Below are 57,671 nucleotides of genomic sequence, written 5' to 3'. Positions count from 1 at the left end.
TTGGTTACCACCCCTTTGGAAATCTGTAATCCAAAGTGCGTATGTGGGAATGGCAAATTACAGGTACTGTACATCCCGTGGTAGAGCGACATCTCGTCGTACAGGTTTTTTCGAAGGATCTTTGCCTGGATAAATCCACCGTCGACTTCCGTCATGATACCATAGGTATTTCCCTCCTTCTTCTTATAGTCATACAGTAAAGAGTCGACAGATTTGGGTGTATCGTTCGGAAACAGAACAACCGGTCTTCCTATATATTTACCATTATGATCCAAAACACCGCTAGCAAACAATTCGTTGGTATTCCGATCCAAGCGAATATAGTCTGCAGAGAGCTCAAAATCTTGATATTTCACTTTTGCACCTTTATAGAGGTGAAGAATATTCTTACTCACTTGATTCCAAGAGGAGTCATTCGCCACAATGGTAACCACCGTTTCCAGACCGTCTTGATCTTTCATAATAACAGTATCTCTCCCTTGAGTATCGCGCAAATGATTCTTCGAGGTATCGGTCGTAACCTTGGTCGTATCCTTACCAATGGTACTTACAGCTTGTTTAGCTGGGGCTACAACTTGTCCATAAGAAGCTGTTAAGCTAATAAAAACGAACAAAAAACTACAGAAAAAACAAGTTAAAGCCTTCAAAGTGAATTACGAATGTTATTTTTGTGTGAATTTAAACTTCTATCGGCAAAAATAGTCAAAAAACAGATACAAAGAGTTATTAGATAAGCTCGAAGTAATAATAATTTTTGCATCGCTATTTTTGCTATAATTTTAAACGGCCACAATAAGGTTTTAATACAAATGACTAAAAAAAATTACATCTACCGCGCAAGCTCTCTTTTCATATCAATCTTTATCCTTACGATTTCAACATCTTCTGTTGTACCACAAGACCCGCCACAAGCTCCGCAAAAAGGACTTTCAAAGGTACGTACCATTGTAATAGACCCTGGCCACGGTGGTCGCGATGACGGTGCTGTAGGACGTCAGAGTAAGGAAAAAGAACTTGTTTTGGAGGTTGCTCTGAAACTAGGTAAACGCATTGAAAAAGAACTCCCTGATGTCAAAGTTATTTTCACACGCAGTACCGATGTTTTTATCCCACTATTTGAACGCCCTGCCATAGCCAACAAACACAACGCGGATTTGTTTATTTCAATCCACGCCAACTCGGCCGATTCAGACCAGCGCGTCAAAGGTCGTAACGGACGTTATACAACCACTACGGTAAGAAAACCATCCGTTCGTGGAACGGAAACATTCGTACTTGGTTTTAATAGGCTGGGGAATCAGGATGTTGCGATTCGAGAAAACGCATCCATCCTTATGGAAGAAAACTACAAAGAGAATTATGGTGGATTTGACCCCCGCGACCCTTCTTCGATGATTGTTTTTCAATTGCTAAAGAGTCAATTCCGCCGAGAGAGCATCCGTTTGGCGTCTTATATGCAGGATGAATATGTACGTGTATCTCGTGTAAACCGTGGTGTGCAAGAACTCTCTTTAGCAGTACTTAAAACAGCAGGTATGCCAGCCGTATTAACCGAGATTGGTTTCATCAGTAGTCCCGACGAAGAAGAATACATGATGTCATCTGCAGGTCAAGAAGAGATTGTTACTGGGCTACTCAATGCCGTAAAAACATATAAAACTGCTGCAGAACGATAAACTTTTAGTAGATTAGTTTGTTGGAGATAGTAAACAAATAATCAGAACATATAGAAAAAGTATTTTGAAGATATCGAACGAAACGAAAGTAGGCATAATCACTATTGTGGCCCTAGCATTATTATTTATAGGCTACAATTTTTTGAAGGGCAATGATGTATTCAGCAGCGAGAATGAATATTATACGGATTACGACAATGTTGATGGACTTACGGTTTCCAAACCTGTTGTTGTAAATGGATACCAAATTGGCCGTGTTTCTAAATTAGCACTGTTGAACAATGGCAAGATCCGCACCCACTTCAAAATCAAAAATGATTACGATATCCCTTCCAATACTGTTGCGCGAATTGTTAGTGCAGATTTATTAGGAAGCAAAGCTATTGTATTTGAATTAGGAAATAGTAAAACACTCGCTAATGACGGCGACCCTTTACTATCTGATGTACAAGCCAACCTTTTAGAGAAAGTAGAACCTTTGCAAAAAAAGGTAGAAAATCTGGTCGTCAAACTAGACTCTGTTTTATCGGCGGTAAACTCTGCTTTGGACGCAGAATTCCAACGTGACTTCAAGAGTAGTTTACGAAGTATTTCTGTATCGTTAAACAATATGGAAAAAATAACCAATGATGTGGAAGGTTTGATGGGCAGTGAAAAGGTACGTTTGGCTAAAATTATGCAGAACTTAGAATCGATTACCAACAACTTTAAAAACAACAACGATAAGATCAACAGCATTTTGGCGAACCTGGATCATTTATCAAGCGATCTTTCAAAAACAGAGATTAAAGCGACGATAGATAACGCTAACCAGGCGATGAAGGATGTACAGGCTATTACAGCGAAAATTAATAAGGGTGAAGGATCTATTGGTTTATTATTGCACGACGAGAACCTATACAACAATTTGAACAGCGCAAGTTCTGAATTGGATGGTCTGATTAAAGACTTAAAAGAGAGACCTGGAAAATATCTGCGTCTAAGTATCTTCGGAAAGAAAGATACAAAGTAAAAAAAGAAGGGCTTATCAATTTGATAAGCCCTTCTTTTTTTACTCCGCCTTGGCAGCTTTAACTCTTTCCCCTTCTTTGGTCGTCACAATAAGAATTCCATTCTCACCTTTTGCACCATAAGTCATCGTTGACTGCTTATCTTTTAGCACCGTAACAGAAGCAATATTTTCTGGTATTAACGTTTTTGCAGCAGCATCAAAATCTTCCTGCACTACTCCATCAATGACCATGAGTGGTTTTGGCCCGTTTCCTCCCGGCCCAATTCTAATACTCATTTTCGGGTCGGAAGCATTCCTTTTATTGATAGAATCATTCGTATGTTTTTGCATGCTTGTCCCTAGAATGGTCGCGGTTCCAGATTTCGTATCTCCTTCCTTCGTGAAGCGATAGCTTTGAGTCGGTGCAACCTCGTTATTCTTTCCCTCACCTTTCGTGGTGATATAGATTACTCCATTCTTTGCTTCAGGACCATAAATATTGGTGCTCGCTTCCCCTTTAATTATACTTATCTCCTTAATTGTATTCGCATCGATCTCATTAATTTCGAACATCGGATCCATCAATTTGCCATCTACTACGGCTAAAGGCTTTCCTTTTTCTAGGACATTACCATTGGTACGAAAAATAAAAACATTTTGCGTTTTCTTGGCCGTAGTGTCCGTAACACCGGCCTCTGTAGCTTTTTTAACAACCGTTCCTTCGTCTTGTACAGCGAGACCTATAAATTTACCTTTAACCGTATCCTTTTCGGTTACTGCAATAATTTTTACAGTATCCTTTTGCTGCAGGACACGTTGCAAATCTTTAACCTCCGTCTGTTTGGCCAATAGCACCACCTCCGAAATTTTTTCATCCGCTTTCGTTACGGTGAAGGCCGCGGCAACAAAAATCAAAACAGGCAAAAGGAATGCATATTTACTTAATTCCAGCGCAGAAGATCTTTTCTTATTCATCATGGTAATCCTTTTTTTAAGTAGTTTAAAATTAAACTGATTGCCCACCCCTACGGTCGCTCCTTGCTTTGATACATGAAGTAGTGAATATTGATATGTCTGCCTATCAACTCCTTGATTCAACACATACTGGTCGGTTAAGAATTCAAGATTTTGCCTTACCGCCTTTCGTAAAAGCCATACGACCGGATTGTACCAACAGAGAATCAAAATGGCTTCAAAAAGAATAATATCCAGCGTATGTAACCCTTTCACATGAATCTGTTCATGTTCAAAAATATCATACAACTCGCTTTCCTCATGTTGTTTCGCATTCACATAAATGCGATTAAAGAACGAAAACGGGGCAATAGGAAATAACACATTACGATATACATATGTACGCCATGAAGCCTCGATAGAGTGACGATGTATTCGCATAAGGCTAAAAAGTTGCACGGCTAATTTTAGGAACAATACCATGGCCCCCAAGGCAAACAACGCCAAAGTAACTTGTTGGATATCCATCCCCTTTTCTATCGTTTTTTCGGTTTGCAACATACCTGGAATGTATGCAACAACCTCACCGATAGGTTCCATGTGTGTTTTGAAAAGGGCCGGTATATTCATAAAGGGGTAGAGCAAAGCAAAGATACCTCCCAAAATAAAATACACCCGGTTCAATGGATGAAAGGTCAGTCCTTTAAGCAACAAAAAGTAACCGAGGTATATAAACACCAACAGGATATTAACCTGTATGATATAGGTTAGAATTGCCTCCATAAATCTTAAGATTTATTGTTTTTAATCATATCCATAATTTCTGTCAGCTCCTTTTCAGATAACTTCTCCTCTTTCACGAAAAAAGAAACCATCTCTTTATAAGAGTTACGAAAGTAGTCCCCCACAAAACCGTTCATAAACTTCGCTTTATACTGCTCTTCTGTAACAACAGGTTCGTAACGATTCGCATTTGCGTAACGCCTCGGTTCTACATATCCTTTGCGCTCCAAATTCTTAATCGTCGAAGCTAAGGTGGTATAAGGAGGCTTCTCTCCTTTTAAATTATCTAGAATTTCTTTTACAAAACCACCTTGTAACTGCCATATAGACAACATGGCTTCTTCTTCTTGTATCGTAAGCTTTTCCATAGGTAACATGTTTCATTATTAACGTTATACAATATTACGAAAAAATCGTAATAAAAGAAAAGAAAAAAATAAACCACAACCAGCTCCCCCAGTCCACACAAAAAACTATCCCTAAAAAAAGGCTGTCTTTTTTGAATAATAACATCTAAAAAATCTTTTTTTCGTGTAGTGGTTACACTATCAAGCTTTTCTCCCAATTAATGCCTATTATTGCCATTTCGGCAATGATGTCGTTATTTTTCAGCATCAAAATGACGATTTCATGTTTATTTAATACGTTGAACAATTATTTTTTAATCGGGTTTTTTATACATTTGTACAAATAAGTCAAAATATAAGCATGTCAGATAAAGCAACAATAAATTTAGATGGTACGTCTTACGAGCTACCTGTGATCGTAGGGACGGAAAGCGAAAAAGCCGTTGACATCTCGAAACTTAGGGATCAATCAGGATACATCACATTAGACCCTGGGTTCAAAAATACAGGAGCAACGAAAAGCGCAATCACTTTCTTAGACGGTGAGCAAGGCGTTCTTCGTTACAGAGGTTATTCGATTGAAGAGCTTGCTGAGAAATCAACCTTCCTAGAAGTTGCCTATTTATTGATTTACGGAGATCTTCCTTCGAAAGAGGTATTGGAGAAATTCCGCGCAGATATCAGAAAACAAATGATGATCCACGAGGATATGAAAAATTTCTTCGCTGGCTTCCCATCAAAATCCCACCCTATGGGTCAGCTTTCTTGTTTAGTAGGAGCATTATCTGCTTTCTACCCTGAATCGCTTAACCCAAATGTGTCACAAGAAGAAGAAAACAAAACAATAATTAACATCCTAGGTAAAATGCCTACGATTGTTTCTTGGATACAGAAAAAATCATTAGGTCACCCGATCGTATACCCTAAAAACAATTTAGGTTACATCGAAAACTTCTTAACAATGATTTTTGGTGAGGTTACAGGCGAAACAATTTTTGACCCTGTAGTGGTAAGTGCTATGCACAAACTATTGATTCTTCATGCTGACCACGAGCAAAACTGTTCCACATCAACGGTACGTATGGTTGGTTCATCGAATGCAAACTTATATGCTTCCCTTTCAGCGGGCATCAATGCACTTTGGGGACCGCTACATGGGGGCGCTAACCAAGCGGTAATCGAAATGTTGGAAGCAATCAAAAACGATGGTGGTGATGCTGAAAAATACTTAGCGAAAGCGAAAGACAAAAACGATCCTTTCCGTTTGATGGGTTTTGGACACCGTGTATACAAAAACTTCGATCCGCGTGCTAAAATCATCAAAAAAGCATGTGATGATATCTTGGAAAAATTAGGTATTAATGATCCAGTGTTGGAGATCGCGAAAAAACTAGAAGCAGCTGCACTGAGCGACCCTTACTTTGTAGAACGTAAGCTTTACCCGAACGTAGATTTCTATTCTGGTATTATTTACCGTGCATTAGGATTTGAATCGGACATGTTCACCGTTCTTTTTGCGCTAGGACGTCTTCCAGGATGGATCGCGCAATGGAAAGAAATGCGTGACAACAAAGAGCCTATCGGCCGTCCGCGCCAGGTTTATATCGGAGAAGTAAACCGTGAATACATTGATATTAACAAAAGATAGTTGCTAGGGGTTGGACAGTAAAAGACTAATTGTTAAAAATTAGGTTTTACCAAAACTCCTTATAAAAGACTATTCAAGAATAGTAAAACGTGTCTGAGAAATCGGACACGTTTTTTTTGTGTGATATTAATCATTATTTTTTCACGATGCCGTTACTTTCTAGGCGCCTAAATATCACGTATTTCGTAATGCATGAACAACATTATGAAACACAGCTTCCACATCCCCGTCTTGGGTTTGGCCTTTTCTATAGACTCCCCTATCAAGGTTGCCAAATACGGTATTTCTTCGGTTCTATCCATTGTTGACGATGAGCTGATCGAGCGTATCCGGCACTATTATGCCAACTTGAATGGATTATCATTCACCCCCATTAACAAACATGAAATTGACGGCCGTGCTAAGCGTATAACCGCTTACCTAAACTTGGTACAAGAGCTCGTGGAAGGGCAAATTCAAAAAATAAAGACAGAAACCTTTTCCATAGGTAGCGATTTAAGCAAATACTTCGAAATGTTGGCCGAAAAGACCCCAATAAAGGAACTTTATAATCAAATGTTAAGCACTGTCAACAGCCATCAAAAGGAAGCTATGCAACAGGAACTGCGCAATGCCGTTTCCGCTGGTGACATTGATGTGAACATCATGGCTAAGGTAGACAAGCTAAACCATAGCCAACATGGTGATGTATTGAATGAACGATTTTCGGATGCACTCTCGGCGATACGTGGGTTTGCCAATTCAAACCTCTCCTCATCTGTGGTCTTATCCGCTGGCATGAATCCTCGTTTGTACAATTACTTAGCAACATTAGATTGTTTCTTCCCAAATAGTGCGGGAAAACTCCAGAAAAGAATAATTCTGAAAGTGTCTGACTTTCGCTCCGCAAATATTCAAGCTAAATATCTCGCTAAAAAAGGAATATGGATTTCCGAATTCCGGGTGGAATCTGGCTTAAACTGTGGCGGCCATGCTTTTGCAACAGAAGGTTTTCTATTAGGTCCAATTTTGGAAGAGTTTAGATTGAAAAAAGAAACCCTCATCGCTGAGCTACACAGTTTATATCAAGAATCTTTATCAAATAAAGGGATTACTGCTCCCGAAACTCCTTACCCTATCCGCTTTACGGCGCAGGGAGGAATCGGGACCCCAGAGGAGCAGAATTTTTTACTTACTCATTATGGTTTTGACGGAACTGGTTGGGGCTCTCCCTTTCTTTTAGTGCCCGAAGCAACAACCGTAGATCAAGCGACCTTAACCGCATTGACGCAAGCAGAAAAGGAAGATTTCTATTTAAGCGGAGCCTCGCCCTTAGGCGTTCCATTTAATAACTTTAGACACAGCACCTCGGAGAAAAAAAGACTGGATCGTATTGCTAAAGGTCGCCCAGGTAGTCCTTGTAAGAAGAAATATCTGATTACAAATACCGAATTTGGCCCTACGCCTATCTGTACGGCATCGCGCGTCTATCAGCATGCCAAGATCAACGAGTTGTCGCAGCAATCATTACCAGAAAATGAATATCAAAAAGCATATAACAAGATTACCGAAAAAGTATGTCTTTGTGACGGATTAGCGACTTCTGCTTACATAAATTATGGTATTGAAAAGCCACGAGAGGACCTTTCCGTTTCCATCTGTCCCGGACCAAACACCGTATATTTTGACAACACGTATAGCCTTAAGGAGATGGTTGACCATATTTATGGCCGTAAAGAAATACCGCTAAAAAATGAACGCAATCATTTTTTTATAAACGAGTTAGAGCTCTACATAACGTATCTAAAAAATTATGTAGAAGAGACCGTTCAAGATGCAAAATCAATAAAATTCGTTGAACGATTTAAAGCGCAGTTATTGACTGGAATCGAATATTACGAATCCATTTCAAATCAAGTTATGGAAAATGTATCTTCTAAAATTGAGTCGTTTAAAAAGGAGCTTACAGTGGCGAAAAACAATTTACAAACAATAAAAACACCCTAGTTGTTTACACATCTTAATGATATAGTCAAAAAAAACAGCCTCATATCCTTATTGATTACAATTTCCTATTGATGCGATTACTTTTCTCATCATACTCCTACTCATCTAAACACGGAGGAATGATGGGATTTTTATGTCGCCGAATTTGCTTGTCGCAACCGCTTTCTACGCTGACGCGTCTAGCAAATCTAATCGAAGTACCTCATGATTTTTCGAAAGTATCGTCCTTAGTATTACTAATAATCCCCATTTATTCCACCAACACGTAATCTCTGACTTTACCGCCCTACCAAACCTTCACCTACTCCTAACCGTTACGCGATAAATTTCGTATAAAACCGGATTTATATGTCCTCGAAGCAAAAGGAAAACAAACATTACATTTTGTAAAATAAACTTGTCATAATGTAAAATATATTTTACATTTGACGCATTAACAATTTAAAACTATGTACCATTATGAAAAGTATACCATTACTCCCTCGTTGTTTTCAATGGATCGGACTTTTGCTCGTTTTGACATCCCTCTTGAGTAAACAAATTGCTAACTTAAATTTCTCTCTATTTGCCGTCCTTTCGAATCAGGGGAATTTTAGATTTATCAACACAGATGCAGGCTTAACAATTTTCCTAACAACCTCTATCCTTGGTCTTCTATTTATTTCATTCACGAAAAGAAAACAAGAGGATGAAATGATAAATAGTCTTCGACTATTTTCTTGGTCCTGGTCCATTATTATCAGCTTCATCTCTTTCTTATTAATCACCGTTTTTGTATATGACAGCGATTACTTAATTGTCATGTACTTTCCGCACTTGATATTGGGTCTATTTCTTATCTTGTTTAACATTCAACTATTCAAAATAGGAAGGAGAGTCGGGCATGAAGAATAATATCAGGATTAACCGTTTAATAAAAGGTTATTCACAGGAGCAGCTGGCCAATTTGGTCGGTGTGAGTCGTCAAACGATCAACGCACTTGAAGCAGAAAAATATGTTCCTTCGACCGTTTTATCACTCAAGATTTCCCATGTATTAGAAAAGTCTATTGAAGAATTATTTGAATTAGAAGAGAATGATTAAAATTTCTATGAAGATTACATTTGTTTTCATTTATTTATTTGCTTCCCTGATTAGCCATGCACAAACTGTAAGAGGGAAAGTGGTCCGTGTTGCCGATGGAGATACTATTACCATTTTAGATTCCAACAATACCCAGATAAGAATTCGTTTTCACGGGATCGATTGTCCCGAAAATGGTCAGGATTTTGGTCAGGTGGCGCGACGGTTTACCTCGGATCTGTGTTTCGGAAAAAAGGTCAAAATCGATGTAAAAAGTAAAGACCAATACGGGCGAACGGTAGGCATCGTATGGGTTCAGGATACACTAAATGTCAACCTCGAATTGCTCCGTGCCGGACTAGCATGGCACTACAAACTTTTTGATAAGTCTACCATTTTTGCGGAAGCTGAACAGACCGCCCGAATGGAAAAGGTAGGACTTTGGAAACAAAAAAATGCGGTAGCGCCGTGGCTCTTTAGAAAAAGAAGATAAGCGAATACACATTCGCTGTGGCCTAAACGGACCAAACAGCGAGCTCATTTCCATCTGGATCTGTAAACTGAAAACGGCGTCCGCCCGGGAAACTAAAAATATCCTGTGTTAGGACGCCACCTGCTTGAAGCACTCGCTCCTTAGTAGACAAGATATCGTCGGAGTACAGTACGATCAATATACTTCCTCGAACAGCTGTACCTTGCGCAAAACCACCATCGACATGCGTGCCTTCAAATGCCGTATACCCTGGGCCATAGTCAGTAAACATCCAACCGAAACTCGCTGTATAGAATTCCTTAATACGTTCCAAATCAGGAGAAAGAAACTCGATGTATTGAATTTGTTCGTGCTTAAGTTTTGTTTGTGATGTTACATTTTCCATACTAACGTATTTAGATCTATTACCTTGTGCTTATTTTGAATACCAATTTACACAATCGTCAGAATAAAAAATAAATTTCTTAGTAAAAAAGCATAGGCACACTAGCGTTTTGTTTCGTAAACCATCTGTACCACGCCTGATTTAAAAGCATGACTCTCTTTAAGCTTTAATTGAAGACGCTTGCTAAGATCCTCAAACAACGGTTTACCTTGCCCCAAAGCTACAGGATGTACGGAAAGGCGATACACATCTATAAGATCTAGTTTAACAAAAGTGCTAATCAGGCTGGCACCCCCATAAAGCCAAATATCCTTACCATCTTCCGCTCTCATCATTTTTACACGATCCTCTATTCCTTCACGAATAAAGGTAGCACGACTATCATTTTTTTCCTGGCGACTAAAGACAATTTTCCTTTTCGAGTGTACAGTTTCCCATAACTCTCTTTCCGGAACACTCACCTCTCCTTCGGGTATAAAATTCCCCCAGGCGTCATAACTTACACGTCCGTAAAAGATGGTATCAATCCCCTTCAAAAAACCAGTAAAATCCATATCCTCATCCATGATGCACCAATCGATTTCACCATTTGGCCCTTCAATAAACCCATCTAAGGTGATGGCTAAGTCTAAAATTATCTTTCTCATCTTTTATGTTGTATGATCGAACTTCGAAAATACAACATAAAAGATCAAAACTAGTAAGGTGATTTACTTTAGTGTTACATCTAAATATACCGAATGGCGCCCATAGGTATCGTAGAATGGTTTAAAAACCACATCCTCAATTTGAAACTCCAATTGACTTGCATCTCCTTTAATGGTTTTACTGATATCTTTTGCATCTAACGTTACTTTACGCCATTCTTTTCGAGCTTCTGGCTCTTGTGCTGCTAAGAGTATGGGTCCATAAAACAAACTGGCGATATTCGGCTGATCCATGAGTGGATCCAAATGAAATTGGAACGGCATGCGCAACTCAATAACATCGCCACTTTTCCATGTACGACTGATATTAAAATAACTGCCTGGTGTCGCATTTACATTTTGCTGTTCACCATTGATCGTTACATAAAAACCTTTGGTCGCCCATCCTGGAACGCGTACATGCACGTCAAATTTTCCATTTCCTTTAATGCGTAACCGTGTATGGTCTTCCTTCGGAAAACTTGTTTCCTGTTCAATCGTTACACCACGTTCCGTCCAATTTAGAGTCGACGGAATGTAGAGATTTACGTATAGCGCATTATTGTCTTTACTTTTAAAATAAATGGAATTCTGGAGTTTCGTACTGCTTTCAATTGCTGTACCATTACAACAGGTAAATCCAGTCATATCGGGATTACCAAATTGCTTCATCGATCCAGGTCGTAATGGGACATGGTATGTATTGGCAGGACTATCCTTCGCTACGGACGCTAGAATATGATTGTATAAACCCCGTTCGTAATAATCCATCAGTTCCGTTCGTTGGTCAAAAAGAAAAAGATTACTGGTTAATTTCAACATATTATACGTTGCACAGGTCTCATTCTGCCCGCCTGCTGATAGACCATTTTCGTACAATGTAGCAGGCTGACTGATAAAGCATTCCGCATTCGCAGGATTACGTGCCCCCGCAACGCCTCCAATACTGTACATATAATCATTCACCGCTTTATACCAGAAGTTATCCGCTACTTTATAATATTCGGGCAAGTTAGACACGCGGTACATCTCTATACTCCCCACCACCTGTGGTATATGTTGGTTGGCATGCAGCCCTCGAAATGTATCCACATTTTTAGCCAGCCCGTGGGAATGATCGGGATCTCCAAAGAACATTTTTATATTATCAAAAAGCTGTGCGGTTTTCAAATAGTTATCATCGTTCGTAATTCGATACAAGTGTGCCATGGTTTCATTCATACCGCCAAATTCGCCTGCGATATACGTGTTCCACATTTTGATAAGCGTCTCTTTCGGCAACTGATTTAAACGTACATACACCCAGTCACTCATTCCAACAGCTACATCCAGCGCTTTTTTATTACCGCTTACTTCATAAATATCCAATAAGCCGGCTAAGATTTTATGCAAGGTATAATAAGGCGCCCATACTTGATTCTTTTGTCCACCATAGGTTGCTCCTTGTTCAAGCATAATAAACTGATCCGGCGGATAGGCACTGATAAAACCAGCCCCCCAATTCCAATAATCGGTCCGAATACCTGCTTCACTAAGATCGGAGTCATAATCAGATTTGCCCGGCCCTTTGGGTACCAACGTTGGATCTGAAACAGATACTCCGCCAGCATCTTTTGGTTTTCCAGACAAATGAGACAACTCATACAGCACGTTAACCATATAATCCATCTTTTGAGCAAAGTTATCCTGGAGGGCTTTATCATAGCCCGTTCCGGCATACGCCTGTGCAATAGCTGTCAGATAATGTCCAGTGGCATGTCCCCGCAACTTTGTATCTTGGCTATCCCATACCCCCAAAGGTTTTGCGCCTTCGGGTTGCTTTTGACCAAAAGCGTGACGGAACATATATAGAAAAGAGTTCGGGTCTGTTGTCGCTAAGGTATGGATGAACTTATCTCTATTTTCAATGAATTTTGTCTCCTGTTGCTTCGCATCTGTCACCAACAATACCTGGTCTAGATGAAAAGGCTCCAACTTCGAATTCGGTGTACTAGATTTATCTCCACCTTTGACCTTAATGACAGCCTTGGGCTGTAAATCAGTTCCAGGTACTCGACCAACAATCGTATATTCTCCAGCCTCAAGCGCAGCGCTATTATCAATCGGAGAAGGCCACAACACGCGAACTTTAGGCCCGACGACCGCATCACGATATGTCCCCTCAACATAGCTTGGTAAACGAGGTAATTCACCAACCTCTGTTTCTACTTTCACATCAGACACGTTCAACAAATATGCATTGTAAAGCTGTGCCTTTGTTAACGGAAAAGTCGGAAGATCATCTTCTACCTTACCCATATTTGCAGCATCCTCACGTACGCCTTTTAAAGCATTGTAATAAATTCCTCCCACCTGTCGTCTTGTCAATGGCACACGATAAATACGAAAATCACGAAGCAGAGCCTGCAAAGAAGGCGTACCCGGTAAGAAAGATTTACCGATTAGGAAGTGCCCTTTTCCATTCGTTTGTTGTCCAAATATGTCCGCCAATTCCAGAGAAACACCCGTCTTCTCTCCAACAAGTTTGCTATCCACATACGTAAATACAGATTTCGATGGAATATCAATAACCACCACCAAATGCACCCACTTATTTGTTTCAATAGCTGGCGCGGTCAACTCTAGTGCCGTCCCACTCTTTGTTGATACCAGCGTATAATACCCTGTTTTTCCTTTAACGCCTTCTGGAGCCGAAAAGAAACGTCGGTTAGCATCCTGCCCAAAATCAAAAAAATACTGATTCGTCTTATTCGATTGGAGATAGACCCACCCCGAGATACTTATAGATTCAAGATCCGTAAAAGCCGTCCCAGGAATGGAAATATAGTCGTTCGCTCCACCAGACAAAGACAAAACCTGACCAAATCGTTCGTCCTTCACATATTTAGCCACACCGCCATGGAACTTTCCATGTAAATTATTTCGAGACCAATCTTTCGTATCACCATCAAATACATACCGAGCCACCATCCCTGTCTCCCCTATACCATCCAATATCTGATCGCCTTGCGCGTTAACTTTTTGCGTAAATAGTCCTATACTCACTAAAAACAATAGTATCGGACAGAATAGTTTCATGCTTCTCATCTTTATTTTTTTCATGCGTAAATTAAAGGTTCATGTAGGTTCAAGCAGCCACAATAAGCTATAGTTTTCACTAAACAAACGATTGCTTGATAATATTTTTAAAACTAAGAAGAATCCGGACTTATCTCTACATAGATTTTAACGAACAGTAACCTGATATTAACAACCTTCATTTAAGCCTCAAAATGAGAAGTATGCGAATTAAAAAAGGAACAAACAAAACATCTCAGAGTAAGTGCCACAAAAAAGCTCCCGATAGAAACAAATCTACCGGGAGCCTGCAACCTTAAACGTTATTTTACTTTTTGTACGTTTTTACTTTTTGTACGTTTTTTCAAAATTGTTAGAGGCTTCGTTTACCCCATTGGCCATATTCTCAAACGCTTTATTGATATTCTCCAATGCAGTCTGTTCTACTCTTACATCTTCTTTATTGTTTTTTCGGATATCGATTAATTTCGGGTAATCTTGATCTACAATTTTCTTGTATCCTTTTAGTCCTTTTAACACGGCATTTTGGAGACCCGCATCGCCATTAAAATCTCCGATCTCTTCCATTTTTTTAATATCAGCATCAACAGCTTTTGCCCAATCCACTCTTACTTTCTCCGCCTCGTCATAGTTTTTACTCTCCATTGCTGCATTCATTTTACCAATATATGCCCCAGATCCATTGATGACAGTAATAACAGCATTATTGTATTCAACAGGATCTTTTGATGCACCACAACTCATAACAGTAAGTAAAACCATAAGAGTAATCCCTTTAATTAATAATTTTTTCATTTCTATTGTTTTTATTGATTTAACCTTAAGACAAAGGTAATTGAAGTATGCATTGGTAAACATCCCCGAAAACAGGGGTTTTGTATTAAATAATGAAAAGCAATAAACTTTAGACGCTCCCGTTTGTTTATGTGAATACTAAAAGACAAATAATTTAAGCAAAAGCTAATGCATGACATTATTGAAGGTCAACGCGATACCTCTGATAGTAGCATTGCTATACAGCTGAAAATTCATTAAATTTGTTTCATAAAGTCATACGTATGAAAAAACAGCTCACCCATAGCATACTAGTCATTATTGGTGCCATAAGTTTTATTTCTTGCAGTCAAGGCCCCGCTAAAGATGCCAAAGAAAAGACAGACGAAACCACTTCGAATCTTACGGGTATGTACCATTATGCTAACAATGGCGATACGATACGTTTGAATCTCCAAGTATCGGATAATAACGAGGTGCATGGTCAACTTTTATTTGCGCTGTACGAAAAGGATAGAACCGATGGAAGTTTAAAAGGAATAATTAAAGATAGTCTTCTCCTTGCGGAGTATTCTTTTTCTTCAGAAGGAGTTATATCTGAACGACAAGTAGCATTTAAATTCCAAAATGGAGCAGCACTACCGGGCTACGGTAACATGGAAGAGTTAGATGGCAAACTTGTCTTCAGCAATATCGATAGTTTGCATTTCGACGAGCAATTTGCTTTGCACAAGTAACAAGTAAAAAATAGAGCGTGAATTTAGAAGTCTTATTTCAGGACAAAAGTATCAAGACAAAGGCTAAAGTCGCTCTTATTGGAGAAAGCCTTATACAAAAGGAACTAACGACGGAGGAGCTGATCATTTTTGCCAACCAGCAAAAACCAGTGGAGATGGCCACTTGTATAGAAGCGTTGGAATACGCGACAAAGAAGAGTCCTCTGGTTGCCAATGAACGTCTCTTTAATTATGTGGCTAAATCACTGACGATGGATGAACCCCGCGTGAAGTGGGAAAGTGCAAGAGTAATTGGAAATATTGTCAAACTCTTTCCGAGCAAGATTGTTGATGTCATACCGCAACTGTTAATAAATGCGATGCATACAGGCACGGTTGTACGCTGGGCATCGGCTTATGCTTTGGCCGAAATCTTCAAATTAAAAACAGAGCACAACAATTCATTACGTGCAACAATGGAGAAACTCGCTGCACAGGAAGTCGACAATGGAGTCAAAAAAAAGTATACCGATGCGCTAAAAAAAGTCAAGTTGACTTAAAATAAATCATGTTTCTCTACCGCCACCCAATTCAAGCTACGGGCTATTTTCCTGCCTTTTAAAGTAGTCTTAAAAAAACCTAAACGGGCCAACAAGTCGCTTTCGTGTCCTAGTAAGTATCTCGCTCCTTTCCCACCCATTCAACTACGCTTATTGCGCACTCATATTATCTTTGTATTTACTTGCGCAACGTCCTTTTTACAAAAAAAATCCAAGTATAAGGCTAACAACAATCAAAACAAAATATACCTCGAAACACAATCGTTTGCGTAACTCACGAAAAGGTTTTCGAGAAAATAAAAACAACCTATCACACTGATAGAAAGAGTTTTACAATTCACAAAAAAAGCATCCCATATTGTACTTAATACACGAAAACGTTTAAGTAAACTACACAATCGTTTGCTTTAGCCTCTACTGCTCATATACCAGCTTTTAATCCTTAAAATTGACCATTCCTAAAGTTAATGGGGCCTATAATTATCATTACTTAACTAACTAAAATTAACCTTCATGACATTACTTATTTTTTATTTAACAAGCTTTTCGAAGTGGAGAAACTCTCTCCCAAAAGCACAGAGAAAAAATGACATTTGCTTATGCTGGAGTCGCATGCCAAATGCAATACAATATCTCGTTACGTGTCTGTTTGTGCTTACCTTTTACGGAAATAGTCAAGCAAATGAACATCCAAACAAATCGAGAAATACAGAAAAAAATATTCCCCAAACACAAATATCGGGATCTGTAAAAGACACGCTTGGAAATGTTTTACCAGGGGTTTCAGTATTCATCAAAGGTCGACCGAATGTAGGAACCACAACAGACCTCAATGGGCTCTTTGCGCTCAACATCCCATCAGGATCTAATGCGATCATCGTTCGTATGACCGGGTACTTACAGCAAGAAATATCGCTTGAAGGGCTAAAAACCATAGATGTCATTTTACGCGAAGATTCTCAAGGAATAGATGAAGTTGTCGTTACAGCATTTGGTCAGCGTGCAAAGAAAAGCGACTTGATTGGTTCTGTCGCATCCTTAAGCCCTAAAGATCTGAGAGCACCGGTCAGTAATCTTACAACTGCACTGCAGGGTAAAGTCGCGGGTGTGGTCTCATTTCAACGAAGTGGTGAGCCTGGTGGTGATAATGCTGATTTTTTTATTCGTGGTGTCGGAACATTTGGAACCAATAACAAACCATTGATTCTTGTAGACAATATGGAAGTAACGGCGGACGATCTAGCTCGTATTCCGGTGGATGATATCGAAAACTTCTCCATTCTTCGTGATGCAACCGCATCAGCAGTGTATGGTTCCCGTGGTGCAAACGGGGTCGTCCTCGTGACGACAAAAATCGGTCGTGAGGGACCTGCTAGCATAAGCTTTAGAACTGAACATCGCGTATCCACGCCGACACAGAGCCTAAAGTTTGCTGACCCCGTAACTTGGATGAAAATGTACAATGAAGCCGTTCTCACCAGAAACCCACTGGGTTCAGAACCTTACAGTCAGTTAAAAATAGAAAGAACAGCTGCCGGTGACGATCCGATAGCCTATCCTAGCGTAGATTGGTTAGGCGCGCTTACTAAAACCACCACCACGACCCAAAATTACAATTTAAGTGTTGCCGGCGGTGGACAAGTAGCAACGTACAATGTAAGTGGTAATTTTACCAATGATAACGGTCTATTAAAAATGGACGCGTTAAACAATTTCAACAACAATGTGAATTTCAAGGTCATGAACCTGCGAAGCAATATTGGTGTTAATATAACGAAATCTACATTTGCAATGGTTCGAACTGTTGCAAACATCCAAAACTACACAGGCCCACCAACGAGCGGCAATGAAGCTTATAACTTGGCATTACGTGCCAACCCTGTACTCTTTCTTCCGGTTTATCAGGCAGGACCTAGCCAATCTTATATTCAGCACCCACTTTTCGGAAATTCCGACCAAGGGCAATATGTAAACCCTTACGCCCAAATAATGCGCGGATATTCTGAAAGAAGAAGAAGCAACATGCAGGTACAACTGGAACTAAAGCAAGACTTTTCGGAGATACTACTACAAGGCTTAAACTACCGCGGTTTATTTAACCTGAGTCGGAACTCCTATTTCGCACAGTCCAGACAATACAATCCTTTTTACTATCAACCTATTGGAACAGACCCAATAAACAACTCCTTATTATTCAAACAGATAAACCCAGACTCTGGTACTGAATACCTTGATTTTGTTCCGGGGGAAAGATCGCAAGCCGCCATCTTTTACATGGAAAATCAATTGTCATACCAGCGAACCTTTAATGAAAAGCATAATGTTTTTGGGATGCTTATTAACACGATACGAGATAATGTGAGTACTCCTGTGGATAACAATATTTCACTAATCAATACACTACCAAACCGAAATGTTTCATTTTCCGGAAGTTTCACCTATGGTTATGACAATCGTTACCACCTACAATTTGCATTTGGTTACAATGGTTCGGAAAAATTCTCTGAAAAATTCCGTTGGGGTTTCTTCCCATCGTTTGGTGCAGCCTGGAATGTTTCAAATGAGGCCTTTTTTGAACCTCTAAAAAGCACAATAAACAACTTTAAGATCAGGTTCACACGAGGCACCCTTGGTAACGATCAAATTTTAGATACACGCTTCTTTTACCTGTCTGATGTTAATTTAAATAGCCCCACCTATGGTTATCCTTTTGGTCTTCCTGCAGAAGCCGGAAGAAGATCCATAAATGGTGTTGTCGTTAACAGATATGCGAATCCTGACATTCGCTGGGAAATCTCTAAACAGACAAACCTAGGTATTGACTTAAGTTTACTAGATGGAACCATAAATTTCACCGGTGACTTTTACCAACAATCTAGAGATAACATTGTGCAGGCACGATCCCTTTCGTCAATTAATGGCCTGACTGCTTCCGTTTATGCAAACGTTGGAAAATACAAAAGTCGGGGATTTGATGGAGAGCTTGTTTACAACAAAACCGTAAATAGCAACTTGTGGTTCCAAGGACGAGGAACTTTCACCTTAGCTTCCGGCGAATATGAATTTTATGAGGAGCCTTTTTACAAGAATGAATACAGACGTCGCAAAGGAACATCGGTAAATCACCAATTCGGCTATATTGCAGAACGACTTTTCATCGATGATAATGAAGTTTATAACAGCCCTGCTCAAGAATTTGGATCCACGGTTATGGGCGGTGATATCAAATATCTAGATGTGAATCGCGATGGTTTAATCAATGATGATGACCGTATGCCAATTGGTCACCCAACGACGCCTGAAGTAAACTATGGTTTCGGTTTAAGTACTGGTTACAAAGGTTTAGATTTTTCATTCTTCTTCAGTGGAGTAGGTCGTACATCATTGTTCATCAATCCAACGACGGCAAATACCCCAACAAGTAAAGGGATCGCCCCATTTGGAAGTGAGACAGCGCCAAACGCCGTTTTTCAGGGATGGGCAGACGACTATTGGTCAGAAGAAAACAAGAATATTTATGCTATTTGGCCGCGCTTGAGTGTCTCTCCGCAAGCAAACAATACCGTGCAAAGTACATATTGGATGCGAAACGGAAGCCTCATCAGACTAAAACAAGTAGAACTTGGTTATACCATTAATAAACAATTTTCGCAGCGTTATAAAATCAAGAATTTGCGGGTCTATGCCAGCGCGAACAACTTATTACGCTTCAGTTCATTTAAGCTTTGGGATCCTGAAATGGGAGGTAATGCCCTCAATTACCCTCTTCAGCGCGTATTTAATATCGGTATAAATGCAAACCTATAAAATTATGAAAACGAAATTTAAGACATGTATAATAGGACTAGGGTTGATCTTTGGGTTGTCAACTTCTTGCAATAAATTTTTAGATGTAGTTCCCGATAACGCCCCCGTCCTCGATCAAGCCTTCTCGATGCGAACGATGGCTGAACGATATTTAGTTACCTGTTATAGCTCTTTGCCGGAAAGTTTTTCGGTGCAGGGGAACGCCGGACTACTCTCGGGCGATGAATTCTGGTTAAGTTCGGAAGCTACCTATTCAGGCTACCACAGCTGGCGCATTGCGTTAGGGAGCCAAAACGGAGATAATCCACTTCTAAACGCGTGGGATGGGAACAATGGCGCTAAAGGTTATTGGATTGGTATTACGAACTGTAATATCTTTTTGGAGAATATTATGCGCGTACCCGATATGACCGAGGATGAAAAACTAATGTGGACCTCTGAAGTCAAGTTTTTAAAAGCTTACTACCACTTCTTACTTTTGCGTCAGTACGGCCCTATTCCAATCCGGGATAATAACATCCCAATCTACGATGCGCCAGGTTCATCGCAATTAGCTCGAAATACAGTGGAAGAATGCTTTAATTATATTGTTGGGCAAATCGATGATGCGATGGAAAACCTAATGGATGATGTAACGGCAGTAAACAGCGAGACAGGTAGGATAACCAAAATTGTCGCCAAAGCCATGAAAGCAGAAATCCTGATACATGCTGCAAGTCCATTATACAATGGTAATACCGGTGTCGAGGCTAGCATCACGAATGTAGATGGTACGAAACTATTTAACCAAACCTACCTTTCGGATAAATGGCAAAAAGCTGCTGAAGCCTGTAAGGTTGCGATTGATTTTGCACACCAAAATGGAAAGGCACTGCATACATGGACACCTACCGGCGGTTTTATCCCGCAAGCGAGTACACAATATCAAATGAACATCCGTGAGGCATACAATGAAAACACAGGAAATGCAGAGATACTTTGGTTAGACACGAAGTCAACTGCATCCGGAACCATTCAAGGTTACTTTATGCTGCCGCGTTATACCCCTAATGCTACCACAGGTACGCTACTTGGTTTTATGTCGGCTACGCTGAACATTGTAGAGAAGTTTTATTCTAAAAATGGCGTTCCTATTGAGGAAGATATCACCTACCCTTACACCAGCCGATTCGATTTAATTACAGTCCCATCAACCGATGGATACAAATACGATCTCGTTGCAGGTAAGGAAACTGCACGTATGAATTTGGACCGTGAAAACAGATTCTATGGCACGCTGATGTTTGATGCCGGCCGTGTATTTATGTTGCAGGCGACATCAGACGCAAACGCTTACAATATTGATCTAAAATACTCCGGGACATCGGGAAAAGTAGATCCGAACCAATACAACTGGACAGGATATGCTTCAAAGAAACATTACAACTACCGCGGGACAGTAGGCGCCAGTAACGCATATACCGCCCGCGTGTTTGGGCATCCCGTAATGCGACTTGCTAACTTGTATTTATATTATGCTGAAGCACTAAACGAACTTAACGGTCCATCTGCCGAAGCCTACGCCTATATTGATGTGGTTAGAAAGCGTAGTGGTTTGCCTGGTGTTGTCGAAGCTTGGCAAAAATATTCTTCTAATCCGACCAAACCTAGTACCAAAGAGGGACTACGTCAGATCATTAAAAGTGAACGCACGTCCGAATTTGCACTCGAAGGAATACGTTTTTGGGACTTAAGAAGATGGAGAGACGCCGTGAAAGAATATAACAGTCCAATTTTGGGATGGGATATTAATCAATCTGCCGCAGGCTCCTATTATCGCACGAAACTTCTTTACACGCGTTCATTTATGGAGCGGGATTACTTTTGGCCATTAAGCCTAAATGAGAGAAGAAGAAATCCAAACCTAGTCCAGGCAGCTGGCTGGTAGATGATAAACCAATAAGAAAACGTAACATGAAAAAGATAAAAACGATTTTAAAGAAAGCGACATTATGGAATATCGCTATCGCACTCCTATATACATCAGCTTGTACAGAAGATACCGGTATTACAGCAGGTCGAGTAGGTGAAAAACCAGATCAGTTAAAAGAATTAAAATACGAAGAGGCTCCCGGGGGCGCTGTGATCTCCTATAGCTTACCAACCTCTCCGGATCTACGGTATGTCAAAGCGATGTACACCTTAGAGAATGGGAAGGAGATGATCAGCAAAGCCAGTATATACGATAATCGTGTCGTAATTCAGGGCTACGCAAATATTGGAGAACATAATATTAAGCTCGTCGCGGTAGCGGTGGGTGATGTGGAATCTGACCCCGTGATGATCAAGATAAAAACAGGCCAGCCTAGCTACCTAAAGCTGGCGGAATCTTTCCTGTCCGATGATTTCTTTTACAGCACATTTGGCGGTGTAAACATCCAGTATAACAATGAAAATGCGGCAAACATTATTCTCCGCGTCTTTAAATATGTTTTGGACCCTAAAACGAATACATACAGCTGGACAACCTTAAACGAAACCTATACCAAATCTAAACAAGGTACCATTCGGGTTCGTGGAGAAATGCCAGTTCCCACTAAATACGGTATTGTCATTCGTGACCAATGGGGGAATATTTCCGACACCGTACAGCGAACACTAACGCCACAGGAGGAGTATGAAATCAAGAATCTATTGATATATGGCGGCATTACAGCCTATACCGATATGAATAGAAATGGAGATTACATCACCAACTACAACCCGCAAAGTAATACAGCCGAGATGCAAGTATCGCTTTTCGACGGTGCCGAAGCGAGCCCTTATTATGCAACAGCCCGCCAATGGTTTGGCCGCGGTGCCCCAGTTCCATTTCAATTTACGTTGGATGCCCGTAAAAAAGCACAAATAAGCCGCGTTAAGCTATGGGGTCGAAATGACAACTTTGGTTTGCTATTTCAGGCAACCCACCCTAAAGAATTCGAGTTATATGGTAGTAATTCACCCGCAGCCGACGGTTCATGGGATTCTTGGACGCACTTGGGCACCTTTGAGGGGGTTCGCCCCTCGGGCTTAGCTTTTGGTACAAATGCAAATGCTGAAGATCAAGATTATGCACGGAAAGGCGAAGACTTTGAAGTAGATTGGCAATCTCCAGAAGCCTTCAAATATTTTAGAATACGTATCAATTGCACGTGGAACGGTGTTCGAGAACAACCTTTAGGTAATGCATTAACCGTGGCGTTTTCAGAATTAAAGCTTTTTGGTAAATATATAGACTAGTATATCATGAAAAAACTAAAGAATCATATTTTTATAGCGCTAGGAATTATCTTGTTAGGATACAGCTGTAAACCAGCGGATCACTATTACGGCGAATACCTAAGCAATGGCGAAATTTATTACCCAGGACGTATCGACTCTTTGTCGATAATCCCTGGGAATCAGCGTGCGTTACTTCGGTTCCGAGCAACAACCGACCCGAAAGTCAATACTGTTAAAATTTATTTGAGAAGTAGTCTTTCGCCGAAAGCAGAAATTATCTCTGCCCCTATTGAAAGTGGAGAGCATGGCAACATAAAAATTGTAAACTTAGATAACTTGTCCGAAGCGACATATACAGCAAATGTATTCTCTTTTACGGCTGCTGGTGACAGCTCTAGACTGGTTACAGCAAGTCAATTTGTTTATGGCCAGAGCTACATTCGGACACTCGTAAACAGATCCTTTACGCGGTTTGATAAGTCTAACCCTACAAATCCATTTTTGGTATTTGTGCGCGAGAATAACCTCCCGCGAGAAGGCAATTTTTTCCCGATGCAAATGACAGAAGTAACCTACTTGAGAAACACAGGCGATTCCGCTACCGTACGTATTACTCCTTATCAAGATTTTGCACAATTGACAAACATTAAGTCGCCTAGTACCGTAAAATATCGTACGGTCTATAAACCGATCCCTACGTCAATTGACTTCTTCTACACACCATATTCCCAACAGGCATATACCAAATAGTGTAGTGCTATCATCATTAAAAGAGGCGTTCCAATATGGAACGCCTCTTTTCTTTTAATAAGCAATAATAAAATTCTGTATCAAAATAGCGTTTAAAACGCTTCTGATTGAAGCCCGATCGCAAAATTTACTTTTGACCATCCAGGATCGGTTCTCTTTTCAATTTTGCCCCGATCAGATACCCCACATAGGTTCCTAAAATCGACGCAATAATATCTTTATAATCAAAGTAGTTGTGCTTAAAGACGGTACCTTGAATAAGTTCGTAGCCGACAAGACCAATTGCAGAATAGATCGCATACTTCCTGAGCGACATATTTTGATATTGCGTAAAGTAGAAGAATACGATAATGAGTCCTGCAAAGAAGTTCGGAGAAGAATCTGCTATACCAAAATCATTGATGTGGTTTGCATAGATATACGTTCTGTAAAAGGATTTAAATAGTATCGCAATGATGGAAAGTATAATCATCATCATCCAGGTGTACTTCGTTTCCGACAGGGATTTAAATTTCATTTCAGGTATTTTTATAGCGCACAAATAAAGGAATTACGATGCATATTTCAAAGTCACTTTTGTGTTTTACGATGTGGTTTTGGTAGTAAAAAGGGAATTATTCTCGTGTAGTTCTTTGACTTTATATGCAAATGGTTGGGTTTAACCTTTTCATTCTGACAGAAGACTATAACGTATCATTCCTAACCGGAGCTCTCCGACAACTGAAACCTAAACGGGAATTATTTTGTAAAATTGCTCCTTTCGAAGGTCTAAAGAATCTAAATAAATAAAATATCAACAACATTATCAGGGATTTACTATTTTATTTATTTACTACTCTTGCAAAGTCGAATTAATGCACTTATATTTGCACCACACAAAAACAAAGGTGATACCTTTTCGGGGTGTAGCGTAGCCCGGTATCGCGCCACATTTGGGATGTGGAGGTCGTAGGTTCGAATCCTGCCACCCCGACAAAAAAGCTCTAACGAAAGTTAGGGCTTTTTTCGTTTACGGGGTTTGGCAGTCGATGAGAACCGAGGTTCGATCCAAAGGAGGCTCAGGTCCTAGCGCGGGGCATGGGCGGCTGAGCCAATCCTGCCATAGGATGTTTACCCGAGAGAATGTCTGCTCCAAACAATCATCCTTAAAACATCATACCTAAACATGGAGAATATCACCACAACCATTAAACAGGTTTATAACTATTCTTATCATGTTCTCTCTCAGGGAAATTTTTCACTCACTCATAAAAACCTTAGATCTTAACAACTTTTTTTTCTACTGCTGTAATTTTCTGCACTCTTTGCTTACTAACTGTATAAATTAACATATTCAACATGAGCAAGACAGAAAAAAAACAAATCAAAAGCAGTATCTTGATGGTCGTAGGAATGCTTTGTCTATTAATTGGTCTAAATAACGTACCTAATCTTCTTAAGTATTCGGCATTAGTTTTATCACTGACATCATTTCTTTACTTAATTTTTTGTTTTATTAAAGATGCAAAAGATCAGATTACGGCAGTTAAAGGAAAAATATCAACTAAGTAATGACAGAAAAATCTTATCTCCAAAAAATTGAAGAGCATAAAGGTATTATCCTAAAAGTGGTAAACCTTTATGCTGATGATTTGGAAGACAGAAAAGATTTATATCAAGAAATTATCCTGCAAAGCTGGCATGCCTATCCGCGATTTGAAGGAAGTTCCAAATTTTCTACCTGGCTATACAGGATAAGTTTAAATGTCGCTCTTACTTTCTTGAACAAACGGAAGAAAGTTGAAAAAATAAAAGAAGGCTCTACTACGGACATTTTTGTTGAACCTCATGAATTATCAGAAAGAGCTGATTTCCTGTATCGGGCGATTAAGCAGCTAGCAGAAATTGATCGGAGTATAATCATGCTTCATCTCGACGGTTTTAACAACACAGAGATTAGTGAGATAATTGGTATTTCTAAAGGAAATACCAATGTAAAACTGCATCGTATTAAGCAACAATTAGCAACTATTCTAAATCAAAAATAAAATGGACATACTAAAAGAATGGCAAAATTTGTCTGCAGAAATGCAGACGACAAAACAAAGCGAAGAAGTATCAGTATTTACGCTTGATGTCCGTTCGAAAGATATTTTACAAGATTTACTCTACAAATTGAAATGGAAATTAAGATGGATAAGGATTATTGATCTTCCTCTTCTCGCTGTTGCCTTATTTTCTGAAACAGATTTGAAAATACTACTTCTTGCGGTGTTTGTACTCTATGAATTATCCTATTGGATGGGCAAAAAAGAATTTAATAAAATAAAAACTACCGTTGATTACACTTCCGATACAAAAAACGTATTAGAAAATAACTTGTGTGCAATTTCTAAAATCCTTTATTTAGAGAAGATATGGGGCTATTTAATTGCTCCTTTAGCAGGACCAATTGGTTTTCTGTGCTACAAACTATATGTACATAAAAGTTTTGAAACGGTGTTTGCACTTCCGAATATCTATTTACATCTGGCACTTTTAATTCCATTAGGTATTTTCATAATTGTTTTGGGGAACATAATGAACAGAAGTCTTTTTAAAGAGCAGATAGCAAATTTGAATGAAAAAATCAAAGAACTATCTAATCACTAAATTTGGTACTATAAAATAAGCCAAAAAATCCTTTGGACACGATCATCAAAATATCAGATTTCAAGAACACAGCGATTCTTCCAAGACTCCATGAGCCCTATTATTTTATTGTCCTTATCGATGGAAACGCTACTTTCTCATTAGACTTCAACACCTATACAATTCAAGGAAAAAACATACTCTTCCTTTCCCCTTACCAGCTCTTAAACTGGGAATCTACCAACATAAAAAAAATGAACTTTCTGCAATTCCATGGAGATTTTTATTGCATTGAGTATCATAAAGCCGAAGTCGCCTGCAACGGTATATTATTTAACAATATATACGAAAAACCATACATCACTATAGATGCTATTTTTCATACGGAGATTTCCACACTTTTCAATAAGATAAGAGAGATAGAAAACACAGTGACCAACTATGACCAGTCTATCCTACGGTCATACCTTCAGCTCATACTAGCCTTGTGTAGCAAAGAAAAACAGATTGAAAACAAACACCTTGAAACACCTGGTCCCAAGTCCAATGGCTTAAATTTCAAAACTCTGTTAGACACGGATTACTCCGCGTCAAAATCCGTATCCCATTACGCTGATCAATATGGTTTATCCGTAAATGCCTTTAGTAAAAAGGTAAAAAAACAATACGGAAAAACACCTTCCAAACTTATTCAGGAGCGGTTAATACTTGAGGCAAAAAAGCTGCTACATTTAACGTATAAAAGCGTAAAAGAGGTTTCCGTCACACTTGGTTTTGAGGATGAGTTCTATTTCAGTCGTTTCTTTAAAAAAGAAGTTGGCGTTTCTCCTAAAACATTTCGTGACAAAGTCGGTATATCCATCGTCGCTAATAAGTCTATGTAATATCCACATTTATCCATGTTTACAGTAGTGCTATGATCGTACTTTTGAATAACTTAAAAGGACGTTAAAAATGGAAAAATTTCTTACATTGTTCATTACATTTCAGAATAGCTACATCAACATCATGCGCATTGCTATATTCGTAGTTATGGCATGGATCGGCGGATTAAAGGCTTTCACCTACGAAGCAGACGGAATTGTTCCCTTTGTTATTAATAGTCCATTTATGAGTTTCTTCTATCAGAATACGGGGAACACGGTGATAAATGAACAAGGAAAGGAAGTCGCGGAATACACCCTCTACAAAAATCCAGAGGGGAAGACCGTTCAAAAAAATATAGAGTGGCACACACAAAACAATACATATGTTTTCTCCTACGCCTTAGGCCTCGTTATCATAACGATTGGAATCCTCGTTCTCTTAGGCATTTGGTTTCCAAAAATCGGTTTCTGGGGCGGTCTTTTAACGACAGGAATGTCCTTGATTACACTCTCCTTTCTACTCACAACTCCCGAAGTTTATGTCCCTAATTTAGGTGGAGATTTCCCAACACCAACCTATGGTTTCCCTTATTTGTCGGGAGCGGGAAGATTAGTGCTGAAAGATATTATTATGTTGGCCGGAGGGCTCATCATTGCCTCCGAAGCGGCGAAGAGGATGGTGCAAGATAAGCGAAATCTATTTTAGAATTAGGGCATAGGAATACACAACACCTATGAAATCGGTCTGAAATCAGTAATAAATAACTCGTTAAACAAGTAATACCTTACTATGCCTAAGGAAAATAAACCGCCCTAATGCAAAATAGGTAAAAGACTAGCGTTAAACAAATCGATAATTTCCAGTCAATTATGTATTTTTATTCATTGTGACAATTTCAAACCATTTAACCCTAAATCAAGGATGATAAACAACAATCGTATCAAGCAAGTTATCTGTGGACTCTTACTGACGCTGGGTTGTATAACCGCATCAGCGCAACCAAACAGTAAATTATGCTTGCGTGTTGGATTGATTGCCGATCCGCAGTATGCGAACAAAGATGATCATGGTCTTCGTTTGTATCGAAACTCGCTAGAAAAAGCGAATGAAGCAGTAGCAACCCTGAATAAACAAAATGTTAATTTAACCATGGTGGTAGGCGACCTTGTTGACCAAGGAACAAAAGACCTCAAGCCTATACTTACGAACTTAGCAAAACTAGATTCAGCTTCTTATAACCTATTAGGTAATCACGACTTTGTAGAGGTGACCGACAAAAGAAATTTATACCAGGCATTTAATATGCCCGCCCCCTACTATACCGTGGATAAAAATAATTGGAAATTCATTTTACTAAACACGAATGAGCTGTCAAACTATGCCGCGGAGGAAGGCTCTTCAGAATTTACAGCTTGGGAAAACCTACGTGATAGTCTTAAATCAGCCGGTAGAAAAAATGCAGCGCCTTGGAATGGCGGTATTGGTGCAGTACAAATACAATGGTTAAAAAACCAACTAAACGAAGCCCAGCAGACAGGACAGAAGGTAATAATATTTACACACCATCCCCTATTGCCAGAAAACGGATTGGAGACACTAAACAACAGAGAAATCCTAAGTATCATACAACAATACCCAAATGTGAAAGCCGTGATTTCGGGTCATCACCATGAAGGTAACTTCGCAGTCTTTGAAGGTGTTCCCCTGATTACACTAGAAGGAATGGTCGAAACAAAAGAAAATGCTTTCGGTGTTATGGATATCTATGAAGATTATATTGAAATTAAAGGATACGGTCGTCTGAAGAATAGAGAGCTAAAATTCTGATAATTCACTTCGTATATTCCGAGGTTATGATACAGCAAAATAATGGATGGATTAATTTTGATTGCCACATGGTACCCGCTATTATCTTTGCATAAATTCCGACTGATAAATTGAAAAAACTCATATTATCACGTTAAACTACTCTTTTAGTGAATATAATTTAATATCTTAACTGAGTTATCATTAGAAAATACTAAAAAATCCTCAGACGCTACTAAATTAACCTAATATTATATGTGGAGAATAATAGTTTCATTCTTTTGTATCTCTTTCATATCAAATGCTTCTTATTCGCAAGAAGCCAGTTATGATAAAAGTGGTTACGCATCCTTGATTATAAAGTTCTCAGGAGACTACCCAAAAGAGAAGCCCATTACGCAAATCAACCTGTCAAATTTTTTCGTATCAGAAAAACCAATTGATTTCCATCACCTCAATGATTCCACGCTCTTCGTATCATTTTACACTTACGGACCTACCCTATATTATTTCTTCTATAATAGACAATATTGTAAAGGCTTGTTACTGCCGGACAAACTAGACGTATTAAATATTAATTACGTGGATTCGTCAGAATATTCCACGCACTATACAGGATCATTTAAAGACCTCTTTAATCATTCAATAGAAAATGGAGAAATGATTCGAGAGGCGTTGTTTTCAGGAAACTATTTTTCCAGGAAAAAACCAGTTACCTACCTCAGCGCAAATGATTATAGAGATTCAATTTTGAAAGAAAATGAGCGAATGTTATCAAATGTCTCCAATAAAAATCATTCTGAGTTTATGCAGAATTATTTTAGATATGAGATGGAAGGGGTAAGTAAGTTGTTTTTTCTGTACAATGATTACAATAGTAGGGCTTATAAGGAACAGAAAAAAGACTCTTTAACTATTAAAACCCCTCTTCAAAGAGACCTTTCTTTTTACGAGAATATTAATATAACAAATTATGGAGATTTAGATAAATATATCGCACCGCAATCTAACCTCTTAAAAGCCGTACGTCAAGATTCCTTATTAAGGTTACCCAATATTTTAAACAGTACCCCAGTAGAATACAAAGCTCAGTTAGAAAAAATATTTGGTCTCGAGATGAAGGGCAAAAAGAACATGTTTTATGAAATCATGATAGCAGGTGCTTACATGGATAATATAAATATTGAAGTACCACTATCTGAACAGCAAAAATTGGATATTCTTAGTTTTTTTAGCAATTCTAATATTTCTAACTACATTTTGTATTACAACGAACTTATTTCAACTAATAAAAGTAAATCGGCGAAGTATTATTTACCTTTTAAAAAGGAACAAGATATTGTTTTCGATAACATTATCAACCAATACAAAGGAAAGGTTATTGTAATGGATTTTTGGGCTACTTGGTGTGGTCCCTGTTTAGCCGCATTTTCTGAAATAAAAAAAATAAAAGAAAAATTTGAAAATGAAGATGTAGTTTTTGTCTATTTAACAAACGAAAGCTCTGATAAAGGTTCCTGGAATAAACAAATAAATTACCTAGGTGGAGAACATTATTATTTGTATTATAATCAAAGTAAAATCATCAATAAACGATTCGCCATTGAGTTCCTTCCTAGTTACTTAATCTTCAACAAAAAAGGCGAACTAGCCCAGCAATCCTTGGGAGCTTACATGGGAAATGAAACACTCAGCAAGTGGATTAATGAGGCCTTACATCCTTAATATTGATTATCAACAAGACAAAAATGCAACATAATTATATAGCGACAATCCAGTGGACGGGTAACAAAGGCACAGGAACAGACGACTATCGAAAATACGAAAGAAGCTACGAAGTACGAGTCGATGGCAAGCCTACTATTTCAGGTTCATCCGACCCTGCTTTTCGAGGGGACAAAAGCAAGTACAATCCTGAAGACCTTTTAGTTGCCTCCTTATCATCCTGCCATATGCTATGGTATCTACACCTTTGTGCCGAAGCGGGTATCATTGTCGTCGATTATATGGACAATGCAACAGGAATAATGGCAGAAACAGCAAACGGAGGTGGACAGTTCACAGAAGTAACCTTAAATCCTATTGTAACGGTTAAAGAGACTAACATGATCGATAAGGCAAACGAGCTACATAAAAAAGCGAATGAACTATGCTTCATCGCCAACTCGGTCAATTTCCCCGTGCGCCATCACCCTACGGCAAAAATACCCTAGAAGACCAGGTAAGGAGCTTCACCAATTGCTTGGGAATAATAACTAAAGTTTTTTCTAAAAGAGCCTCTGCCTAGCGCTGCAGAAAAAAAGGCAGGGCAATCTAAAGTATTTGCTTATATCAGCGAAGACGAACAGAAGACAATGCAAGGCGTTGGCTTGACACAATACACAAATTTCCGATTTTGAATACCCTTTTTCCAATTTTGATATTGACAAACCCTACAAACATCCTATATTTGAATATTATTTTTAATCAATCTAAATAAAAATATTATCTCTTCTCAATACGTTGTCGCAGGGTTCGCCCTGCGGCAATTATTAAAGCCCTCTTCAGAATCTCTTTTTGCTAACTCAACTACCTCATAAAAGGTACCACATGATACATGTCAGCCATTATTACCTCGATATGTCAAAAATCAGCAGTACTATCCTTAACTTTACCAAAGTAGGCAAAAATAATGTAAGTACATTTGGGACGAATAGCATGAAAAAAGATATTCAACAATTAGACGATATTAAACTTCTGGTAGATACATTTTACGATACAATACAGAAAGACGAACTATTGGGGCCTATATTCAATGGCGTCATTCAAGATCGATGGTCGGAACATCTCGCCAAAATGTATACCTTTTGGCAGACGATTCTACTGGATGAATACACCTATCAAGGCCGTCCTTTTCCGCCTCATGCACAGCTCCCCATTCAACAAGAACATTTTGATCACTGGTTGGAACTATTCTATGCCACCGTAGACAATCTGTTTGCTGGCCCTATCGCTGAAGAAGCAAAATCAAGAGGACGTAAGATGGCCACCCTATTTATGGTAAAGCTGGATAATATCCGACAATCCCCGTTCCGTCCGCTATTGTAATAGATCTAGTTGCTGGTCAACCAAATAAAGCAGTGAAGCAATAGCTGCGACACCGGATTGAAGCTCACGTTTGTCCACCGCCTCAAAAACATCTTTTGCTGTATGGTGTAAATCAAAGTAGCGATGTGGATCTGGTCTAAAATTAAACATAATCGTATTCGGAAAATGACGGCCCCACACGCCTGAATCAACACCCGGACTTCCCTGCAGAAAGCGCGATACCCAAAACTTTTCCTCAAATAACGGCTTCCATTCTTTCTGAATCCATTGCACTTGCTCGGCAGACGCCTTAATATCAAAACCACGTGGTGCAAAACCACCCGCATCGCTTTCTATCGCTGCAACAATACGTTCATTTTTCGCCTTCGCCGTCTCTCCGTATTTCATCGAACCATTAACCCCGTTTTCCTCATTCATGTAAAAAACAAGACGAATGGTATGCTTCGGTTTATAACCGAGTTTCATCAACGTACGAATGGCGTCCAATGTACCCATCGTTCCCGTACCATTATCATGTGCTCCCTCACCTATATCCCACGAATCGATATGCCCACCGATGGTAATAATCTCGTCGGGCTTCTCTGTACCACGCCACTCAGCAATCACGTTGTGACTATTTGCCACCCCGTTCCATTGTGAGGTATTGCGTATAAAAACCTTCGACTTAGGATTCTCTTTTAAAATTTCTGATAAACGTATAGCACCAACTGCCGATATAGCAAGTGCAGGTATACTATCAATTCCTTCTACATAACGTGTTCCACCGGTATGTGGATAATCATCGATTCGAGAAGAGGATAACGAACGAAACAGATATGCCACTCCACCTAATTTAGCTACTTCCGCTGGCCCTCGGCTGCGCTGTGAACTATTTAAGCCATAGGCCGCTCCAGTTTCTACGATAGACTCATCCCAAGGCTTGTTTACAAACACAATCTTACCCCGAACCGCATCACCATGCTTCTTCAAATCGCTCAACAGCTCGACCTCCAACACCTCAGCGGAGAGACCCGAATTACCCGTGCCTACCGATCCACCAAGTGCCAAAACTTGTAACGGTTCCCTACTCGGTAATACATACGCTTCCTCCTTCATCCCGCGATCCCAATATGGTACCTGTACGTCTTGTAGATATACCGTATTAAAGGCCATTTCCTCCATCAACTTTTTCGACCATAGCACCGCTTCCTCCGCTCTTTTAGATCCAGCGATCCGATGACCTATTTCTTTTGTTAAATAACGTAAGTTGTCATAGGCCTGTCCGTCATAAAACGACGTTTTATAGATACGGTCTAACATACTGGTATCTTGCTGAGCGACAGCTGCTGATCCAATAAGCGCCGTGAAAACGAAGGAGGAAAGAATGGTTTTCATTTAGATGATATGTTTACAATGCTAAACATAAGTATTATTTTTGAAAAATGGCAAGAGAACTACCCCGACCGGCGAAAGAGGTTGACTTACATGCAGAAGACTTTATCCACGATATGGATGTGTATGAAGCACGCGAATTACTTTCGGAATCCATAGACCTACTTCGGGCATCACTCGATGCAGCGATCTATTGGGATTACCCAGAGATACGTTTTATTCATGGTAAAGGAAAAGGCATCTTAAAAAAAGCAGTTTACGAAGAGTTGGCCTATTACAAACAGAGTGGCGCTATTGCAAGCTACCACCCTTCCTACCACAATGAGGATATTGTGGTCGTACATATCGGTCTGTAGACCTTATGCATGGATTTCTTTTTGTACAATATCCAAAAATACATTGATACCCCGTTGTTTTACTTTTGGATTCCAGAGCAAGGACAATGTCGTACGTTGCGGAATCTGATCTAAATCTATAAATTTCACCTGTGTAGTATATCCTTTTTTGAGCGAAGCCGGCACAATAGCCACCCCAAGCCCCTGTTCCACCATATTAAAGATAGTCAGTGCATTTACGGTACGCAATGCTACATGTGGTTGGAAACCGGCATCTTTAAAAATACTCATCACCAGATCAAAGTAAGAGTGACTATAATCTTTAGAAAATAGAATAAAAGGCTCTTCTTGAAGCGCTAGAAGTTTCGTAAAATTATCCTGCTGTGTGGGGTAAGCATAAGGAACGACCAGCGAAAAATGTTCCGTTAAAACCGGGATTCCCGTTAATCCTTTTGGAATCGCATCTATTCGAACAAAACCAAAATCCAATTCTTCTTTTAATAGTTTGGTAACCTGCGCTTCATTGGACAGCTCCTGCAAATCAACTTCCACCCGCGGGTGTTCGTGTTTTAAAGTAATCAGCAACTGCGCCAAAATAGACTGTACTGCAGAACCGATAAAGCCCAACCGTAACGATAAAGCATCGTGATCTGCTATAGCTTTTAATTCTTGCTCTACACGCTCCAAATTATGGAAAAGCGTGTCTACCTCTTTTTTAAGATAAACGCCTGCCGCTGTCAACCGAACAAAACGTGTACCTCTTTCAAATAGAGAAACTCCGTAGATCTCTTCCATTTGTTTAATCTGACGTGTTAATCCTGGCTGTGAAATAAACAGCCGTTCGGCAGCCCTTCGAAAGTGCAACTCCTCGGCTAACACTTGAAAATAGTTAAAATGTCTTAACTCTAATTGATAACCCATAAGTATCAATGATTGATAAAATTGATATTTATAATTATTAAATATAGGTGTTAAATTTGAATTACAAGAATCAAACAATATATGAACCCATTTCAATACGGTGTCGACCACCTTACCTGTTCGACCGCTTTCCAAATAGTACAAGGCCAGCGCGATGCGGAATTATCGGACGCTCCAAAAGCAGCGATTAATAAAAGCGCATCCTATGTACAACAGATTGTAGCATCAGGAAAAATCGTTTACGGCATAAACACGGGCTTCGGTCCTTTATGTACGTCGTTGATCAGTGCCGAAGATACGCGTAAGCTGCAAGAAAATATATTAATGAGTCATGCGGTTGGCGTGGGTGAACCCATTGATCAGTCCCTTTCAAAACTAATGTTAGTGTTAAAGGTCCATGCTTTGGCTAAAGGCTTTTCAGGTGTACAATTGACCACCGTGGAACGCCTTTTATGGCATATCGAACAGGATATTATACCCGTAGTACCGAAACAAGGTTCCGTTGGTGCTTCCGGCGATTTGGCTCCCCTATCTCACCTTTTTCTTCCATTAATTGGTTTAGGAAAGGTATGGTATAAAGGGGAGATTGTCCATACAAAAGTACTTTTTGAGCAACTTGACATGCAACCTGTGGCATTGGGTGCAAAAGAAGGTCTTGCCTTAATCAATGGAACACAGTTTATGGCAGCACATGCCGTAACTGCTGTCGTAGAGATGCAAAAGCTATTGAGCAATGCAGATCTTGTAGCGGCACTGATGCTTGAAGGATTAAATGCGTCGATCAAACCTTTCTTTGCGGAACTGCATAACCTACGTCCATACAAAGGAAACCAGTTTGTCGCAAGCACGATATATAATTTACTGGAAGGCTCGGAAATTCTGCTATCGCACAAAAATTGTTCGCGTGTTCAAGATCCGTATTCATTACGGTGTATCCCTCAAATTCATGGTGCCTCGCGCAATGCTTGGCTACACCTGAGGGAGACGATTGAAATTGAAATTAATGCGGTAACGGACAACCCGATTATCATCAATGAAGAATTGACCATTAGTGGCGGAAGTTTCCACGGACAGCCGATTGCTCTCCCGATTGATTACGCAACATTAGCGGTATCCGAAGTTGGGAATGTGTCTGACAGAAGGGTCTACTTATCGTTGGAAGGCGACACCCCAAATGTACCCAAACTCTTATTAGCAGAAACGGGCCTTAACTCTGGTTTTATGATCCTTCAGTATACTACCGCAGCGCTTGCCAGTGAAAATAAAGGATTGTGCTTCCCGGCGAGTGCAGACAGTATACCGACGTCTCTGGGACAAGAGGATCACGTAAGTATGGGATCAATTGGCGGACGTAAACTGCTGCAAGTGCTAAATAACGTAAATAATATTTTAAGCATTGAATTGATTTGTGCTGCACAGGCTTTTGACTTCCATAAACCGTTACGCTCCACTCCGATTCTGGAAGCTATTCATACCGAAATAAGAAAGAATATTCCACATATCCATGCCGACCAACCGATGGAAGATATTCTATTGGCGGCACAGGAGCTTATCCGTTCCGGAAAACTAATCGAAACAGCTAACACCGTTGCCGAGCAAGAAAAAATCGCTTTTTATGGCACACATGTTGAACATTTTAATGCTTTTTAGGTATGCAGAAAAAACTAATCGGCCCTTTCAAACAAGTACTTTCTCTGGCGGATATTCCGCTGAAAGGGGCTATATCGGATCAGCAGCTCCATGTTATTCCTGAATCGGGTATTCGAATCGAAGACGGAAAAATTGTCGAAATAGGAACCTATTCAGACCTTAAAGCAGCGGCAACAGCAGATACCGTGCTCATCGTACCAGAAGGGGATCAGGTAGCCGTACCTTCATATGTTGATTGCCATACGCATATCGCTTTCGCTGGCAATAGAGCAAATGATTTTGCTTTACGCAATGCAGGAGCAACTTATCTCGAAATTGCACAGGCTGGTGGCGGTATTTGGAGTACGGTACAGCATACTCGTGAGGCCAGCGAAGCAGAATTGGTAAAAGGAATTATTGAACGTGCCAATTTCTTGATGGCGCAAGGGGTCACCACAATTGAAGTAAAAAGTGGTTATGGCTTATCGATTCTAGAAGAACTAAAGATGCTTCGTGCTATTAAAGAAGCGCAGAAAGAACTTTCTGTAACGCTTATACCAACCTGCCTTGCAGCCCATATGAAGCCTCGTGATTTTGAGGGTGATAATAGCGCATACCTTAGTATGGTTGCAGATAATCTCTTCCCGCTATTAAAAGAAGAAGGATTAACCACACGTATCGATGCCTTTATTGAACAAAGTGCTTTCTCGGCCGAGGAAATTACGCCATATTTTGAAAAAGCCCGTGCGTATGGATTTGATATTACCGTTCATGCCGATCAGTTTACCACATCTGGAAGTGCCGTAGCTGTTGCTTTTGGCGCACGGAGTGCCGATCACTTAGAAGCTTCAACGGAGCAGGAAGTGGCACTGTTGGCACAATCCGATACCATTGCTGTTGCACTTCCGGGCGCGTCCGTTGGTCTCGGTTGTGCGTTCACCCCTGCGCGACAGTTGCTGGATCAAGGTGCTTCACTTGCTATTGCGACAGACTGGAACCCCGGGTCAGCACCGATGGGACAGTTGATGGCACAGGCATCGATTTTAGCGACCGCTCAAAAATTAAGCAATGCCGAATTGTTTGCCGCGATCACCTTTCGCGCAGCGCACGCTCTGAACCTCAGGGATAGCGGTCGGTTAGCGGTAGGTGAACAAGCCGACTTTATCACATACAAAACAGATAATTATCAGAACATTACCTACCTACAGGGAAGCTTGCAACCCGAACAGGTATGGAAAAATGGAACGAACATCTTTACAAAAGGAGAACGAGCATGACATTCCAAGAATTAATTTCACAAGGTATTCCCACCGTATTGCCACCTAAAGCGACATACGACAATACAATAAGCCATGCCCCAAAGCGAAAAGATATATTAACACCTACAGAGAAAAAGCTGGCGATACAAAACGCATTACGCTATTTTCCTGCAGCATGGCACCAGGAGCTTGCGACTGAATTTCTCGAAGAGTTACAGCGGTATGGACGCATCTATATGTATCGTTTCCGACCGACATATACCATGCACGCTCGTCCGATAACAGCCTATCCGGCCAAAAGTCAACAGGCGGCAGCCATTATGTTGATGATTCAAAACAATCTGGACCCTGCCGTTGCGCAGCATCCGCATGAGCTGATTACGTACGGCGGTAATGGTGCCGTGTTCCAAAACTGGGCACAATATCTTTTGACCATGCGTTATTTGTCCACGATGACGGATGAACAAACACTACACGTATATAGTGGGCATCCGATGGGCTTATTCCCATCCTCCAAGGATGCACCTCGTGTCGTCGTGACAAACGGCATGATGATTCCCAACTACTCGAAACCTGACGATTGGGAGCGTTTTAATGCATTAGGTGTAACCCAGTACGGCCAGATGACAGCGGGGTCTTATATGTATATTGGCCCGCAAGGTATCGTTCATGGAACAACCATTACCGTGATGAATGCTTTCCGTAAACAATTACCGGCAACCGAAAGTATCGAAGGAAAAGTGTTTGTCACATCAGGCCTGGGTGGCATGAGCGGCGCGCAGCCTAAGGCGGGGAATATCGCCGGATGTATCACCGTCTGTGCGGAAGTAAATCCCGATGCGGCACATAAACGTCATAGCCAAGGTTGGGTAGACGAACTATTTGAGGATCTTGATGCACTGACCATCCGGTTAAAGGAGGCTATGGCACGAAACGAAGTGGTTTCCATCGCTTATATTGGAAATATAGTAGATCTCTGGGAAGGCCTCTATGCTGCCGGCATACACGTTACGGTTGGTTCCGATCAAACCTCATTACATAACCCGTGGGCGGGTGGATACTATCCGGCAGGGATAACGTTTGATGCCGCGAATGAGATGATGGCTGCGCAGCCTGAACAATTTAAAGAAGCGGTACAGCAATCGTTGATCCGTCATGTCGAAGCGATCAATAAGCACGTGTCCCATGGAACGTACTTCTTTGACTACGGCAATGCCTTCTTATTGGAAAGCAGCCGGGCTGGAGCAGATGTTATGGCTGCCGATGGCATAAATTTCCGCTATCCTTCTTATGTACAAGATATCTTAGGCCCTATGTGCTTTGACTACGGTTTTGGTCCATTCCGATGGGTATGTACATCGGCCGATGCAACTGACCTCCAGAAGTCAGACCGTATTGCGCAAACCATTTTGGAACAATTACAGGAAACTGCTTATCCGGAGATCAAACAACAACTTCAGGATAATATCCAGTGGATCCGTCAAGCGGAAGCAAATAGATTAGTCGTTGGCTCGCAAGCACGTATTCTCTATGCCGATGCAATCGGAAGGATACAGATTGCCAAAGCATTTAATGCCGCCATTCGATCGGGAGAAATTACAGCACCCATTGTGCTGGGGCGGGATCACCACGATGTGAGCGGCACAGATTCACCGTACCGTGAGACCAGCAATATCTATGACGGAAGTAAGTTTACCGCAGATATGGCCATCCACAATGTAATTGGCGATAGCTTCCGTGGTGCGACCTGGGTTTCGATACATAACGGTGGCGGTGTTGGGTGGGGCGAAGTCATTAACGGTGGATTTGGATTGGTGCTTGACGGTAGCGAAGCAGTAGACCGCAAATTGGAAAACATGCTGTTTTATGATGTCAATAATGGTATTGCACGCCGTGCTTGGGCAAGAAATAAGGAAGCCCGTCAAGCGATCGAAGTAGAACTAAAACGTAGTGGCAATCTACAGGTCACTTTAGCGGAAGAAGTAGATCCAGTGGTACTACAAGCTATTTCTGAAAAGTTATGATTAAGCAAGCAACCACCCTATATTATCAAGCACCGACGCCCCGGGAATGGGGCGGAAGAAACGATGGTTCCGAAGCGCAGCATCGTCGTTGGCATCAGCAGATACAGCTTGTCGATCTAAAGCAGACGACAAGTTTTGACGGTGCTTTTGTCGTCTTGGGCTTTGCCTGTGAAGAAGGCGTTGCGCGGAATTCGGGTCGTGTAGGTGCTGCACAAGGTCCAGCGGCACTGCGTAAAGCTTTGTTAAACCTACCGATCTTCGATGCGAAACATACCCATCTATACGATGCCGGAGATATTATATGTACCGATCAAAACTTAGAGGCCGCACAGGAGGCCTTAGGCGATGCTGTACAGCAAATACGCCATCACGGTGGCTTTCCGATTCTTCTAGGCGGTGGCCATGAGATTACCTATGGTCATTATCTAGGCCTCCGATCTGCAGTCGACAAGCAATTGGGAATCATCAATTTGGATGCACACTTCGATTGTCGCCAGCCGAAACCCGCCGCAACCTCGGGAACTGGATTTTATCAGATTGCGGAAGACGAGAAAAAGCGCGGAAATAAGCTTCATTATTTACCGATAGGGATTCAAAAAATCAGTAATACGAAAGCCTTATTCGATGAGATGCACAAACAAGGTATCGCGTGGATTGAAGCGGAAGACTTTCATTTGGGAAATAAGGACCGTATACTGGAATCAATAGATGCGTTTCTGGCGCAAGTGGATCAGCTTTATCTCACCATTGATCTCGATGTTTTTGCGGCACCTTACGCGCCAGGGGTTAGCGCCGCCGCCTTTTGTGGCATTGTGCCAGATCCTTTCTTCTGGCTGGTGTTACGCAGGATTTTGCAATCGCCAAAACTCATCAGCATCGATATTGCCGAGCTGAATCCGCATTTCGATATCGATATGCGTACGGCTAAACTAGGAGCTAATTTAATCTTTGAATTATTGCAACATTGTAAAGAAAAAACATTGTAAACGAAAAAGGTCGGTTTGCCTAGGCAAACCGACCTTTTTCGTTTACATCTCTCTGGGATGAGCGTCTCTTTCTAGCTGGCGCGAGCTTTTAGCTCGTGTCCCTACTCAATATTAAGTTTTAAGTCTGAGCTGAAAGCCTGCCTGCGGTAGGCAGGCTCGAACTAGCTTACTACTTCGCTGGGATAATCGTAATCTTCCTAAACTCGATGCCTGTATGGTCTCCCTGTAAGTAGATTGGCCCTGGTTCGCCTTCTTTGCTATCCAATGCACCACCTGTAATACCAGGAATCTCTTGGTTACTGATAATCGTTTTACCATTTGCGACAATGGTTACCAAACGACCACGAAGGGTAATCTCGTATTTATTCCATGTATTTGGTCCTAGTGCAACCATTTCATTAGGTGCTAAGAATCCATAAACACCACCGAAATACAAAGCTCCCGGATGTCTATCTTTTGGTGAATCTTCAATTTGCACTTCGTAACGCCCTCTTAAGTAGATCCCCGAGTTACCTTCCGTACCATAACGGAACTCTGCAATCAGTTTGAAATCTTCGAATTTCTGATCACTGATCAAGTTTGCTCCCGCTTTCTCATTCGTTAGGATACCATCTTTTACACTCCACTTATTATCTTCCGAAGATGGTTTCCATCCGGTTAAATCTTTACCATTAAACAACTCAATCGGCTCACCCCACTGGGCTTCACCCGTACGTGTTAAGTAAGGTGCTTTAACACCTGTAAAAGTAAATTTATTACCTTTATTACTCGTAATCGTTCCTTTCAATTCACCCCCTACCAGTTCACCTTCAATCGTAAAAACGCCATCTCCCCCTTCCCACTGTGGTGGAATTTCAAAAGAAAACTTACCCGCATTCAGCTTAATATGTGAAACCGGGCGGCTACTTCCTGCATCAGCTACAAACGCCCCCACTAAGGTATTGAAACCAGACAGTTTCACTTCTAGCCAAGAAGGTACTTCTTTTCCTTCTTTACTTACAGTCAAGTCCCAACGACCAATAAGATCTTTCGACTCTTCTGGAATGGTTTGTGTCGCTGCATTATGAATCTCCTCTTTTTCTTTTTTGTCCGTCTGTGTATTGTTACATGACACTACACTTGTTGCCAGTAAGCACATCAAGGTGCTGTAACCTACAATTTTTTTAAACATTTTTCTATACGGTTAGGGTTTACAAAGTACTAAACTACAAAATATAATTTTTAATTCAATTTCATGGAGAATCCACAATCTTTCTTTATTTTGTTGCGAGAGAATACATCGCTATGAAATACCGTCAAATAAACAATAACTCCATTAATCAGGTCATGTTGATTGTCATCATTATCTTGATTTGTTTTTTGGTTTTTAAAAATCTATTTTATTATCTACCAGGCTTTTTAGGTGCGGTAACTTTATATATTCTATTTCGAAAATCGTACTATACATTAACGGTAAAGAAAGGCTGGAGGAAAACTTTGACCAGTTTACTCTTTATTCTTTTGTCCATTATCTTTATTGTGTTACCGTTATGGGCACTGATCGATTACATGGTTCCGCAGATTAATGAATTTTTAGGAAACAGAGATGAGATCATGGATAAGTTTAACACCCTAAAGGTCTACATGTCCGACAAACCATTTTTAAAGGATATCGATATGTCAGATGCTGCTTTGTTTTCCTTCCTGCAGAACCTCACGAAGTACGTCCCTAATATTCTGAATTCCGTCATGGAGGTGGTTGTTAATATTATCGTTACTTTTTTTGTGTTGTTCTTTATGCAGGTTCATTCCCGAAGAATGGAGGCTACACTGTATCGCGCTATTCCTTTCAGCCGTACAAGTAAACGCGAAATATGGGATGAGGTAAACCTAATGGTTCGTTCTAATGCCATCGGTATTCCGATCCTTGGCTTTATACAAGGTGTTGTGGCGATGGTTGGCTACTGGATATTCGGTATCGATAACTATGTGCTCCTCGGTTTATTAACAGGTATTTCCTCGATTGTCCCTATCCTGGGCACGATGACGATTTACATTCCTGTTTGTATCATGACATTGGCAACAGGGAATACCTATAATGCAATAGGACTGACACTATACTGCTTTTTCTTAGTGGGTGGTGTAGATAACGTACTTCGCTTTACCATCTTAAAAACAATTGGGAATGTACCACCAATGATCACTGTTTTTGGGGTATTATTAGGGCTGAATATGTTTGGTATGTTGGGCTTGATTTTCGGTCCACTGATCCTATCTTCTATCGGAGTATTGATCAAGGTCTACAGCAATGAATATGGAAAGGGGATCGTGCGGAATGCTTTGGAAAACCCAAAAGATATTCCAGGTGAAAATGACCCGGAGGAATAGGGACTATCTTAGAAGCAAAGAGGTATGACCAGCTTAGAGCGGGTTATCGAAGGTGTAAAATAAAATAGCCCTTCGACAGACTCAGGGTGACATGATTGCTGTCACCTTCAGCCTGTCGAAGGGCTGCTTGTTAAAAAGCATTCTTCGCTAGCGCGAGTCTGCCTGCGGTAGGCAGGTTTTCAATTCGTGCTTTTACAATATGCGACACGAGCTACAAGCTCGCGCCAGCGACCGATTCTAATACACTTCCTCAGAAATTTAGTTACTTCGCTAAATACCCACCATCTACCGGGTAATAAGCACCTGTCGAGAAACTCGATTTATCCGATGCGAGCCATAAGGCCAGTTCCGCTACTTCATGCGGTTGACCTAAACGCTGCATGGCATGTTGAGAGGCTAAATACTGCTGTGTACTTTCATCTAGTGCGCCATCGATAAGTGGCGTGGCAATAAATCCGGGACCTATTGCATTGATACGCACACCACGGGTACCATATTCCCAAGCCGCACTCTTAGTAAGTCCAACGACACCATGCTTTGCTGCAACATAGGCAGACGAATTTGCAAAGCCAACAGCCCCCAAGATGGACGCCATATTAACAATGGAACCACCAACCTTTTCAATCTCTGGAATCTGGTAGTGCATCCCGTAAAAGACACCATTCAAATTAATATCGATCACTTTGTTCCAGGACTCGATTGGATAATCCCCTACCGTAGCGGAAGCTCCGCCAATACCGGCATTATTAACAGCGATATGTAAAGCGCCAAAATTCTCGATCGCGGCTTCAACTATTTTTTTATTATCTTCTGCAGAAGATGCATCCGCTTTCACAAACACGACATTGCCTTCACCGAAATTATTCATCAACTCGCGCCCCAACGTATCATTTAAATCAGCGACAACCACCTTAGCTCCTTCTTGAACGAAAAGTTCAACAATGGCGCGACCAATACCGGAAACTCCTCCGGTCACTATGGCTACTTTGTTTTCCAATTGTTTCATACTATTCTTTGTTTGGTTTTCAACAATTTACCAATAAAAGAGCAACAACAAAATTCAATGGAAAGGGATTAGATTGAAGATGATGATAGACTGACAAATGAGGAGCAAAATGGCACTAAACTAATAATTTTCAATCTGACGAAACGTCAAATTAATGCGAGGACCATGCGGCTTTGTCGTTGGAGGAAGGCGATGCAACCAGTAATCTTGCGTTTGATCCTTCATCACGAGTAAGGAACCATGGGCTAAGTTAAAATAAACCGTTTCCTTAGACTGTTTATGCTTAAAGCCGAATTTTCGTTCTGCACCAAGCGTAAGTGAAGCAATAGCGCCATGCTTCTTCAAATCTTTTTCGGCATCACTATGCCAGGCCATGCCCTCGGAACCATCATGATATAAATTACAAAGACAAGAATTGTAACGCTCTCCGGTTTCCTTTTCCACCACCGCTTTAATTTCCAAGAGTGTCTTATCCCACAACAAAGCTCGTTTCAAAATACCGGAGTAACTATATTCAAAAGGAACATCGCCATACCAGGCAACCTTACGTTTTGTATACAAATGCTTCCCGAAGATGACTGCTTCATCATTCTTCCAGGCAAGGTTTTCCAACAAAGTTTTAAAATACAGATCGGAGATCTCTTGTCTAAAAACAGGACCGTAATAATTTACGGTACCATCGTATGGTAGATAATTCTTTGTCAAGTCAGGAAGATCTTCAAATAATTTCATTACTCATCGCTTAATGTACTTCCCTCCCAACCTATAAGTGCGGTCTTGCGCGTAATTCCCCAGCGATACCCGCCTAATAATCCAGAGGTTTGAATAACGCGGTGACAAGGTATTAAAAAGGCTACCGGATTGCTTCCTATGGCATTCCCAACGGCTCTAGAGGACTTTTCTCGTCCGATTTCGGATGCTATCTCTTTATAGGTAGTTAGCTTACCTGCTGGAATCTTGAGCAAAGCTTCCCATACCTTTAATTGGAAGTCGGTTCCCCGTAGGTGCAACCGAACTGTGGGTAAGTCATTCCAATCGCGTCTAAAAAAAGTCAGCACATCTTGATGCATGTCGCGTTGTTCCGCAATCAGATTAGCTTGTGGATAAGCCTCAAATAAATCATGTACCCCTCCATCCCCTTCGGTATCAAATGCGACATAACAAATTCCTTTATCTGTAGATGCAATAAGCACTTCCCCAAAAAGGCTACTATATGTCGCATAATAGATTGTCAGGTTCTTCCCGCCATTTTTATACTCAGCAGGTGTCATTCCCTCAATCTGTATAAAGAGATCATGTAAACGGCTCGTACTCGATAGGCCTAACGCTAAGGATGTGTTAAACAGGCTGAGCTGCTGCTCCGCCAACATACGCTTGGCATACTGCAACCCGGTATACTGTAAAAATTTTTTAGGGCTAGTGCCTGCCCATTCTTGAAATATCCGCTGGAAATGGTCTGGACTAACATGTACATGTGCTGCAATATCTGCCAGAGATGGCTGCTCCTGATAGTGCGTTTGTACAAAATCAATGGCCGCAGCTATCCGTGTATAATTAATAACCTCTTGCGATTTTTCCATATACAAATATCACGCAATCTTCGGACTTAAAAAATCTGTTTCTTGCGAACTTCAGAGAGCGATGTTAAAATCCGAGCTAAGCCCGATACAACGCTAATATTTCGGCCACAACGAAATTGCTTCCTCCAACAAAAACAAGGTCTTGAGGTTCATATTGCTCCTTCGCAGCAGCCAACGCTTGGGGAACTTCCGCATACGCCAGACCTTTTAAACCATATCCTGCAGCCTTTTCTGCCAACTCATTTGCAGGCATCGCCCGTGGCATATCAGGGCTGCAAAAATAATACAACGCATCCTGTGGCAGCTGGGGTAGCATATGACTCAGATCCTTATCTCGCATCGCTCCAATAACAATATGTAAACGCTGATGTGGTGTCGCTTCAATATTTCGGACAACTTCCTTGATCCCGTCTTCATTGTGTCCCGTATCGCAGATAACCAAGGGGTCCTGCGATAAGATCTGCCACCGTCCTTGGAGCCCCGTAGATGTTTTAACCTGAGACAAGCCTGTCGCTATTTGTGTGTCATTAATTTTCCATCCCTGTTCCCGCAGCACGTCGACAACCGATAATACGCCTAAAATATTTTTCTGTTGATAACTCCCCGATAGATCCAACAACCAGTCCTGTTGTTGGCTGTCCTCCAGACGTAGAACGTTAACCTGCATTCCTGCCTCTACAAGTTTCGTTGATAGCACCTGCCGCCTATCTGTCGCAAAGCATAAAGGAGCTTCCATTGCTTGCGCTTTAGTAATAAAAACGTCGGCTATAGCTGGATCCTTTTCCGATACGACAACTGGAACCTGGGGCTTTATAATCCCTGCTTTTTCGCCTGCAATCTCAACCAAGGTATCACCCAACAAGTTCATGTGATCCATCCCGATATTGGTAATTAAACATACTTCAGGCGTAATAATATTGGTGCTATCTAGGCGTCCTCCCAGCCCGACTTCGATAATAGCGATATCAACCTCTTCTTTGGCAAAATGATCGAAAGCCATCGCCACTGTAACCTCAAAAAATGAAGGTTGCAGCTCCTCGATAAAGTCCTTGTGCGTAAGCACGAAATCAATGACCGAAGCCTCACTGATCATGGTGCCATTAATACGGATGCGCTCCCGGAAATCTAAGAGATGCGGCGAAGTATACAAACCCGTTTTATAGCCCGAACTAGCCAAAATCGAAGCCAACATATGTGAGGAGGATCCTTTGCCGTTGGTACCGGCGATATGAATGGTTTTGAACTGATTTTGTGGATTTCCTAATACTTCGCAAAACGCTAACGTATTACCCACATCTTTTTTAATAGCGGAAGCGCCATCGCGGGTAAACATTGGTAATCGAGCAAATAAGTACTCGATTACCGCTGCATATGTCTTCATGTTGTAAGAATTATCTTAGCTTGAAATTAAAAACAATCACACCAGTTTGAGAATCCGGTGCATTTGGAAGCTGATTTAACCGCGCTCCCATAACGGCACGCTCGCATTTTTCAAGTAACGCACGACTCGAAATCGTGGTTCCTTTTACCCCGGCGCGAGCACGGGTTACTACCCCACTACGATTTACGCTAAACTCAACCGCTACGCGGCCTGCCTGTTGTCCATCATCTTGGATATTAGGACGTACTTCAAAACGTCTGTTCGCAATAGTCAACATCATATTACCATCACCAGACCCACCTTCGCCATAATTACTGGCTAAAGGATCGCCCAACTTACTGCCCTGATTTCCGGGTGTTGTGCCCGTACCATCTCCAGTCCCGACAGCATTATTCTTTTTCCCTTTATATAAGGCGTTTGGGTTCACTGCTGGCGTTGCATTTTTCTTCTCTACGGTAGATACATCCGCATTTGCTTTCACCGGTTTTTCATTCTTTGGAACAGCTGGCGCATCATCCATATCTTGTGTCGCAACCACTTTATCGGCTACTTGCTTCGACGGCGTCGGCACAGGTGTTGTCTCTGGGTCTATTTTATCCGGTTTTACATTATTGGCATTCTCATCCATCGAAGGCTCATCCACACTCATATAATCATCGCCCATACCCTCATCAGCAGTACCGTAATTTACAATAATACCCCCCATCCCATAGCGAGGGATTTCTTGACCACCAAATACAACAAAAAAACCAATCAGAACCAATACGCCCATCACCAAGGCAGAAAGCCCTAATGCTTTAGGTAAATTGTTCTCTTCTCGGGATTGGTAATACATATTCTTTATTCTATACTAAAATGCTTTCTATTTTGACATCGCATCTGATTAATCGTTTAATCCGACGTGTCTTTCTTACTTATCTTTTTTCGGTTCTGTCGCCAATACTAACTTCACCTTATTTCTATTTGCGACATCCATTACAGCAATCACATTTTGAATAGGCACCGAACTATCTGCGTATAGCATGATGGTCAAATCCTCTCCTTCGCCAGCCTGCGCTTGGATAAGAGGTTCCAACTGCTCCAATGGCACCGTTTGTTTATCCACATGATAGGCTAGATCTGCAGATATAGATACCGTCATTGTTTTTTTTGCAACCGACTGTTCACCTGCACTAGACTTCGGCAATAAGAGCTTCACCACTTGCGGGTTGGAAACTGCAGAGGCCAACAGGAAGAACAACATCAAGAAAAACATGATATCATTCAGCGCCGCAGTATGTACCTCGGCTGTCGGTTTATTTCTTCTATTTCTTAAATTCATTATCCGCTAAATCAAAAATCCAAACTATGCGCCAGGCTCGTCTAATAGATCGATAAACTCCACCGCGTCTGTTTCCATACGTAAGATAAGGCGCTCTACCATCATGTTTAAGATATGATATCCAACATAGGCCAAGATACCTACCGTCAGTCCACTTGCCGAAGCAATCATCTTCACATACAATCCACCAGAAACTGAACCAATATCGATACCACCAGCGACCTCTACATCGCGGAAGATCTGGATTACCCCAAAAATCGTTCCCACGAAACCAAGCATCGGAGCGATCCCCGCAATAATACCTAGGATATTGATGTTCTTCTCCAGTTTAGAAACCTCTAATTTACCGACGTTCTCAATAGCTCCCTCAATATCTTTGATCGGACGACCAACACGAGAAAGACCTTTTTGAAGCATACGCGATAACGCTGAATTACTAGAGCGACAAACGGCAATCGCCGCATCTAAACGACCGGACATTACATTGCTTTTAATCTGTGACATCAATCCGGAATCCGAACGTGAAGCTTTTCGAATGGTAATATACCGCTCAAAGAAAATAACTAGTCCTAAAAATAAAAGGAAAATAATGGGGATCATAATCCATCCACCTTTCATCAACAATTGAATCAAGTTCAAATTTTCTTCCGTTGTTGCTAATTGTACAGCTTGCTGTTGAACGGAGTTTAAAGAATCTACCGTTAGGTTGTCTTGCATCAATGACATAGTCGTTATTCGTATTTAATGTTGTTATTTTCCTATTTTATCTGGCCAAGCGTCTTTAATGATATGTTTTTGAACATACACCAAGGCAGAATCTGCTTGTGCTTTAGTTTCATAGCTATCCCAAATGACCTTCTTTTTATTTTTGGCCAAGTTGCTTGGCACCACATGTACTTTTGGATATCCGGCTTTATTGTAGGACTCAGCCTGTTCATAAGCTTGTGCTAATGTACGGTGTGTACCGATGACGATCTGCCACTCGTGGTTTGCTTTCCGGTTCTCTTGTACAACTTCCTTTTCAAGCGCTACAACAACAGTATCTGTTACCGTACTATCGGCCTGTATCGCCGACAACGAGTCAGGTACAAGGTGCAAAGCCGCCGAATCTACGGTATCCTTTATAACCGGAATCGTATCAACAACCTCCAGTTCCTTTGGCGCAAATGTATTTTTATTCGCTAGGTATAATGCTGCCATAATACCTAAAGCTACCACCACCAAAACAATGTACCAAATGCTATTGTTTGATTTTCTTGGCTCTTCTTCTACTATTTCTTCCAGAGGTTTAATTTCTTCCTCTGCAATCTGCTCTTCCACTCCCTCTCTTGTTTCTATTTCAGGGCTCTCATTCTGCCCTTCAGGCGCAATAGTAGTTGCCGTTACCTCCGGCTCTGTACCCGCGTACGATTCTACTTCCGCCGGCTCTTCTGCGACAGCTGGATTATCCTCCGCAGGAGGAACTTCCGTGTTTTCACGAATTTTCTCTATGTTTCCTTGTTGAGGCAATGCCGATACTGCTTCTAAATGGAAGCCCGACAGGTCGAGCGGCTTAAACACATAACCATCGCCATAACTAACAAGGTATCCGAGATCATCCAGTTTCACTTGCCCTTCTTCATTAATATGACGCTGAATCTGCGTAACCGCCTGGGAAACTAGGTGTTCAGCAGTCGATCTATCCAGTTCTGAAAGCTGTTGGATATACTGTATAAAATCATAACCATCCGTAGCCCCTCGATCAAAGTCAATGTAGCTAATGGGTGGTAAATAGACATGGCGCTGCTCATCGTATACGGCTGCCGTACGGTTACGCCTAAACGTGCCCAAGCCATCTACATAGACTGCTGCCTGTCTCTTTAATAGATTATAAACATTCTTTCCTAAGTTCATTCAATCGTCTTAATGTGCAAACTTAGATAAAATTGCTCTTGTCTGCAATTATTATCGTGTCGCATGTTAAAGCAATGCTATCGACTTCTCGTTCTCCTTAGAACGAGAAGTTTAAACCACCTAAAAGATTAAATCCTAATTTTGGATAATATATATAGGTCTGGTACTCTTTATTGAAGATATTATTAGCTTTCACAAACAATCCCAATTGTTTTGTTGCTTTGTATTCCGCGCCCGCACTTAGGTCAAAAAATGATGGTACGTCGCGCGTATAATATGGCGTCACCACCGTAATAGGCGTTGTACTGGCGTCGTAATCATACACCTTTGCTTTAGAAATACCGTGGAACAGTGCTTCCGCATCGATATACAATTTCTCCGAAATGTTGAAACGTGCATTCGCCGCCAATCTCATTTTCGGCGTATGCCAACCTTCTTCCTCCTGTGCAGTGGTGTAATTATCGATATTCAAACGACCACCAAGATTCACCAATTCCGATAAACGGATATTGATTTCTCCTTCTAATCCAATATGTTTAGTTTCTTTATCACCATTACCATCGTATACAAGATCAAACTGATATGGGTTATTCATACTGTTGACAAACAACGGCATACCTTCCAGTTTACGGTAAATTGCTTTTACTTTATATCCAAAAGTAGCGCCTGCATTTCCCTTGATACCACCGAAGAAGTTCAAACGTTCCACCATATTCTGAATACCAAGATCAGGTCCTAAGAAAGGGTTCTGACGCGCAAACTCTCTGTAAGATGCTTTCTTCACGGAACCATTCACTCCCCCGAAAATATGGAAATATTCCGGTGCCAGAGCAAAATCAATTTCGGCTGCTGGGAAAATATTAAAACTGCTACTATCGCCAAATTCAGGAATCAAATTAGCGCCTAATGTAATCGCATAGTTATCTCCTTTAAAACGGATATACGGATTGATTATAGCTAGGGAGTTTTTCGTTGTCCCTTTGTTTGTTCCATCAACAGAATTCACATCAACACTTAAGTTCGCCCCCACATTAAATGCACGCATTTGCTTATTCAAGTATCCCGAAAGGGCAAACGATGTTTCCTTTGCCTTGTATTTATCGGAGAATGTATATGCATCCACTTTTGCGGAGTAACTTAATGCCTCATCATTATTAGCGTCGTAGTTACTGGTTAATTCACCCGTAAAATAAATATCATTAAAAGTCTGCTTCTCACGCGAAGGGTTTAAGGATGTTACTTTATCAGTCGCTAACGGAATACCATAAAAGTTCGTTGCATAGCGGTTATATCCAATCACCCCATCAATGGTAAATTGAGGTAATATGCGACGACCGAATACGCCAACCTCTTGTCTTGAAAATTTCTGATCTTCCAGACTTCCTTTTTGGCTTAAGTGCTTTACAAAACCACCAACACGCATATCTTCATACGCATCATACGAGAAGTATCCTTCACCTAAAATTGTACTTAGATTCCCCATGCCGAACTTCACATAGTTACTCGTTTGGTCACGAAGCGCCGAAAATGGCGTCTCTTGCACATCAAGCTCCTTTAATCCGGTGTTAATATCTAATTTTTTATCAGGCACATTACCATAGCTTAGCTTTGGCATGTAACTGCGTTTATTCGTCATATCGGGACTACGGCGAATTTTTACCGCATCAGCAAGAATAGGCTTGTAATCACGAACGACATCAAAAGAATCAATAGTGACCGGTCTCTCCGGCGTTACCTGCGCACTCGCACTGTAGCCTAAACCAAGTAACAAAGCCACCGTGCCGTAATTCTTAAATACTGTTTTATGCAATTTCATCTTTCTTCCTATTCTTGTTACTTAAGTTTCTCTAATCGTGACTTCGCTTCCTTCAATACGTCGTCCGTCTTATTGTCATAATTCTCGATCACACTTTCCAGTGTTGATTTTGCCTGGAACTTATCTCCTTTAGCTGCATAGGCATCCGCCATTAAGATAAAGCCTTTCGCTACCCAATAATCGTATGAAGAGAACGTATTGGAAATATCAAAAGCCGACTCAATCGCTTTATCATATTGCTTTGCTTTAAGCTGCTGCTCACCTACGCGATAACGTGCCTCGGCACCGATAATCGTCTTACTCTTCAGCGCAGCAAGGTTAAATTCTTTCAACGCATCTGCCGCTTTATTGGTTGCGGCATAAGCTTTACCGGAATACAAATGCGCTAACGCAATATCTTCCTCCGACGATTTTTCGTACTCACGAACCAGTTTAGCATAGTTCTGTGTTTCTACAAAATCGCCAATATTAAAGTAGCTCATCAATAAATTATTGATCGCAAAACCATAATTGGATTTATACTCCGATGTTAATTCTAATTTCTTCAACACCTGAACAGCCTCATTGTAGGCTTTCTTATTTAAGTGCAACTTGGCAACACTAAGCAATGTCTGCTCTGTATAGGCACTTGTCCAGTCGTTCATAATGATATTGAAATCATGCAAAGCCTCCGTATCACGTCCTAGTTTCGCATAACTCTCGCCCCGGATAAAACGAGCATGTTTCTCATTAATCGGTTTAGGGAATTTATCAAAATATGCATTTACGGCTTCTACAGCACCTTGGTAACTACCACGGTCAAATAAAGTCTTAGCAATACTAAACGTGTGTCCGTCTTGCTGTGCTGTACTCAAATCGCCAATATTTGTTCCGGTAGCATAACGGATGTACCCCGTAGCATCACCTTTGTCCAAATAAATATTCTCGATTGAGCGCATCGCCTGCTTCGCCTCATCGGTGGTTGCATACTGATCAACAACACGCTGAAAAGTTTTCAATGCAGCATCGTTATCATCTTTGTTGTATTGCACCAATCCAATTGTCACCAATGCGCGGGGCACGTAGCTACTGCGTGGATACTGCTCTACCATTTTCTGTAAACCGGAGATAGCACCATCATGGTTACCCATCAAGAAATAGGTATATGGAATTTCAAAAGCAACATCATCGGCATAATTTGACTTCGGAAACGCCCGAATAACAGACTGTAAGGTCGCTATTTTACCGGTATTATCGCCCTGTAGCCCTTGTATTATACCTCGTTGGAACAACGCATAATCCTGACTTGGCGCTTTCGCATTAATCAAACGGTTATATTGCTCCAAAGCTTTACCATAATTCTTCATCCCGAAATAAGAGTCAGCTAAACGTGCCACAGCATCATTACGGGTGTTGATCTCAATACCGTCTTTGCCGCCAGTGGCTAAGAAACGTTCGAAATAGTTTGCCGCTGTATTATAACGATCATTTCGGAAGGCAGCATAGGCTAAGGCATAGTTCGCATAGCTATAAACATCCGTGTTACGCGCTGCTGGCAACTGCAAGAAACGGTTAAAGTTTGTTACAGCCTCCCCATACTTACGTACTTCATACATCGCTTCTGCTTTCCAGTATGTAGATAATGCGTAAATCTCTTCATCATTACGGTTCGCTTCGGAACGCATAAACATAGAGATAGCATTCTCAAAAGCACGTTCATTATAAAACTCTAAGCCACGGTAATAGGTTACCTTTTGATACGCGGTATTCGCTGCTTTACCACGGGTACCAATGCTTTCTAAAATATCAACGGCTGCGCGGTAATTCTTCGTACTCAACAATACCTCCGCCAACAATGTCTTCGCCTCTTCTTGCTTCTTAGAACGTGGGTACGTATCTAAATATTCTTGCGTGGCTTCCAAAGCTACCTGGTGAAACTCGAGTTCATACGATAACTTCGCATAGTTGAACAAACCTTCTTCTTTCAGATCTGCATCAAAATCCAATTTTGAAGCTCTGAAAAAGGCATTACGCGCACTTTGTTTATTTCCTGTTTTCAAAAATGAATCGCCTAATGTGATCATCGCACTTTGGAAGTAAGCATCCGGTTCAGACAATTTTTCAAGCTCTTTAATTGCTTTTTCGTAGTCTCCTAACTTATAGGCAATGTAACCGATCTGGTAGCTATCTTGATTGTTTTGTGTTTTACCTTGATCTTGCGCCTGGAATTTATCGTAGTATTCTTTCGACTTCTGTAGATCACCCTTGATAAAATAGGTCGCCCCTACAATACGGAATATTTCGGTTTCATGCTCTTGCTTCGTACGGCTCAATACCGGCAACGCATAGCTCAATACATCATCATAGCGTTTATCCAGGAAATAAAGTGCCGTAATATAATAGGGATAACTATTTTCGTAAACTTTGGAACCATTCAGGCGTTCAAACTCGTTGAGAGCCGTCTTATATTCGGCATCCAGGTAACAAAGGTAAGCGTAGTAATAAATGGAAGCTTCCTGATATTGCCCACGATCATCTTTTAATCGTTCGAACAGTGGTTTTGCAGCCTTATAATCATTCGTCATAAACTGTGCATAAGCCAACTTAAAACGATACTCTGTATTCTCCGCTCCTGCTAAATTTTTACTGTCAATTTTTTGGAACCATTCGATCGCTTTCCCGTAATCTTTCTTCGCGTAATAAGACTTTCCAATTTGGAAGTAAGCCGCTTTTGAATTGGCACTTGCCGGATAATCTTTAATGTATTTTAAAAACCGGGATTCCGCATTAGAATCCCCCAACTCCAGCGCACAGATAGCTTGATAATAACGCACATTTTCCTTAATCAGGGTGAGTTCCTCTGTCTCATCCAACTGTAAGCTGGACTTCGTACGGATCTCTTCTACCCGATCGAACTGCTTCGCCGCCGAACTATATTTGCCACGCTCAAACAACTCCATTCCTGACTTGTAGGCATTGTTTACCTGTTGCCACGCGGTTTGCTGCGCAAAAGACGCAGATCCCATCAAGCTCAACGCAACACCTACACCATAAACTTTTTTATACATGCTATATGTTAAGTAAAAAGTGAAAATTCAATATACCTTCAACGTACTAAATTAAAACTATTGTTTCAAGTTTTCCTCAAAAGTTCTTAACATCTGTTAATAAACACATGTATAACGGCTTTTTTACAAAAAAAACATACAGCCCCCTATATTTCATGCTTTATTTTACACTTTTTAACAACCCGTCTTACACCAACTTTCCCAGAGAAGAAATAGACGGTATCCCACTTAACTTTAGACGCAAGATTTAGCTAGGCTAAGCCCTTCGGGGCTTATGGCTCTACTAACGACCATCTACGCTCTACTATCAACTAAACTACAGCTGATCCCGGGCATAGCGAAGCGGACTAATTCCTGTTTTCTTTTTAAAAAAACGACTAAATTCTTCTACATTTTTATAGTAAAGAAGACTACTTACTTCAGACACATTATATCGCCCCGCTTTTAACAAATGCATTGCCTCCAAAAGGCGAATATCATCGATGTGTTCTTTTGCTTTTCGTCCAGTCGCCTCATACAACATTTTACTCAGTTGCGCCGATGTCGTATTCAACAAACCCGCATAGAAAGAAACCTTTCGCTCACTGTAATAATAACGCGTCAAGAGGTCCTGGAAATCGGCGAGTTTCTTTTCTTTCCCGACCGGGTTTAAATCATTATTAACTTCATTAACACGATGCAGTAGCAACTCTTCCAATCGATACAAAAGCACAATAATCTTACTTCGAACAATATCCCGTGCAAACAAGTGCGTTGTATCTCGCATAGCACCCTCCAGCCGATGTAGCCGTGCCGTAAAAAGTAGCAGCTCTGCTTCTGAAAGCTCCATTAATATAATACCAGTATTACGAAGCAATTGAAAACGTTCCAAAAAATAAATATTATTCAGCGTCTCGGTTAGGAAATTCTTCTGGAACATCAGCAGGATACACCGATAATCAGGAGATACCTCCAATACTTCCAGGGTATTAAACGGACTAAATGTCGCAAAATTCCCTGTCTTATACCGCACCCTCTCCCCTGAAACGGTCATCTCCACACTGCCCGAAATACATAAGGCCATCTGGTACCCGCTAAGTCGCAAAGGTGCGCGTAAAATATTCATTGCATGAACCATCGTGATGGAATAGTCATTGTTCTTAAAAGCTGTCATCCTGTATCCTTTAGTAATAAACATCACACATCTTACAAAATAGTCAAAAAATAGAACAATTCAGTCAAAAATACACCATATCAAGAAGTTAACTTTGTATAAAACCTTATAAATATCTTTCATAACAGGCATATATCAGAATAAAAGAAGGATATAACGTCGCAAAAAAACATCAGTAACGCCATCAAGCGACACCCAACACAACGACAAAAAGAAGCGATCTATCCGCCTAAAATAATAGAGCCACAAGCTTCACAGCAAGTAGCTTCACATGGTTTCAGTAAACAAACACCAACCATCATGATAAACGAATGGACAACACACGAAGTGACGAACCAATTTTCGGAGCTTCACAACTATAACTTATTTACCACAGACGCTGTTTTATCCGAATACTTTGGCGATCGACGGGCACAATGGGCCATCGATAAATTAACGCAAACAGGTGCAGATATTGGCGCTGAATATGCCTATAGTCAAGCACAATTGGCCAATCAGCACCTTCCTACACTAGAAGCTTTTGACCGTCTGGGAAACAGAAAGGATTATGTCGCATTCCATCCGTCGTGGCACTGGTTTATGCGTTATGCCAAGGGCAATGGCATGATCTCAATCCCATATGAGTATGAACAACCACACCGCTGGGCTTACTTCGCTGCCAGTTTTATGCTGATGGGACAAATTGAAGCTGGCTCTATGTGCCCCACAACAATGACACAAGGAGCTATCCCTTTAATCCAACGCGAGCCTATCTTATGGGACATGCTTAAGGATAAACTCTTGAGTCATGACTACGATGAACGAGATCTCCCCCTTACCGAAAAACGATCCATCTGGATCGGCATGGGTATGACCGAAAAACAAGGTGGGTCAGATGTTCGAAGCAATAGTACGATTGCAACGCCCATTGACCAACACGGACGTGGTCAGGCCTACCTCTTACGTGGTCATAAATGGTTCTTTTCTGCCCCAATGTGCGATGCACACCTTGTCGTAGCCAAAATAAGGGACTCAGATGATTTAGCTTGCTTTTTTGTTCCACGTTGGAAGTTCGACGGAACTAAAAATGCCACGCACATCCAGCGCCTTAAGGATAAAGTGGGTAATCGCAGTAACTCCAGTAGCGAAGTAGAGTTTCTAGACGCATGGGGCATCCTTATTGGTGAGGAAGGACGGGGAATCCGCACCATTATTGAAATGGCAAATTATACACGATTAGCCTGTGTTATCGGCGCAGCCGGACTTATGCGACAAGCAACTGTCCAAGCTATT

At 40.9% G+C, this 57,671-nt stretch carries 50 protein-coding genes and 1 tRNA gene (2 of these 51 cut by a window edge); 29 read left to right on the top strand and 22 right to left on the bottom strand.

Annotation, left to right across the window (positions count from 1 at the left end; genetic code table 11):
* A protein-coding gene (locus B9Y69_RS15060) for a putative LPS assembly protein LptD (protein WP_234991267.1) crosses the window boundary here: on the bottom strand, positions 1–461 show its 5' portion. It extends 2,008 nt beyond the left edge of the window; 461 of the gene's 2,469 nt are visible here — the first part of the coding sequence; it begins with the start codon at positions 459–461; its stop codon lies beyond the left edge, outside the window.
* A 348-nt stretch (positions 462–809) separates the two neighbouring features.
* Here B9Y69_RS15060 and B9Y69_RS15055 point away from each other — a divergent pair, with 348 nt between their 5' ends.
* Both B9Y69_RS15055 and B9Y69_RS15050 read left to right on the top strand, forming a co-directional pair.
* On the top strand, positions 810–1,676 hold the full coding sequence (locus B9Y69_RS15055; protein ID WP_085473805.1) for an N-acetylmuramoyl-L-alanine amidase family protein: 867 nt from the start codon (positions 810–812) through the stop codon (positions 1,674–1,676).
* Positions 1,677–1,740: 64 nt separating this feature from the next.
* Positions 1,741–2,688 carry an MlaD family protein gene (locus tag B9Y69_RS15050; RefSeq protein WP_085473804.1) on the top strand — a complete coding sequence of 316 codons (948 nt, stop codon included), beginning with the start codon at positions 1,741–1,743 and terminating at the stop codon, positions 2,686–2,688.
* Positions 2,689–2,727: 39 nt separating this feature from the next.
* On the opposite strand, the gene B9Y69_RS15045 is transcribed toward B9Y69_RS15050, so the two are convergent.
* Complete coding sequence (locus B9Y69_RS15045; RefSeq protein WP_085473803.1) at positions 2,728–4,404, bottom strand: M56 family metallopeptidase; 1,677 nt, start codon at positions 4,402–4,404, stop codon at positions 2,728–2,730.
* A gap of 5 nt (positions 4,405–4,409) precedes the next feature.
* Positions 4,410–4,772: a BlaI/MecI/CopY family transcriptional regulator gene (locus B9Y69_RS15040; RefSeq protein WP_085473944.1), complete on the bottom strand. Its 363-nt coding sequence runs from the start codon at positions 4,770–4,772 to the stop codon at positions 4,410–4,412.
* Positions 4,773–5,112: 340 nt separating this feature from the next.
* Between B9Y69_RS15040 and B9Y69_RS15035 the strand changes: the two genes are divergently transcribed.
* The 4 genes from B9Y69_RS15035 (at position 5,113) to B9Y69_RS15015 (ending at position 9,941) form a co-directional block, all read left to right on the top strand.
* Positions 5,113–6,399: a citrate synthase gene (locus B9Y69_RS15035; RefSeq protein WP_085473802.1), complete on the top strand. Its 1,287-nt coding sequence runs from the start codon at positions 5,113–5,115 to the stop codon at positions 6,397–6,399.
* 204 nt (positions 6,400–6,603) lie between these two features.
* Positions 6,604–8,385, top strand: coding sequence for a hypothetical protein (locus tag B9Y69_RS15030; RefSeq protein WP_085473943.1), 1,782 nt, complete (start codon positions 6,604–6,606; stop codon positions 8,383–8,385).
* Between the two features lie 883 nt (positions 8,386–9,268).
* Positions 9,269–9,469, top strand: a complete 201-nt coding sequence (locus tag B9Y69_RS15020) for a helix-turn-helix transcriptional regulator (RefSeq protein WP_085473800.1) — start codon at positions 9,269–9,271, stop codon at positions 9,467–9,469.
* 7 nt (positions 9,470–9,476) lie between these two features.
* Positions 9,477–9,941, top strand: coding sequence for a thermonuclease family protein (locus B9Y69_RS15015; RefSeq protein WP_134431228.1), 465 nt, complete (start codon positions 9,477–9,479; stop codon positions 9,939–9,941).
* A 22-nt stretch (positions 9,942–9,963) separates the two neighbouring features.
* Here B9Y69_RS15015 and B9Y69_RS15010 read toward each other — a convergent pair whose 3' ends face one another.
* The 4 genes from B9Y69_RS15010 to B9Y69_RS14995 form a co-directional block, all read right to left on the bottom strand.
* On the bottom strand, positions 9,964–10,326 hold the full coding sequence (locus B9Y69_RS15010) for a VOC family protein (protein WP_085473798.1): 363 nt from the start codon (positions 10,324–10,326) through the stop codon (positions 9,964–9,966).
* Between the two features lie 101 nt (positions 10,327–10,427).
* A complete protein-coding gene (locus tag B9Y69_RS15005) occupies positions 10,428–10,973 on the bottom strand; it encodes a dihydrofolate reductase family protein (protein WP_085473797.1) in 546 nt (181 codons plus the stop codon).
* A gap of 63 nt (positions 10,974–11,036) precedes the next feature.
* Positions 11,037–14,090, bottom strand: a complete 3,054-nt coding sequence (locus B9Y69_RS15000; RefSeq protein ID WP_234991265.1) for a beta-L-arabinofuranosidase domain-containing protein — start codon at positions 14,088–14,090, stop codon at positions 11,037–11,039.
* A 324-nt stretch (positions 14,091–14,414) separates the two neighbouring features.
* Positions 14,415–14,885 carry an LIC11966 family surface protein gene (locus B9Y69_RS14995; protein WP_085473796.1) on the bottom strand — a complete coding sequence of 157 codons (471 nt, stop codon included), beginning with the start codon at positions 14,883–14,885 and terminating at the stop codon, positions 14,415–14,417.
* Positions 14,886–15,148: 263 nt separating this feature from the next.
* On the opposite strand from B9Y69_RS14995, the gene B9Y69_RS14990 reads away from it, so the two are divergent.
* The 6 genes from B9Y69_RS14990 to B9Y69_RS14965 all read left to right on the top strand — a co-directional run bounded on the left by B9Y69_RS14990 (position 15,149) and on the right by B9Y69_RS14965 (position 23,940).
* A complete protein-coding gene (locus B9Y69_RS14990) occupies positions 15,149–15,601 on the top strand; it encodes a hypothetical protein (protein ID WP_085473795.1) in 453 nt (150 codons plus the stop codon).
* Positions 15,602–15,618: 17 nt separating this feature from the next.
* Positions 15,619–16,140 (top strand): HEAT repeat domain-containing protein, encoded by a 522-nt coding sequence (locus tag B9Y69_RS14985; protein WP_085473794.1) that lies wholly within the window; start codon positions 15,619–15,621, stop codon positions 16,138–16,140.
* Between the two features lie 612 nt (positions 16,141–16,752).
* Positions 16,753–19,947, top strand: coding sequence for a SusC/RagA family TonB-linked outer membrane protein (locus tag B9Y69_RS14980; protein ID WP_085473793.1), 3,195 nt, complete (start codon positions 16,753–16,755; stop codon positions 19,945–19,947).
* 4 nt (positions 19,948–19,951) lie between these two features.
* Entirely contained in the window at positions 19,952–21,874 is a 1,923-nt protein-coding gene (locus B9Y69_RS14975) for a RagB/SusD family nutrient uptake outer membrane protein (RefSeq protein WP_085473941.1), read from the top strand.
* A 26-nt stretch (positions 21,875–21,900) separates the two neighbouring features.
* On the top strand, positions 21,901–23,208 hold the full coding sequence (locus tag B9Y69_RS14970; RefSeq protein ID WP_085473792.1) for a DUF5000 domain-containing lipoprotein: 1,308 nt from the start codon (positions 21,901–21,903) through the stop codon (positions 23,206–23,208).
* Positions 23,209–23,214: 6 nt separating this feature from the next.
* Positions 23,215–23,940, top strand: a complete 726-nt coding sequence (locus tag B9Y69_RS14965) for a DUF4998 domain-containing protein (protein WP_085473791.1) — start codon at positions 23,215–23,217, stop codon at positions 23,938–23,940.
* Positions 23,941–24,067: 127 nt separating this feature from the next.
* Here the strand turns inward: B9Y69_RS14965 and B9Y69_RS14960 are convergent, their stop codons facing one another.
* Positions 24,068–24,457, bottom strand: coding sequence for a hypothetical protein (locus tag B9Y69_RS14960; protein WP_085473790.1), 390 nt, complete (start codon positions 24,455–24,457; stop codon positions 24,068–24,070).
* 382 nt (positions 24,458–24,839) lie between these two features.
* Here B9Y69_RS14960 and B9Y69_RS14955 point away from each other — a divergent pair.
* The 10 genes from B9Y69_RS14955 (at position 24,840) to B9Y69_RS14910 (ending at position 32,310) form a co-directional block, all read left to right on the top strand.
* Positions 24,840–24,913 (top strand) — tRNA-Pro (locus tag B9Y69_RS14955).
* Between the two features lie 365 nt (positions 24,914–25,278).
* Positions 25,279–25,491 (top strand): hypothetical protein, encoded by a 213-nt coding sequence (locus B9Y69_RS14950; RefSeq protein WP_085473789.1) that lies wholly within the window; start codon positions 25,279–25,281, stop codon positions 25,489–25,491.
* Positions 25,491–25,967 (top strand): RNA polymerase sigma factor, encoded by a 477-nt coding sequence (locus tag B9Y69_RS14945; RefSeq protein ID WP_085473788.1) that lies wholly within the window; start codon positions 25,491–25,493, stop codon positions 25,965–25,967. Before B9Y69_RS14950 ends, B9Y69_RS14945 begins: the two co-directional genes overlap by 1 nt.
* Before the next feature lies 1 nt (position 25,968).
* Positions 25,969–26,571, top strand: a complete 603-nt coding sequence (locus B9Y69_RS14940) for a hypothetical protein (RefSeq protein WP_085473787.1) — start codon at positions 25,969–25,971, stop codon at positions 26,569–26,571.
* Between the two features lie 32 nt (positions 26,572–26,603).
* Positions 26,604–27,434, top strand: a complete 831-nt coding sequence (locus B9Y69_RS14935; RefSeq protein ID WP_085473786.1) for a helix-turn-helix domain-containing protein — start codon at positions 26,604–26,606, stop codon at positions 27,432–27,434.
* 70 nt (positions 27,435–27,504) lie between these two features.
* Positions 27,505–28,122 (top strand): DUF417 family protein, encoded by a 618-nt coding sequence (locus tag B9Y69_RS14930; protein ID WP_085473785.1) that lies wholly within the window; start codon positions 27,505–27,507, stop codon positions 28,120–28,122.
* A 216-nt stretch (positions 28,123–28,338) separates the two neighbouring features.
* Complete coding sequence (locus B9Y69_RS14925; protein WP_085473784.1) at positions 28,339–29,244, top strand: metallophosphoesterase; 906 nt, start codon at positions 28,339–28,341, stop codon at positions 29,242–29,244.
* Between the two features lie 234 nt (positions 29,245–29,478).
* The gene (locus B9Y69_RS14920) at positions 29,479–30,948 is read left to right on the top strand and encodes a TlpA family protein disulfide reductase (protein ID WP_085473783.1); all 1,470 of its coding nucleotides are present in this window, start codon (positions 29,479–29,481) and stop codon (positions 30,946–30,948) included.
* A gap of 23 nt (positions 30,949–30,971) precedes the next feature.
* Positions 30,972–31,436, top strand: a complete 465-nt coding sequence (locus B9Y69_RS14915; RefSeq protein ID WP_085473782.1) for an OsmC family protein — start codon at positions 30,972–30,974, stop codon at positions 31,434–31,436.
* A 376-nt stretch (positions 31,437–31,812) separates the two neighbouring features.
* Positions 31,813–32,310, top strand: a complete 498-nt coding sequence (locus tag B9Y69_RS14910) for a group III truncated hemoglobin (protein ID WP_234991263.1) — start codon at positions 31,813–31,815, stop codon at positions 32,308–32,310.
* Here the strand turns inward: B9Y69_RS14910 and B9Y69_RS14905 are convergent.
* Complete coding sequence (locus B9Y69_RS14905) at positions 32,302–33,684, bottom strand: M20/M25/M40 family metallo-hydrolase (protein ID WP_085473781.1); 1,383 nt, start codon at positions 33,682–33,684, stop codon at positions 32,302–32,304. The genes B9Y69_RS14910 and B9Y69_RS14905 overlap by 9 nt on opposite strands.
* 47 nt (positions 33,685–33,731) lie before the next feature.
* Here B9Y69_RS14905 and B9Y69_RS14900 point away from each other — a divergent pair, with 47 nt between their 5' ends.
* The gene (locus tag B9Y69_RS14900) at positions 33,732–34,037 is read left to right on the top strand and encodes a Smr/MutS family protein (RefSeq protein ID WP_085473780.1); all 306 of its coding nucleotides are present in this window, start codon (positions 33,732–33,734) and stop codon (positions 34,035–34,037) included.
* A gap of 3 nt (positions 34,038–34,040) precedes the next feature.
* Here the strand turns inward: B9Y69_RS14900 and B9Y69_RS14895 are convergent, their stop codons facing one another.
* A complete protein-coding gene (locus tag B9Y69_RS14895) occupies positions 34,041–34,937 on the bottom strand; it encodes a LysR family transcriptional regulator (RefSeq protein ID WP_085473779.1) in 897 nt (298 codons plus the stop codon).
* An 81-nt stretch (positions 34,938–35,018) separates the two neighbouring features.
* Here B9Y69_RS14895 and hutH point away from each other — a divergent pair, with 81 nt between their 5' ends.
* Genes hutH through hutG form a run of 4 tightly spaced genes read left to right on the top strand, consistent with a single transcriptional unit; the run spans position 35,019 to position 40,835 of the window.
* On the top strand, positions 35,019–36,587 hold the full coding sequence (hutH, locus tag B9Y69_RS14890) for a histidine ammonia-lyase (protein ID WP_085473778.1): 1,569 nt from the start codon (positions 35,019–35,021) through the stop codon (positions 36,585–36,587).
* Positions 36,588–36,589: 2 nt separating this feature from the next.
* Entirely contained in the window at positions 36,590–37,843 is a 1,254-nt protein-coding gene (gene hutI, locus B9Y69_RS14885) for an imidazolonepropionase (RefSeq protein WP_085473777.1), read from the top strand.
* Entirely contained in the window at positions 37,840–39,849 is a 2,010-nt protein-coding gene (locus B9Y69_RS14880) for a urocanate hydratase (RefSeq protein WP_085473776.1), read from the top strand. Before hutI ends, B9Y69_RS14880 begins: the two co-directional genes overlap by 4 nt.
* The gene (gene hutG, locus B9Y69_RS14875; RefSeq protein WP_085473775.1) at positions 39,846–40,835 is read left to right on the top strand and encodes a formimidoylglutamase; all 990 of its coding nucleotides are present in this window, start codon (positions 39,846–39,848) and stop codon (positions 40,833–40,835) included. Before B9Y69_RS14880 ends, hutG begins: the two co-directional genes overlap by 4 nt.
* Before the next feature lie 169 nt (positions 40,836–41,004).
* Here hutG and B9Y69_RS14870 read toward each other — a convergent pair whose 3' ends face one another.
* Positions 41,005–42,006 (bottom strand): 3-keto-disaccharide hydrolase, encoded by a 1,002-nt coding sequence (locus B9Y69_RS14870; RefSeq protein WP_085473774.1) that lies wholly within the window; start codon positions 42,004–42,006, stop codon positions 41,005–41,007.
* 113 nt (positions 42,007–42,119) lie between these two features.
* Between B9Y69_RS14870 and B9Y69_RS14865 the strand changes: the two genes are divergently transcribed.
* The gene (locus tag B9Y69_RS14865) at positions 42,120–43,202 is read left to right on the top strand and encodes an AI-2E family transporter (RefSeq protein WP_085473773.1); all 1,083 of its coding nucleotides are present in this window, start codon (positions 42,120–42,122) and stop codon (positions 43,200–43,202) included.
* 262 nt (positions 43,203–43,464) lie between these two features.
* Here the strand turns inward: B9Y69_RS14865 and B9Y69_RS14860 are convergent, their stop codons facing one another.
* The 11 genes from B9Y69_RS14860 to B9Y69_RS14810 form a co-directional block, all read right to left on the bottom strand.
* Positions 43,465–44,208 carry an SDR family NAD(P)-dependent oxidoreductase gene (locus B9Y69_RS14860; protein ID WP_085473772.1) on the bottom strand — a complete coding sequence of 248 codons (744 nt, stop codon included), beginning with the start codon at positions 44,206–44,208 and terminating at the stop codon, positions 43,465–43,467.
* Between the two features lie 120 nt (positions 44,209–44,328).
* Positions 44,329–44,940: an alpha-ketoglutarate-dependent dioxygenase AlkB family protein gene (locus B9Y69_RS14855; protein WP_085473771.1), complete on the bottom strand. Its 612-nt coding sequence runs from the start codon at positions 44,938–44,940 to the stop codon at positions 44,329–44,331.
* Positions 44,940–45,788: a bifunctional transcriptional activator/DNA repair enzyme AdaA gene (locus tag B9Y69_RS14850; protein ID WP_085473770.1), complete on the bottom strand. Its 849-nt coding sequence runs from the start codon at positions 45,786–45,788 to the stop codon at positions 44,940–44,942. The genes B9Y69_RS14855 and B9Y69_RS14850 overlap by 1 nt, the downstream gene beginning before the upstream one ends.
* 76 nt (positions 45,789–45,864) lie before the next feature.
* Complete coding sequence (locus tag B9Y69_RS14845) at positions 45,865–47,169, bottom strand: bifunctional folylpolyglutamate synthase/dihydrofolate synthase (protein WP_085473769.1); 1,305 nt, start codon at positions 47,167–47,169, stop codon at positions 45,865–45,867.
* Positions 47,170–47,179: 10 nt separating this feature from the next.
* Positions 47,180–48,004: an energy transducer TonB gene (locus B9Y69_RS14840; protein ID WP_085473768.1), complete on the bottom strand. Its 825-nt coding sequence runs from the start codon at positions 48,002–48,004 to the stop codon at positions 47,180–47,182.
* A gap of 75 nt (positions 48,005–48,079) precedes the next feature.
* A complete protein-coding gene (locus B9Y69_RS14835) occupies positions 48,080–48,490 on the bottom strand; it encodes an ExbD/TolR family protein (RefSeq protein ID WP_085473767.1) in 411 nt (136 codons plus the stop codon).
* Positions 48,491–48,514: 24 nt separating this feature from the next.
* A complete protein-coding gene (locus B9Y69_RS14830; RefSeq protein WP_085473766.1) occupies positions 48,515–49,216 on the bottom strand; it encodes a MotA/TolQ/ExbB proton channel family protein in 702 nt (233 codons plus the stop codon).
* A gap of 24 nt (positions 49,217–49,240) precedes the next feature.
* Entirely contained in the window at positions 49,241–50,383 is a 1,143-nt protein-coding gene (locus B9Y69_RS14825; protein WP_085473765.1) for a hypothetical protein, read from the bottom strand.
* A gap of 97 nt (positions 50,384–50,480) precedes the next feature.
* A complete protein-coding gene (locus B9Y69_RS14820; RefSeq protein WP_085473764.1) occupies positions 50,481–52,199 on the bottom strand; it encodes a TonB-dependent receptor in 1,719 nt (572 codons plus the stop codon).
* A gap of 17 nt (positions 52,200–52,216) precedes the next feature.
* The gene (locus tag B9Y69_RS14815; RefSeq protein WP_085473763.1) at positions 52,217–55,246 is read right to left on the bottom strand and encodes a tetratricopeptide repeat protein; all 3,030 of its coding nucleotides are present in this window, start codon (positions 55,244–55,246) and stop codon (positions 52,217–52,219) included.
* A gap of 316 nt (positions 55,247–55,562) precedes the next feature.
* Positions 55,563–56,399 carry a helix-turn-helix domain-containing protein gene (locus B9Y69_RS14810; RefSeq protein WP_159451858.1) on the bottom strand — a complete coding sequence of 279 codons (837 nt, stop codon included), beginning with the start codon at positions 56,397–56,399 and terminating at the stop codon, positions 55,563–55,565.
* 300 nt (positions 56,400–56,699) lie between these two features.
* On the opposite strand from B9Y69_RS14810, the gene B9Y69_RS14805 reads away from it, so the two are divergent.
* A protein-coding gene (locus B9Y69_RS14805; RefSeq protein WP_085473761.1) for an acyl-CoA dehydrogenase family protein crosses the window boundary here: on the top strand, positions 56,700–57,671 show its 5' portion. Its footprint extends 723 nt past the window's final position; the window shows 972 of its 1,695 coding nt (coding positions 1–972); it begins with the start codon at positions 56,700–56,702; its stop codon lies off the right edge, out of view.

Origin of the sequence: Sphingobacterium psychroaquaticum, assembly GCF_900177625.1 — a bacterium.
Classification (GTDB): domain Bacteria; phylum Bacteroidota; class Bacteroidia; order Sphingobacteriales; family Sphingobacteriaceae; genus Sphingobacterium; species Sphingobacterium psychroaquaticum.
The sequence above is the reverse complement of the archived record's forward strand: the minus strand, read 5'-3'. Positions and strand labels throughout refer to the sequence as shown.

Coding starts and splice junctions, on each gene's coding strand:
- B9Y69_RS15055 (WP_085473805.1), top strand. CDS start 810: ATGACTAAAAAAAATTACATCTACCGCGCAAGCTCTCTTTTCATATCA.
- B9Y69_RS15045 (WP_085473803.1), bottom strand. CDS start 4,404: ATGGAGGCAATTCTAACCTATATCATACAGGTTAATATCCTGTTGGTG.
- B9Y69_RS15040 (WP_085473944.1), bottom strand. CDS start 4,772: ATGGAAAAGCTTACGATACAAGAAGAAGAAGCCATGTTGTCTATATGG.
- B9Y69_RS15035 (WP_085473802.1), top strand. CDS start 5,113: ATGTCAGATAAAGCAACAATAAATTTAGATGGTACGTCTTACGAGCTA.
- B9Y69_RS15030 (WP_085473943.1), top strand. CDS start 6,604: ATGAAACACAGCTTCCACATCCCCGTCTTGGGTTTGGCCTTTTCTATA.
- B9Y69_RS15020 (WP_085473800.1), top strand. CDS start 9,269: ATGAAGAATAATATCAGGATTAACCGTTTAATAAAAGGTTATTCACAG.
- B9Y69_RS15015 (WP_134431228.1), top strand. CDS start 9,477: ATGAAGATTACATTTGTTTTCATTTATTTATTTGCTTCCCTGATTAGC.
- B9Y69_RS15010 (WP_085473798.1), bottom strand. CDS start 10,326: ATGGAAAATGTAACATCACAAACAAAACTTAAGCACGAACAAATTCAA.
- B9Y69_RS15005 (WP_085473797.1), bottom strand. CDS start 10,973: ATGAGAAAGATAATTTTAGACTTAGCCATCACCTTAGATGGGTTTATT.
- B9Y69_RS15000 (WP_234991265.1), bottom strand. CDS start 14,090: ATGAAACTATTCTGTCCGATACTATTGTTTTTAGTGAGTATAGGACTA.
- B9Y69_RS14995 (WP_085473796.1), bottom strand. CDS start 14,885: ATGAAAAAATTATTAATTAAAGGGATTACTCTTATGGTTTTACTTACT.
- B9Y69_RS14990 (WP_085473795.1), top strand. CDS start 15,149: ATGAAAAAACAGCTCACCCATAGCATACTAGTCATTATTGGTGCCATA.
- B9Y69_RS14980 (WP_085473793.1), top strand. CDS start 16,753: ATGCCAAATGCAATACAATATCTCGTTACGTGTCTGTTTGTGCTTACC.
- B9Y69_RS14975 (WP_085473941.1), top strand. CDS start 19,952: ATGAAAACGAAATTTAAGACATGTATAATAGGACTAGGGTTGATCTTT.
- B9Y69_RS14970 (WP_085473792.1), top strand. CDS start 21,901: ATGAAAAAGATAAAAACGATTTTAAAGAAAGCGACATTATGGAATATC.
- B9Y69_RS14965 (WP_085473791.1), top strand. CDS start 23,215: ATGAAAAAACTAAAGAATCATATTTTTATAGCGCTAGGAATTATCTTG.
- B9Y69_RS14960 (WP_085473790.1), bottom strand. CDS start 24,457: ATGAAATTTAAATCCCTGTCGGAAACGAAGTACACCTGGATGATGATG.
- B9Y69_RS14950 (WP_085473789.1), top strand. CDS start 25,279: ATGAGCAAGACAGAAAAAAAACAAATCAAAAGCAGTATCTTGATGGTC.
- B9Y69_RS14945 (WP_085473788.1), top strand. CDS start 25,491: ATGACAGAAAAATCTTATCTCCAAAAAATTGAAGAGCATAAAGGTATT.
- B9Y69_RS14940 (WP_085473787.1), top strand. CDS start 25,969: ATGGACATACTAAAAGAATGGCAAAATTTGTCTGCAGAAATGCAGACG.
- B9Y69_RS14930 (WP_085473785.1), top strand. CDS start 27,505: ATGGAAAAATTTCTTACATTGTTCATTACATTTCAGAATAGCTACATC.
- B9Y69_RS14925 (WP_085473784.1), top strand. CDS start 28,339: ATGATAAACAACAATCGTATCAAGCAAGTTATCTGTGGACTCTTACTG.
- B9Y69_RS14920 (WP_085473783.1), top strand. CDS start 29,479: ATGTGGAGAATAATAGTTTCATTCTTTTGTATCTCTTTCATATCAAAT.
- B9Y69_RS14915 (WP_085473782.1), top strand. CDS start 30,972: ATGCAACATAATTATATAGCGACAATCCAGTGGACGGGTAACAAAGGC.
- B9Y69_RS14910 (WP_234991263.1), top strand. CDS start 31,813: ATGATACATGTCAGCCATTATTACCTCGATATGTCAAAAATCAGCAGT.
- B9Y69_RS14905 (WP_085473781.1), bottom strand. CDS start 33,684: ATGAAAACCATTCTTTCCTCCTTCGTTTTCACGGCGCTTATTGGATCA.
- B9Y69_RS14900 (WP_085473780.1), top strand. CDS start 33,732: ATGGCAAGAGAACTACCCCGACCGGCGAAAGAGGTTGACTTACATGCA.
- B9Y69_RS14895 (WP_085473779.1), bottom strand. CDS start 34,937: ATGGGTTATCAATTAGAGTTAAGACATTTTAACTATTTTCAAGTGTTA.
- hutH (WP_085473778.1), top strand. CDS start 35,019: ATGAACCCATTTCAATACGGTGTCGACCACCTTACCTGTTCGACCGCT.
- hutI (WP_085473777.1), top strand. CDS start 36,590: ATGCAGAAAAAACTAATCGGCCCTTTCAAACAAGTACTTTCTCTGGCG.
- B9Y69_RS14880 (WP_085473776.1), top strand. CDS start 37,840: ATGACATTCCAAGAATTAATTTCACAAGGTATTCCCACCGTATTGCCA.
- hutG (WP_085473775.1), top strand. CDS start 39,846: ATGATTAAGCAAGCAACCACCCTATATTATCAAGCACCGACGCCCCGG.
- B9Y69_RS14870 (WP_085473774.1), bottom strand. CDS start 42,006: ATGTTTAAAAAAATTGTAGGTTACAGCACCTTGATGTGCTTACTGGCA.
- B9Y69_RS14865 (WP_085473773.1), top strand. CDS start 42,120: ATGAAATACCGTCAAATAAACAATAACTCCATTAATCAGGTCATGTTG.
- B9Y69_RS14860 (WP_085473772.1), bottom strand. CDS start 44,208: ATGAAACAATTGGAAAACAAAGTAGCCATAGTGACCGGAGGAGTTTCC.
- B9Y69_RS14855 (WP_085473771.1), bottom strand. CDS start 44,940: ATGAAATTATTTGAAGATCTTCCTGACTTGACAAAGAATTATCTACCA.
- B9Y69_RS14850 (WP_085473770.1), bottom strand. CDS start 45,788: ATGGAAAAATCGCAAGAGGTTATTAATTATACACGGATAGCTGCGGCC.
- B9Y69_RS14845 (WP_085473769.1), bottom strand. CDS start 47,169: ATGAAGACATATGCAGCGGTAATCGAGTACTTATTTGCTCGATTACCA.
- B9Y69_RS14840 (WP_085473768.1), bottom strand. CDS start 48,004: ATGTATTACCAATCCCGAGAAGAGAACAATTTACCTAAAGCATTAGGG.
- B9Y69_RS14835 (WP_085473767.1), bottom strand. CDS start 48,490: ATGAATTTAAGAAATAGAAGAAATAAACCGACAGCCGAGGTACATACT.
- B9Y69_RS14830 (WP_085473766.1), bottom strand. CDS start 49,216: ATGTCATTGATGCAAGACAACCTAACGGTAGATTCTTTAAACTCCGTT.
- B9Y69_RS14825 (WP_085473765.1), bottom strand. CDS start 50,383: ATGAACTTAGGAAAGAATGTTTATAATCTATTAAAGAGACAGGCAGCA.
- B9Y69_RS14820 (WP_085473764.1), bottom strand. CDS start 52,199: ATGAAATTGCATAAAACAGTATTTAAGAATTACGGCACGGTGGCTTTG.
- B9Y69_RS14815 (WP_085473763.1), bottom strand. CDS start 55,246: ATGTATAAAAAAGTTTATGGTGTAGGTGTTGCGTTGAGCTTGATGGGA.
- B9Y69_RS14810 (WP_159451858.1), bottom strand. CDS start 56,399: ATGACAGCTTTTAAGAACAATGACTATTCCATCACGATGGTTCATGCA.